Genomic DNA, 57,671 nt, shown 5'->3' with positions numbered 1-57,671 from the left:
CGCCGGGTCCACTGTCGGTCGTATGACGCTTATGACGGGGATAGTCATGTAATTACGTTAATATTCTCTAGAACCCTGAAGAAGTGGCTATATATGGACGCCTCTTGGAACACCTTTGTTACCGATGATCAAGGCGAACTACTCAGCCTGGAGGAATTCCGGTATCGGTTATCGCATCATCTTCCGGTGTGGGTGAATGGTGATCCATCCGTATCGGAATGGAGTACGTTCTATCTCGGCTATATGGCGAAGAACCTATTCTGGTTCATGTCCCCGCTGCAGAGTGAATATGATTATGAGGCATCACGTTTACATAAGACATATTGTGCACTGTTCCCAGCGCATTTCGAACCTATAGATCTGAGAAGTGATCCGCCAGAGAATATAAGCGTATGTATACGTCGTCATCCTAACCACTTCTGGACGCATCCTACTTGCAATACCGTGAATAGCTAGCAGCTTTCCCGTTCTATTTTTAACCAGAATACATCTGGGTCATGGGGGCACAATAGGAGAAACTGAAACTTGTCCAGATGGGTGGTCGCGATGAGAAGATTGACGCTATTGTTCTTAGCTCTGTTTTTATTCAGCAGCCTGACGGTGTCCGTAGGGGCTGAGCCTCATTATGCGAAGTGGGGTACACTTGCCGTGGCGGAGACGCAAAAGAGATATCATGCTAATATTATCGACTATAAATATATGGGCCGTACAGAAATCATGGCTAAGAAGTCCGAAGAGAAATTCAAGCTGTGGTTGAAAAGTAAAGACGGACATGAATTCGGCGTATTTGTCACCGTTCAATATGACCCTTCAACGGATGCCATTCAAACGATTCAGTTTAAGGTATCGGATCAATCATAAGATATAATCATGCCGCCTGATCATACAGGCGGTTTTTTTGACTAGAATTTATTACTTTTCAAGAGATTGCCGAAATCAAATTAGGGTGCAGGAACGCAGCGAGAAATGAACGGACACAGGAGACCTTAATTATGCAAAAGCACTCAAAATGCAGGACGAACGGACACAGCAGCTCTTATCATGCTAAACATAAGCTATAAACTCATGATTCGAATGGAATAAGGGCATCTAGGTCCGCAAAACGGCTAATCAATGAGCATAGCAAACAATAAGGTCTCTCAGGTCCGATGTACACAAAGAGTTTATTTAATTTGTCAAGATTTTGTACCTACGACAGCTGAAACGGAAACACCAACCTATCTCTCCTATCCACCAACGTATAGGTTCACACAATAAAGGACCGTCGGGTGATCCCCTGACGGTTTTTCTCATTCGAGGAATATCCGAAAGATAGCCAATCAACTGTTTCTTTAAAAAAACTTTACCTTTTCTTTCTTTTCTCTTAGTTTCCATTCTTTATACTATCGATAATAAGTTGAGAGATGGGAGAGATACAGATGAGCAGATATAAGGTAGCTGTCCTTTTTGGCGGAATGTCTACAGAACATCAGGTGTCATTACAATCTGCGGCAGCCGTCATTGATCATATACCGCATGACAAGTATGAAGTGATGTGCATCGGTATTACAGAGGAAGGCCAGTGGCTCCATTATGTAGGGGGGATCGATCGGATTCGGGATGGCAGTTGGCATCAGCAGGAGACATGCCGTACGGCAAGCATTCATGTTGATCGAAGTCAGCCAGGAATTCTGTTGTTAGGGGATGACGGGCAGTACAGCCACGTTCATGTGGATTGCGTGTTTCCAGTGTTACATGGCAAGAACGGAGAAGACGGCACGGTGCAGGGACTTCTGCAATTATCGGGCATCCCATACGTTGGTTGTGATACGGCCTCGTCCGCCGTGTCGATGGATAAAGTTTTTGCGCAGGATCTTGTGAAAAGTGCAGGGATCGCTACGACGGAGTATTTCTATGTAACGAAATCCACGTATGACGAGAAAAAGATGGATGCAAAGATTCAGGAGAGCTTTGGATATCCCATTTTCGTAAAGCCATCAAGCTCGGGGTCGTCTGTCGGCATTACGAAGGTGTATGATGCGGTATCGTTGGATCGGGCTGTGCAGCATGCTTTTATATATGACGGAAAAGTGATATGCGAAAAAGAAGTAAAAGGGATCGAAGTCGGCTGTGCCGTTTATGGTAATGATCAACTCGCGACAGGTGTGATTGGTGAGATCGAGCCTAGCCGTGATTTTCTCGACTATGACGACAAGTATCTATTAGGGGAAATTAAACAGCATGTCCCTGCCAGAATTAGTCCGGCATTACTTGATGCGGTGAGGCAGCGCGGCATGGAGGTATATCGCGTATTAGGCTGTAGAGGGATGGCGCGTGTCGATTTCTTCATCACCCCGGACGGTAAGATCTTATTTAATGAAATCAATACGATGCCAGGTTTTACGGCATCCAGCCGTTACCCTGCGATGATTGCGGCCGCTGGCATGTCCTATAGCGAATTAATTGATCGACTTATCGAGTTGGCAAGGGAGTAGCATGAGATGATAGAGAAACGTGACCATGCTTTAGATATGGCGAAGCTCGTCATGGCCGTATTGGTAATATGCATCCATACAGACCCGTTAGAGTCGTATACCGACACAGGCAATTTTATTCTGACGAGGGTGATCGCTCGGGTAGCGGTCCCCTTTTTCTTTATGGCTTCGGGGTATTATTTCTTCGTCAAGACTAGATCTCCAGCCCAATTGCTCCATTACCTAAAAAAGTTAGGGATCATGTATGTGGTGTGGAGCGCGATATACCTGATCGTGAACGGCTATACGTGGATGACGGAAGGGTTTTCGAGAGGGTGGATCCTGCAATATGTGAAACAGTTTTTCTTTGTCGGGAGCTACTATCATTTATGGTTCCTGCCGGCTTTGATGTTCGCCGTTGCCATCGTCTATTTCTTGCAAAAGCGGATGCCGCTATCCTCGGTCGTTACGATTTCACTCGTTCTGTATGGGGTTGGGTTGTTAGCGGATTCCTATTACGGGCTTGCCGCGCAGATTCCCGTCTTGCATCCCGTGATTGATAGGTACCTCGCAGTGTTTGAATACAGTCGGAATGGATTGTTTTTTGGGTTTCCTTTCGTTGCATTAGGGGCGTTCCTAGCTCACTATATTCCGCGTATGAAGCTGTCGCAGTCCTTTTGCGAATTCGGTCTGATTTTATCATTCGGATGGTTGATCATCGAAGCTGCGCTGCTCCGGTACGCAGAATGGCCGAGACATGACAGCATGTATCTGTTTCTCGTACCGACGGTGATCATGGGATTTATTCTCCTGATGAAGCTAGACATTCAAGAAAGACCCTTCTATAAATATGCTTCCGATATAAGTATGCTATTGTATTTGATTCACCCCGCCGTTCTGCTCGCGGTTCGCGTCGCCTCTCATCAGCTTCCTATGCTTAAGACAGATAGCTTGATGTATTTTACGGTGACCCTTATTCTTACATTCACGGCATCACATCTATGGTTAAGGAGGGAACGATATGTTGCAAAGACGAGCTTGGGCCGAAATTGATCTGGATCATGTGGCGTTTAATATCGCCCAAATTCGATCCATTCTCCCTTCACATACGGAGATGATGGCAGTTGTCAAAGCGAATGCCTACGGGCACGGAGTTCTTAGAATATCTCAGCTATTGGCTGAATTAGGAGTTACGAGGTTTGCGGTATCCAATCTTGACGAAGCCATTTCGTTAAGAGAATGCGGCATGACGGGCGATATCCTGGTTTTAGGATTCACCCCGCCCGAGGGATTTGACCAGCTCGCGGCTTATCGGATAACGCAGACGGTTTTTTCTCCAGCGTATGCAGACCTGTTGAATCAGTATGGAGTAGATCATCAAATTCGCTTTCCTATTCATGTTAAAATAGATACGGGCATGTACCGAATTGGTTTTGCTTATGACGACATGGACCTAGTGAAGAAGCTATTTACGTCTAAAGGGCTCCTCGTGCAAGGGATATTCACGCATTTCTCCGTCGCGGATCAGTTGAACCCCGCGGATCAGGCATATACACAGATGCAAGCAGATCGCTTCGATACCTGCCTGTACCAGCTTCGAAATTACCCCGTAGGAATGACACACGCGCAGAACAGCGCAGGCATCGTGAATTATCGGAACTATACCTATGATTTGGTTCGTCCGGGCATTCTTCTATTCGGCGTACCTTCGGGCGAACTCCGACAAAATATCCATTTGAAGCCGGCCATGCAGTTGAAGTCGACGGTTGCGATGGTCAAACAAGTTCCGAAAGGGGCTGAAATCGGGTATGGACGGGATTTTACAGCACATCGCAAGATGCGAATTGCCACGATTCCTATCGGTTATGCCGATGGATACCCGAGAAGCGTGTCTGGTAAAGGGGCCCAGGTATTAATTCATGGGCAATATGCTCGGATCATCGGCAAGGTATGTATGGATCAGCTCATGGTGGATGTCACAGATATCGAAGATGTCCGTGTTGGCGATACGGTTGTTCTCGTAGGAGAGGATCAAGGAAATACGATTTCCTTAGCATCATTATCGGAACTAGCTGGCACGATTACGAATGAGATGGTATGCCGAATATCGGCGCGTGTTCCTCGCGTTTATAGGGAACATGGAATTCAAGATACAGGGCAATAACGATGTTCGATTGGTTAGGAGCTAGGGCATAAAATGAATACGCAATATACACCAAGAACAAGACGAATTTTCTTACTCATTGTTATACTTATGTTCATACTAACTGCTTGCACGCAAAAAACGGCTCCACAGGATTCCAATATCTCCATGAAAGGGAATCAATTTACGAACAGCAGCAGTCGAGAAGGCTATGAGCCGATCGCGATTGTGAATCATATTTCTGACGGCTCGATGGACAGCATGGATAATTGGTTCACAAATCCGAATAATCGTGTATCCTCAGCTCATTTCGGCGTGAGCAGAGCCGGGGAGATACACCAATATGTGGATATACACCGTATGGCTTGGGCGAATGGACTCTCGGAAGAAGGGATCCTTCGGGCCGAGGCGGAAATCGTACGAGACCGGCCCAAGATTAATCCCAACCTATATACCGTATCCATTGAATATGAAGGAACAGATGGCGATCTAACGAAAGAACAGTTTGAAGCTAGTGTATGGTTACATCGTTATATTCAATCCGAAGTTCGGCGTATCTGGGGGAAAGAAATTATTCTGGATGAGCAGCATGTCATTGGGCATAATCAGATCGATCCATTGCGAAGACCGGATGACCCTGGCCCGAAGTTCCCATGGGAACGGTTATATCATGTGTTGAAGAACGGGAGCTCGTCTCCATCGACAGGGTAAGTTTGAACAATTCCTTAGAAAATCTTAAGCTTTTCTTTCTTTTCTCTTAGACTCCGCTCTTTATACTAGCAGTATTCTGTTAGATAGGAGCTAATATTAATGATGAAGATAAAATTCATAACTGGATTCTCCGTAATTTCTGCCATTTGCTCGGTACTGTTTCTAAAACATATAGATGAACCCTCCATACATGCTCAAGCTGCCTTGTTAATCGATGCATCTACAGGTGAAGTCTTCTATGAGAAAAATGCAGACACGCCGCTCGCAGCTGCGAGCATGTCGAAGATGATGACGGAGTACTTGGTGTTGGAACAATTGCATCAAGGCCGGTTGAAATGGGAGGATGAGGTTGCAATCACGGACTACGCAGCCAACACAGACGGTGTACGAATTCAATTGCATGCCGGGGAACAGGTGACTGTGCAGGATCTATATGCTGCGATGTTAATTCCATCTGCGAATAACGCTGCGGTAGCATTAGCCGAACATATTGCCGGATCTGAAGCGCAATTTACCGCAAGAATGAATGAGAAAGGCCAAGAGCTCGGATTAGAGAACTCTAATTTTATCAATGCGACGGGGTTAACCGAAGGCAATCAGGCTTCTACCATGACAGCCAAAGACCTTTCCAAGCTGGCACAAGCGCTGCTGCGCGATTTTCCTGAGGTGCTGGAGACGACAAGCCTGCCAACCTACACGTTAGGGTTCAGCGGAGAGCGAATTCAGAGTACGAATCACATGCTGCTGAAGCAGGATTTGGCTGTAGAGGGATTGGATGGATTGAAGACAGGATATACGAATAAGGCAGGGTACTGCTTCACGGGAACAGCGTCAAGAGATGGGCGCCGCTTCATCACCGTGGTTATGGGAACAAGCGATTCAGATGAGAGATTTGTTGAAACGCAGAAGTTATTCGCTTTGGGATTCCACACCGTTTACATCCCATCGTTCAGTTCCATACTACTAAAAGTCAAAGAAATAAAGGAGCAGTGGGTGTGAGTACAACGGTATTGATCGTCGATGACGATAAGGAAATCGCGGAACTGATTGAAGTGTACCTGCGGAACGAAGGCTATACCATTCATAAAGCACATGATGGCGAAGAGGCTCTAAAGAAGATGGAGAATTTGACGTTTCATTTACTGATTCTTGATATTATGATGCCTAAGATGGACGGGATGGAAGTGTGCAGACAGGTACGCAAAAAGAGTAATGTCCCGATTCTGATGCTGAGTGCGAAAGTGGAAGACATGGACAAGATTCTTGGCCTCATGACCGGTGCGGATGATTATATGATTAAGCCGTTCAACCCTCTTGAATTAACGGCACGGGTGAAAGCACTCTTGCGTAGGGCTAATTATCAGCAGGCATCCCAGAGCGAAGGAAGCTCGATTCACATTCAATCTCTTGTTATTAATAAAGAGAGCCATACCGTCAGTGTCGATGGAACCGTCGTCAAGTTAACTTCACTGGAATTTGATATCTTGTATCTGCTTGCGAGTAACCGTGGCCGCGTATTCGGTTCCGAAGAAATTTTCGAACGGGTGTGGAATGAATTGGGAGCAGGATCGAATAAAACGGTGATGGTGCATATTAGTAACCTTCGCGATAAATTAGAAGCTGCTGCGCCGGGAGAATCATTCATTCAGACCGTATGGGGGGTTGGCTATAAAATTGAAAAGTAACCCAATGTCTGTCCTTCGCAACATGTCGATTCTTAGAATCTTGGTATACCTCGCCACATCGGTGCTTATTGCGGGTACGACGCTGTATTTGCTAATGCCTTTCCAGTATTACTTCTACGGTCAATTGGGAGTCATTCGTTCCGTTGTGGATGTGGTCATGCGGTTCATACCTAGGCAGTTTATCTATATTCTTGTATTCATGGCCATCGTCAGTGTATGTCTAGCTCTATTCTATCGTCATGAGAAAAAACGTTACGTGACGATCCGAATACACCATATGATTGAAGAAGTGCGTTATATTGCTGCAGGGAATTTCCATCGGCAGGTGGAAGTGGTGGACAATTACGAGCTTGGCGCTCTTGCCGTCAATATTAATAATATCGTGGTTCAAGCGCAGAAATCGATGGAAGAAGAACGTATGGCCGAGAAAATTAAGAATGATCTCGTGACCAATGTGTCCCATGATTTGCGAACCCCGTTGACGTCGATCGTCGGATATCTGAATTTAATTAATGAAGATAAGTACCGCGATGAGGTGGAATTAAGATACTACACTCAAATTCTTCATGATAAAGTAACACGTCTGCATGAACTCATCAATGACTTGTTCGAATTTACGCGAATGCAGAATAAAGGGTTGATGCTGCACAAAGAACCGATCAATTTGGCAGAAATGCTCGACCAGCTGGCGGTGCAGTTCCATATTCAGTTCCAACAAGCGGGGATGGAGTGTCGGCAGAATTATGAGGTGCGTCATCCGATCGTACCGGCAGATGGTCGGAAGCTGGTCCGTGTTTTCGAAAATTTGATTTCCAATGCGATTACTTACGGCAAAGAAGGAAAATATATAGACATCAAGCTTCAGGATACGGAACAGGCCGTTATCGTGGATATCACGAATTATGGAGAGGGAATTCCAGCTATTGATCTACCGCATATTTTCGATCGATTCTATCGGGTTGAGAAATCCAGGTCCGAATACTCTGGCGGTTCCGGTCTAGGGCTCGCGATTGCGAAAAGTATTATGGATCTCCATGAGGGAGATATTCTCGTCAGCAGCGATATGGAGAGTACGACATTTCAGGTAAGACTCCCGAAGTAAGGGGGAGGATTGACAGTTGTTCAATTACCTAATATACTATATTTAAGTTAGTAACTAATTATATATGTTATGGGTAAGGAGGCGTTACGATGGTTATTCCATACTTGAATCGAATTAATGAGTTGTCCCGAAAAGAAAAGCAGGCTCCGTTAACCGCAGCAGAGAAAGAAGAACAACTTGAACTCCGCCAACGCTATTTAAAAGAAATACGCGGTTCGATGGAAAATACGGTGTTAGGGTTAACCGTCATTGATCCTATAGGCAATGATGTGACGCCGAATAAATTAAAAGCTGTTCAGATCCGGAAAAATTATTATTAATAAGCAGGCGATTTCCCATGGGAGATCGCCTTTTTCATGGATTCAGAATTCCGTATATCGAACAAAGGAAAGTACGATATCATGCGGATGATCCCCGAACCCCGAACCAAATAGATTCAGCCCGCGTGGGTTCTCCGCATCTTCCCGCACCTCAAAGCGTACGCGAATCGGGCGATTGAACGCTAAATTCAAGGCATCCATGGTCGTTGAAGTTGCTTCATGCCCATTTACGAGACTCCCTTGCTTCGTGACGCGCCATTCGGTAAGCATCCCGTATTCGGTGCCGCCCTTCCATCTGTCAGGCGATAGCTTGCCTTTGCGATCCCCGAAATCTCCCGGACTCGTCCATGTACCGACAGGCAAGTCATTAATGCTCACGGAAATATCCGAAGGCCACTCCTGCTGAAAGGCAGGCGCTTCCGAGCAAACTTCGGCACGGATACGCAGCTCATCCAAGGCTACCCCTGGCGGCATGGGATTCGCAAAATAGTATTCCACATAACCTATACCTGCGAACCATAACAATGAGGCTTCGGTTCGTTCCGGCATATAGAAGGCTCTAGGGTCATCCGTAGAACCAATCAGCGTACCGTCCCGTCCCGCCATGCCGCATGTAGGTTGGATGGAGCAATCGGAATACATCCCGATGGGCATATGGATTTCTTCTGTCCGATGCAGACCTTCCCCTGGCTTCGCAGGCAATTCCATGAAGATGGAGTGACAGGTGACGGAACAGATTTTCTCACGATTGGCTCCTTGGGTAGATACGACCAGATCGGCTTGTTCTAGGATCTGAATATTAATGGAAACGGTGGGTTGTGCAACACCTAGCGCTTCAGCAAGTTGACTGACACTCATCGATTTATCGCCAAGTGCTTCTAGAATGCGTACACGTACATCCCCCGAGAGTGCTTTGGCCACTTCGACGATTCGAGACGCGGGATACCGATTGGTTTCTTGTTTCAATTCGCTCATGGTTCATTTCCTTTTCTGAAGAAGAAATTGTTGTATTCAGTGTACAATGAAATAGATGTATTGTAAAACCACAATATATATTGCATATTTTATATACCGATGCTAGAATAGGGGCAAATCTGATAATTGAAAGGTTGTGCTCGTCCCATGACTACTCCTGTATTAGCTGCTGTGCAGACGGATATCCCTCGTCCAGAATACCCGCGTCCCGATTGGGCGCGTTCGGAATGGTTGAATTTGAATGGCGTGTGGTCGTTCCGGTTAGAGACAGAGGCTCAAGACGCACAAGGTTCATTGCAAAATGGTGATGTACAAAGCTTTAATGATGAAATTACAGTGCCTTTCTCTTGGGCAAGTCCGCTATCCGGGATCGGTCGGAATGAAAAAGGTATAGGATGGTATCGTCGCTCGATGAATTGGAAGCCGAGGGTGGAGGATTCTCGTATTTTTCTACGGTTTGGTGCCGTTGATTATGCTTGTGAGGTATGGATCAATGGGACACATGTGGGTGCACATCAAGGAGGTTACGGAACCTTTGAATTCGATGTCACATCGGTATGGATGACCGAGGCTGAGAATATCATTGTCGTTCGGGCAGAGGATTGGGATCACAATTATCAAGCACGCGGAAAGCAAGGGTATGGTGAAATTCGCGGCATATGGCAGCCTGTATGGCTTGAAGCTAGACCGCAAACCTATGTACAGCACGCTAAATTTCATACATCGATCGATGGGCAAATTTCGTTAATGACCCGTATTGTTGCGCAAGAAGCGGGAGCAGCTACACTTCGTTTATCCTTCGGGGATTGCGCGATTCAGCATGAGGCCGTGTTCGAACTGACCGAAGGTGTGAATGAAGTGAAGACCGGCTTTGTCGTTCAAGATCCACAATTATGGTCACCGGAAACCCCGCATTTGTATGAAGGGGAACTTTGCCTTGCTGGTTCTTTTGGCGAAGATGTGATTCATACGTATTTTGGGATCCGTGAGATCGGTACGGCCAGGTTCAATGGACGGGAGCATCGCTGGATCACCCTAAACGGCAAACCGGTCTATTTGAATGGTACGTTAGATCAATCCTATCATCAGACAGGGTATTTCACCTATCCTACCGATGAAGAGATGCGTGATGAAATCTATCTGATGAAACGTCTCGGCTTGAACTTCGTCCGTATTCATATCAAACCGGAAGAACCGCGTAAGCTGTACTGGGCCGATAAATTAGGGATTCTTGTGATGGAGGACATGCCGTGCTTCTGGGGAAATCCGAATGAGAGCGCACGCGCTTCCTATGAAGGCGAAGCACTCGAAGTCATCGAACGGGATTACAATCATCCATCCATCTTCTCTTGGGTCATGTTCAATGAGACGTGGGGGTTAAAGACGGACCCTCAATCGGCGGGGCTAACGGGGGATGCATCACAGCCGAGCAGCTATTTGCCCGAGACGCAGGCGTGGGTTCGCGAGAAATACCATTGGGCGAAGCAAATCGACCCTACGCGGATTGTCGAAGACAATTCGCCGTGCAATTATGATCACGTGGAGACCGATATCAATACATGGCATTTTTATATCAACGGGTACGAGGAAGTTCGCCAACATCTCCATGAAATCACGGCGAAGACGTATCCAGGATCCGATTTTAACTGTATTGGCGGCAATGTGCAGTCGGATGCACCGCTCATGAATAGTGAATGCGGAAACGTATGGGGGATTGAGGGCGGCGCAGGCGATAGCGACTTGGCCTGGCATTACCGTTATATGCTGAATGAATTCCGTCGGCACGACAAGCTGTGCGGCTTCGTATTCACGGAATTCCGTGATGTAACGAATGAGTTCAACGGCTACTATCGGCTTGACGGCTCGGATAAACAATTCGGATATGAAGCTTTCGTGCCGGGAATGACGATCGCGGACTTGCATGCGCCGGATTTCATCGTATTGGATGCACCGCCATGTCAGACCGTTGTGCAAGGAGCATCGGTATCCGTTCCATTGCTGCGTTCGAGTTATTCCGATGCATATCATGGGCAGACGGTTCGACTTGCATGGGAGCTATCCTATGACAATCTGGGGACTCGAATCGTGGCTGAGCATGGCGCAGTGGAAATCGAGTGGGACGGATATGGGGTTAACGCGCTGGAGGCATTGACCTTGCATATGCCGCATCAGGATGCTGTGGCGGTATTAGGGATTCGATTGATGAGTGCCGAGGGGAAAGTCCTCACACGGAACTTTATTACATTTGATGTTCGCAGCGGCGATGAGAACGGGGTATATGATGCGGAAGGTGGATTCGTTAGCGTGCCGGTATCTCGCTTTGAAGAGCATACCTTCCCGTACATGTGGGAAGCCGTGCAGGGCGCGAAAGTGAATGGCGGAGAAGCCGGGCATTTCGTCTATGACGTGCAGCTTCCTGACCATGAATCACAAGCGATGATTGGCGAGCTCGATATTTTATTCGAAGCGAGCGCCAAGCGTCTACTGGCAAGGAACGTGGAGGGTTCGCGGTTCCGCAATCATGATATTAACTTCATGCACGGTGCTTCGGCAGATGTCGAATATAATCCGAACACCTATTATATGACGGATGACGAGCAGCATGCGTCCCGTGTTCACGTACTCGTAAATGGAGAGAAAATTGGTGCGTTCGTCCTGGCAGACGATCCGGCAGATAGTCGGGGCGTGTTGTCTTGGCACTATCAACCGCTTCATAATCGCTTGGACGAAGCGGGTTCTTATGGGTACTTATGCCAAGCGCAAGTACCGGGGCGGCTTGCAGCGAAGCTGGATCGCGAGCGCTGCTTCCGATTAGAACTGCAGGCGGAAGAAGGCGGCTTAAGCTTATATGGACGTAACGCAGGTCGCTATCCTATCGATGTGCTCATTCGTTATCGTTAATAGCTTGATGTAGTTGATAGGGAACTAAGCAAAAGGTTGAATGGGCTCAGAGTAGAATGTCTCTGGGCTATTCAACCTTTTTACCACATAAGCGATAAAAGCTACATCTAATCGCGGTCGCTCGTCTTCGAAAGGCCGAGAATAGAGGTTTTCTCAAGATTATAGAATTTATATATTTTCGAGAGATTACTGAAATCAAAAAAAGGGTGCAGGGAGCGGCGCGAGAAATGAACGGACACAGGAGCCCTTATTATGCAAAAAGCATTCAAAATGCTGATTGAACGGACACAGGAGCCCTTATTCTACAAAAAGCATTCAAAATGCTGGTTGAACGGACACAGGAGCCCTTATTCTCCTATAAATAGGGTATATACTCATTATTAATATAGAATAAGGGCATCTATGTCCGCAAAAGCGGCTAATCTGTGAGTATAGCAAAGAATAAGGTCTCTCATTTCCGCCTTTGCTCCCGGATTTCTACGACAGTTGATTTGAAACACCAACCCGCCTCTCCTATCGGCCAACGTATAGGTTTACACAATAAAGAACCGTCGGGTGACCTTCCCTGACGGTTTTTCTCACTTGTGCTTCTCACGCTTGGATGGAACAAATCCATACATGCGGCGATGCAAGCGTGTAAAATAGGTCGGTTCCATACCGACATAGGCAGCGGCCTGCCGAATCGTCATATCCGCATTTTCATGCAGTAAGGTTAGCGCGCTATGCATCCGAATGTGCTGCAAATATTGGAGCGGCGTCTGCCCCAACTCTTCGCGGAACAAGCGAGTAAGCTGCTTCTGAGAATAACCGATGTGTGCGGCAAGATCTGCAATCGAGATATGCCGATTCAGATGATCATGCAAGAATCGAATGGCAAGGTCTACGGCGGTCTCCCGATACCGCTCTCTTCGATGGAACAGAGGTATGGGTGCGCCTTCATCAGGTTGTATCTGTTTCTTAATCATGAGACACAGGGAGAATAACGTCTCGGTTGTCGACCAAGGGTCATAGTCCGGACCGGATTGTAACCAGATCTGCTCAATCATCGGCAGAACCTCATCAGGATTGGATATATAAGCTTGCATCGGAGACGGGCCGAATCCCCAATCGGTCATCATGCCGCTTCGCTGCTCGACGAAGGTGACATATCCGGCATGCCAGGCTTCTCCGCGTAACGGCATGTATTCATGAGGGAACCCTTCCGGAATGTACAGGAGGGAGTTAGGTTCTAAGATGTCCCATTTGTCCTGTCCCAGCTTGCGAAACCGCCCTCTTCCCGAAAAGGTAAAGAACAGCTGCTTGGCGGAGAAGCCGTTGAGACGCGTGATAGGAAGCTGCAGGTCCGTTCCAACCGTATACACGGCAAATGGAATATCGGAGGTAATGCTATTCTGTAAATTACTGCGAAGCGGCAATCTCTTCAATTCGAAGGTACCCCCTATATTAAAATGTCCATTTTGTACGAGTGTTTGTCCGTTTTGTATTCTATGATTAGATCGTAACTCACATCTATAATAAGAGCAAATCGAACTAACCAAAGGAGTGCTCTGCTGCTATGTTGAATCAGCTCATGAACTACGTGGAACAACCTGACCTATTACAAATCAATCGATTGCCTGCCCGAGCGCACTACATTCCCTATCAGGATCTAGAACAAGCTAAACGCGGCAAACGCGGACAATCATCCGCATATCAGACGTTGAATGGGAATTGGAAGTTTCAATATCATGCCAGCGTAAAGGACGTTCAAGAGGGGTTCTATGAATCCGTGACCGATGTTAGCCACTGGGATGATCTGATCGTACCTTCCTGTTGGCAGACGCAAGGTTATGACCAACTTCATTATACGAACGTAAATTATCCGATCCCATGCGATCCGCCTTATGTACCGGACGAGAACCCTGCAGGCGTGTATGTACGGGATTTCCAGATTCCGGCTTCGTGGCAGAACCAAGAAACATATGTCATGTTCGAAGGGGTGAATTCCTGCTTCTATCTGTGGGTGAACGGGACGTTCGTTGGCTATAGCCAAGGCAGCCGTATCCCTGCGGAATTCCAAATATCGGAGTATGTGCAGCCCGGACGCAATCGGATGGCCGTCCTCGTATTGAAATGGTGTGACGGAACCTATTTAGAGGATCAAGATGCATGGCGGTATTCCGGCATCTATCGCGATGTGTATCTCTTATCCCGTGAGAAGACGCATATTCGCGATGTGTTCGCGAAGAGCGAGCTTACAGAGGATCTCAAGCAAGCAACTGTGCAAATCGAGATTCAAGCGACGGGGCCGATCCCTGTGAAGGCCGAATTAAAAGATGCGAACGGAGAGATTGTTGCTGCAGCGGAATCCACCATTGAAGGCCAAGGAAGCCTAACGCTTTCCTTGACACAGCCGAAGCTATGGAATGCAGAGGCACCATACCTCTATGATTTATACGTACAGGGCGGACAAGAAGTGCTCATGTTCCCAACGGGATTCCGTTGGGTTGAAGTTCGTGACGGCGTATTCTGCGTGAATGGCCAAGCGGTGAAGCTCAAAGGGGTCAACCGGCATGACTCGCATCCTACATTAGGACAGACTATTCCACTGAATCATATGATTCAAGATTTGAAGCTGATGAAGCAGCATAATATCAATACGATCCGCACCTCGCATTACCCGAATGATCCGCGGTTCCTTACGCTGTGCGATCAATACGGCTTCTATGTAGTCGATGAAGCCGATTTAGAGTGTCATGGGATGGGTGCAGCGGGCGCTTGGCATCAACTTTCTAGCGATCCTGCATGGCATGACGCGTATCTTGAACGCGCGGTTCGGATGGTAGAGCGAGACAAAAACCATGCGTCCATCGTCATGTGGTCTTTAGGAAATGAGTCTGGATATGGGCCGAACCACGTCGCCATGGCGGCTTGGATTAAATCGAGGGATACGTCACGCCTTGTCCATTATGAAGGGTTTGTTCATAACGAGGGCGAGGCACATGGCGAATATTTGGATATGGATAGCCGCATGTATTCTTCGGTACAAGAGACAGAAGCCTTCGCCATAGACCCGAACCGGACGAAGCCATTTTTCCTTTGTGAATACAGCCATGCCATGGGGAACGGTCCTGGCGACCTCAAGGATTACTGGGATCTGATCTACAAGTATCCGAAGCTCATGGGCGGTTGTGTGTGGGAATGGTGTGACCACGGCATTGCGACGGTGACACCGAAGGGAGAAGCCTATTTTGCTTACGGCGGCGACTTCGGAGATCAACCGAATGACGGGAACTTCTGTATCGATGGGTTGGTATCCCCTGACCGTCAACCGCATACGGGGTTATTAGAATTGAAACAAGTAATTGCACCGGTACACATCGAAGCCGTGGACATGCAACAAGGTATATTCGAAATCACGAACCGGTATGACTTTATCGATCTATCCCATCTAGCGTTAAGCTGGAGAATCGAGCAAGAAGGGCGTCTGCTGGAGCAGGGTCAGATCTGGCAGCTTCAAGCTGCTCCGCACGCAACAGCGTCGATTACCCTGCCGTATCACCTTCCAGCGAATGTCGATGATCGGACTTACTTAACCTTATCAATCTGGCAAAATCAAGACAACGCATGGGCGTCTATCGGCCATGAAATCACATTTGCTCAATTCCAGTTGGGTGCCGTCCAACCTGCTAGCGAAAAGCAAGGGACAACGTTCATAGGAAGCGATGAAGCGATCCACGTGGAAGAACAAGAGGGATTGTTGATCGTCCGTGGTTTTGACTTCGAACACGTCTTCGATCTTCAAGCAGGCGTGATCCGTGCGATGTCCAAACACGGGGTAGCCTTATTGACGAAGCCTGCCCGGTATCAGATTTGGCGTGCGCCGATCGATAATGACCGGAATGTTCGCCATTCATGGGAGAATGAGGGCTACCACCGCGCGCAAATGAAAGTGTACAGCAGCGCATGGAATCAGCCGAATCCGTCAACGGTCGAGATTCAGGTCAGCTTTTCGCTAGGCGCCTATATCCGTTATCCATTCCTGCGTGGTGAAGCACGATGGAGCATCGATACCAGTGGGGGCCTGCATGTGAAGACGGATGTTACGGTCCGGGAGGGGATCCCGTTCTTGCCGCGGTTTGGGCTGGAACTCACCATGCCGAAGGGGACAGAAGAAGTAGAATACTACGGCTTAGGCCCGCACGAGAGTTATATCGACAAACGTCAGAGCGTTCGCAAAGGCAAATACCTCCTCACGGTCGATGAGATGTTCGAATCCTATGTAATGCCGCAAGAGAATGGTTCGCGGTTCGGTACGGAATGGGCTATCGTGTCCAATGCGTTGGGCATGGGACTTCATTTGTCCTCGACGGATACGTTCTCCTTCAATGCGTCTCATTTTACGCCGGAGGATCTGACGGAAGCGCAGCATACGTATGAACTTGCGAAGCGTGCCGAGACCATCGTTCAGATCGATTACAAGATGAGCGGCGTTGGCTCCAATTCTTGCGGTCCTGAGCTGCTGGAAGCTTACCGGATGGACGATAAGCAATTTACGTGTGAATTTATGCTGCGACCTATTTTCAAAGAAGACGAATAATCCAAGACGAAGGCATGGGCTAAAAGAATTTTTAGTTCATGCCTTCTTTGTGCAAAACGGTCAAAATCGTTCACGAATAGCTATAAATTCTACATTTTCAGGGGACTTGATGTGAGATATGATTCTACGTAACTCTTCTCGAGGGGGAGGTGAATAGAAACACGCAAGTGGCGGTAACGCTCGTCTGTTTGTTGAGATGTCATGAAATGATAAAAGGAGGCAATCCATGAATCGAAGTCATGAAGCAACAGGGATCAGATCTACCCGTAAACAAGTCCTGAAGATACTCTCAGGCTTACTTGCATTAACCTTGCTATTCCCATCCTTTACGCAAGTACAAGCTGCAGGAACGCTAGACGAATATGATGCGATGCGAACGAAATGGTTCACTTATTTAACGGGCGGTACCGAATATCAGGTGAATGATCCCGATATCGCCGCCAATATCCAAGAGAAACTGCTCGAGGTAGCAAATGCCGAGGGGACAGGTGTCTGGGATACGATGAACAAAGCCGGCAATCGTACATATTTATGGAGTGATTTGCAGAGTACCACGGATTCGAGTCAGATGACATCGCATTTTACGCGTCTGAAGAAGATGGCGATTGTGTATAACACGTACGGTTCCCCCCTGTATCGGGATGAAAGTTTGAAAAACGATATTCTGAGCGCGATGGATTGGGCGTACACGAACCGGTATCACGAGAGCAAGAGCGAGTACAATAACTGGTGGGATTGGGAGATTGGCGCACCCCAGCTTGTGAACGACCTGCTTGTTCTGATGTATGACCATTTAACGCAGACCCAGATAAATAACTATATACGTGCCATTGACCGCTTCGTACCGAATCCGAGTATACGAACGGTGAGCGGCGTGACTGAAACTGGCGCGAATCTATTGGATAAGGCCTTTGTGGTGACCCTGCGGGGCATCATTGGCAAATCGAGCGCAAAAATTACGCAAGGCCGGGACTCGATGAAGCCCGCTTTTTTATATGTTCAGACCGGGGACGGATTTTATGAAGACGGTTCCTTTGTTCAGCATACCTATGTGGCATATACGGGAGGTTATGGTGCGGTCCTGATGGGACGGATTGCCGATCTGTTTTATTTGCTCAAAGATACCTCTTGGCGCATTACAGACCCGAATGCAGACAATGTATTCCGTTGGGTAAAAGAAGGCTTTGAGCCCTTGATCTATAAAGGGGCGATCATGGACAACGTGCGGGGACGCGGCGTTTCGCGGCAGAAGAGCAGCGACCATACGACAGGCCGAGGCATCGTGCTTGCCACGCTCCGTCTGGCGGAAGGAGCTCCACCGGATCAAGCGCTGCAGCTCAAACGAATGGTGAAAGAGTGGATCGCCTCTGACACGTCTTTCGATAATTATTTCATGAATGCAGGCATATTCGAGATGATTCTCGGCAAGAAGCTTATGAACGATGCCACCATTGAACGACGTGGAGAACTCGTCGGCCATTATCAGTTCCCGGGCATGGATCGCGTCGTGCAGTCACGTGAGGATTTCAGCTACGGGATCAGCATGTTCTCGCCGCGCATATCGTCCTTTGAATTTGGTAACGGTGAGAACTTAAAAGGCTGGTTCACAGGACTTGGCATGACGAGTCTCTATAATAGCGATATCCAGCAATTTAGCGGCAATTACTGGGCGACGGCAGATATGTATCGTCTACCTGGGACGACGACGGATGGATCGGGAAGCGGGACGCCCGTACAGTGGAAGAACTATGCGAATCCGTATACCTGGGTTGGGGGTTCTGCTGTCGACGGACTTCATGGTTCCGTCGGGATGCAATTCACCAATGCTCAGAATACGGGTTCTCCGCTGCAAGGAAAGAAATCATGGTTCATGTTCGGCGATCAAATCGTAGCCCTCGGGTCAGGCATTACGAGTACAGATACGCGCCATGTAGAGACAATCGTGGAGAATCGGAAGCTGAATGCGAACGGAGATAATCGACTGACGGTGGACGGCACGGCGAAACCAAGCTCCGCAGGCTGGTCCGAGCAAATGAATAACGTCTCATGGGCGCATCTTGCGGGTTCGGTCCCAGGCTCCGACGTTGGTTATTACTTCCCGGGTAAAGCTGCAATCACGGGGCTTCGCGAAGCAAGAACGGCGAATTGGAAGCAAGTGAATACGGGGAATACGGACGATCCGGTCACGGATTCCTATCTGAGTATGGCATTTGACCATGGCAATACGCCGACGAATGCCTCCTATGCTTATGTGCTTCTGCCGAACAAAGACGCCGCGGCTACGGCAAGTTATGCCGCGAATCCGGAAATTCAAATTTTGGAGAATTCTACAGAGGCACATGCGGTGATGGATACGGCGCTGCATGCGATGGGGGCAAACTTCTGGAATGATGCGACGAAGACCATCACATGGAACGGCCAACCGTTGATGACGAGCGACAAGAAGGCTTCGGTTACGACGATGGAGGAGGATGGTCAACTCCATATTGGAATCTCCGATCCGACGAAGGCGAATACGGGCACCATTCAACTTGAGATCAACAAGAGCGCAACAGGAATCATTTCTCTCGACCCGCAAGTGAAGATTACGCAGCTGCAGCCTACCATTAAGTTGTCCGTGAACACGGCAGGGGCCTTCGGGAAGACGTTGACAGCCAAACTGAATGTTGGTGCCACAACCGTTCCTGCTGCACCGGTCTTGAATCGTGCCGAAGGCAGCATGTCGCAAGTCGAATTAACTTGGACAGGGGTAAGTGGTGCGTCGGGGTATCGCGTAAAATACGGTACGAAATCTGGCAGCTATACGAAATCCATCGATGTGAACACATTAGGGACGACGAATACGTATGCCGTCCCTGGCCTCACGAACGGCAAGACATATTATTTCGCGGTATCTGCTGTCAATGCTTCCGGCGAGAGTCCGATATCAAATGAGCTATCCGCGAAGCCAACATGGACCATTGCTCTTTTGCCTGAAGCGGATGCTTATGTTCGGGATGGATCCTATGCAAACACCAATTATGGCCAGGATGCAAGCTTAGTTGTGAAACAGGACGGGGCAGGGTATTCACGGCAGTCGTACATGATGTTCGATCTGTCTTCGGTTTCCAGTCCGGTGCAGAGCGCGAAGGTTTCGCTGTCATCCCTCGGGACGCGGGTAGCGGATATGACACACCAAGCGCTGTTGGTCAGCGACCATAGCTGGAAGGAATCAACCCTTACATGGAATAATAAGCCTGCGGGCGGAGAGGTTGTTGCGAGTTGGACGGCACCGGAGTTAGGGGTTCCTGCGCTGATCGACGTGACGGAACAAGTGAATACTGCGCTAGCAGGGGATAAGAAGCTGTCACTGCTTATCTTATCCAAGGCGAACTACGGTTCGAACGGGGATGTCAGTTACGCTTCAAAAGAACATGGGACGGCGGCTTACCGCCCCGTACTGGATATAACTGCGGCAGCAGCATCTGCTGAGCTCTCGACTACGCTGGAAAGTCAACAAGAATCGGTTGATGCAGGCAAGGAATTCCAAGTTACATTGGGTCTGAACAACGTGACGCAAGCTGCAATGGCACAGGATATTACGATGGCTTACGATCATCAAGTGATGGATTTTAGTGCAGCTAAATCCTTGATCCCAGGCGTTTCGCTCATCGAGCCGATTCAGCAATCGCCGGGCCATCTTCGCATGATTATTGTAAGCGAAGGCGTGACGAATGCGGTTTACGGTGATGAACAAGTCATCGAGCTTACGTTCCGGGCAAAGGAAGTTGAAGAGCAGAAGCGCGGCGTCATTTCGGTAACGCGTGCGATTCTGGCGGATATGCAAGGTGAGGAGAAGACGGCAGCAAACGCTGAGGTGAGCATTCAAGTTCATGCCGCGGAGCCGGGAATTCCGGGCGATTTGAATGGTGATCAGAAAGTTACCATCGGCGATCTAGCGATTGTCGCAGCGAGCTACGGTAAGCATACCGGCAGTCCGGATTGGGCACAAGTGAAGAAAGCCGATATCAACGGTGACGGCGTGATTGACATTAAAGATCTTGCAGAAGTAGCTGCGAAAATTATTCTTTAATCCTGTATGGCCAATGAAGCCTGTCCTCAAGCCCAACGAAACAAAGGGTTTGAGAGCAGGCTTTTTTTGGGGCATCATCACGCGGGCCGTAAAATGTCTTTTTGTAAATGCTTCTGTTAAAATGAAAGGAACTCTAACTTAGAAAGAAGGGTTTCCATGTTGTTCTACCTGATTGCGATGGTCGTTGTGATCTTCGATCAAATTGCTAAAATTCTAGTGCGAATGCATATTCCGCTCGGTCAAGATATCGTACTCTGGAATATTCATCTGACCCATTATGAGAATACAGGCATGGCAGGAAGCATGTTCCAGGGCTATGCCCGATTGTTCGGCGTCATTGCGATTCTGTTCGTCGTTGGCGTGATGTATTACCGGAGAAAGCCGGAGTTCCGCGGCCGGTTCATGGATATCATCGCGGGATTTTTCGTAGGCGGCGCCATTGGCAACGGGATCGACCGATTGGCGTTCGGCCAAGTAACGGATTTTTTGGTATCGCGTTCGGGTCGCGGCATTCTGAATTTTGCGGATCATGCGATTAACATCGGTGCGGTGTTACTCATCCTATATGTGTTGACATCCTTTGTTAAAAAGAAAATGTGTGCGTCGCATTAGCAGATATGTTTGTAAATTCTACGATCCTGCTTGACATTAATTTTGGATTTCTGTATGATGCTAATAATTTATCCAGAACTGATATCCTAATATTGATGAATGGGATAGTATTCCGTGAAGATGATGTTACAGCGAGCCGGGTAGGTGGAAGCCGGTACAGAAATCATGGAAGAATCGCACCCAGGAAATGATCTGTTGAACGCGGAACACGTAGGCAGATCCGGTCATAGACCGTTACAAAAACGAGGGGTTGGACCGATACAGGTTCAGCTACTTAGAGTGGTACCACGGGACCTATTAGGCGCTCGTCTCTTTTATAGAGACGGGCGTTTTTGTATTTTCAATTCGAAGGAGGAGACTATTATGATCCATCATGAAATAAAACGGGCTGTTGAGGAAGTTATTCAATTAATATTGGCATCGAAAGGGCTGCAGCGGCCGGAAGATCTCAAAATCACGGTAGAGCATCCTGCGAATCCGGACCATGGAGACTATAGCGTGAACATCGCGATGCAGTTAGCCCGGACGTTGAAGAAACCTCCGATGGCGATTGCGCAGGAAATTCAAGAACATCTTCGTCAACACGAAAAGATGCAAGCTTGGATGGCAGATATCGAAGTGGCGCCGCCGGGGTTCATTAATTTATCAATGGATTGGAGCAAATGGGCGAAGTCGTCTGCGCAACAGCAATTCGCATTAGACACAGGTACAAGTAAGTCGAAGGTCATTATTGAGCATACGTCGATTAATCCGAACAAGTCGGCTCATATCGGCCATTTACGGAATTCATGTATCGGAGATACATTAGCCCGGATGTTGAAGCGGACAGGGCACCAGGTGGAGGTTCATAACTATATTGATGACTTGGGCAATCAATTGGCAGATACCGTCGTAGGCATCCTGCATACCTCGACAGAGCAGGCCTTTGAACGTTTCGGCGATTTTTGCTGGGAAACGTACGCGAAGGTGAACAAGATATACCGGGAGAATCCGGAATTGCAGCAGGAACGTGCGGTCGTGCTTCATGCCTTGGAACAGGGAAACAACAATACGGCATGGATGGGACTCTTAGTTGCGGAACGAATCGTTCGGGAGCATGTCGAGGAGATGAAGCAGTTCCGGATTGATTACGATGTTCTCGTATGGGAAAGCCGGATTGTTGCCGAAGGATTCTGGGAGCGGGCGTTCGAATTGCTGAAGAACACGCCGATCTTCTACAAAGAAACGGAAGGGAAGCTGGCGGGCTGCTGGGTGTTGAAGCAACCGCAAGGCGAGGAAGCGGCGGAAGACGCTACAGACTATCAAGCGGATAAAGTGCTGGTTCGCTCGAATGGAATATTGACGTATACAGCGAAGGACATTGCCTATCACCTCTGGAAATTCGGGGTACTAGGCCAAGATTTCCGATATAAAAAATTCGCTGATGGATTATGGTCTACCCATGCCAATGGTGTGAAGAAGAACATCGGTCATGCGGATGCGGTCATTAATGTGATCGATCATCGGCAGGAGTATCCGCAAGCGATGGTGAAGCAGGCGCTCATGGGGCTTGGCTTCGAAGAACAGGCCCGTCAATTGAGGCATGTAAGTTATGGTGTCGTATCTCTCAGTCCAGATACCGCTGCCGGTTTAGGTGTAGATACTTCAGACGGGCGGCATTCCTATCCGATGTCAGGTCGACAAGGGATTGGTGTCAAGGTGGCGGACTTCCTCCAGCAGATGGAGCAAGTGATTGATGCGAAGCGTTCGCGCAAAGCCGGGATATCCAGCCGGGCGATTGCCGCTGCTGCCGTTCGTTACTATCTCTTGAGATTCAACCTCCAGACGGAGGTGATCTTTGATGTGGAGCAAGCTTCGGAAATTTCCGGCAATACAGGCGTCTATCTGATGTATTCCTATGCCCGGTCTTGCAGCATTCTGGATAAGGCATCTTATGATACGACGGCATCGCCTCCTGCCCAAGGATACGATGATCTGGAGAAGCAAGAATATATGCTGATGAGGCAGCTAGCCTACTGGCCTGAGACGTTGGAAATGGCGATCCAAGAGCTGGCTCCGAACCAGATTTGCTCCTATATCCATGAGTTAGCGACTCGATTCAATCATTTCTATGCGACATGTCCGATCATGAAGGCAGACGAAGGGAAGAGACAGCTTCGACTCTGGCTCACCTACCAATTCCACCTGACGATGAAGGAAGCCCTCGACATTCTGGGGTTACCGACGCCGAAACGGATGTAACGTGATTTGAGATCTCCTCCTTATGAACATAATGAATGAATAATCGATACATTTTTTCTATATCGTTATCGAAAACCTCTATTAGAGCGAGCTTGCGCCTTATGATAAAATAACTAAAACAAACTAAATTCATAGGAATTATAAAGTTTAGAACTGATGATCGGAGTGATGAAGGTGAGCGATGTTTACCGTTTAGCGACTTTGAAGGATGCAGAGGAGCTTTTGGACGTATTCATAAGAGCGTATGAGCCCATTCGGGAGCTCGGCATTAAGTTCCCTGCGGCGACCGCAGACTTATCACTGGTGCATGAGACGATCTCCAATCATGAGTGTTATGTGCTGGAACGGGACGGAAAAATTATTGCGACCGTGACCGTCTCCAAGCCGATTGCGATGTTGAAGGACATCACAGACTTTCCGTTCATCATGAAGTTCGCCGTCGAGCCCGCTTATAAGGGCCAAGGCATTGGGACCCTTTTGTTGAATTGGGTGGAAGACACGATCGTTCGCGATACATGGGAGGCTCCTGCCGTGACTTTAGGGACTGCCGTACGACATCCATGGCTCGTTCCGATGTATGAACGCAGAGGTTATGAACGAATCCATGAAGTCGAGACCGAAGATGATGGTACGATGGTGCTTTTGCGTAAAATTCTTCACCCCGAAAGATTTCAAGGGGATAAGATCAGCCCACCGACGCTGTCTATATAATACGCGAGAGCACATGGAAGTCTAGGAACCTAACCTAGGCTTTCGTATGATTAGGTCAGCCAGAAACTTCTGGTTGGCCTGATTTTACGTGCCTATGGGCTTCTCAAGGGCGGGCAGGCTGCTTTAACGTAAATAACGTTAGCTCAGGAACACTGACGAATCGGAAAGGCAAACGCGTGGTTCCGATCCCCCGATTTACATATAGGGTCATCGATTTCCTTGATCCGGGAAGGGTATAGATCCCTTCTCGATAGGTCTCTGCAAGCGGCGGGGTATAGACCGAACCGTACCAAGGAATTCGGACCTGTCCGCCATGGCTATGGCCGGAGAGCTGCAGATCTATGGGGTAGTTCGTGACACGGTCGGCAACATCGGGTTCATGGACAAGCAGCAGCGTGAATGCATCGGCATGCAATCGCTGCAGTGTTTTTTTCAAATCCGGAGATCCGAGCAAAAAATCATCTAACCCCGCAATCGTCATCTTGCTGTGCCCGATACGAATCGTGTCATGTTCATTCACCAGTAAGTGAAATCCGCCCTCGGCTAGGATTTGACGATAGATTCGCTTGCCCCCTCCGCCTTGATCATGATTGCCGTAGACCGCATATTTCCCTAAGGGGGCTTGGATCTGCTGCAGAATGGGCGCGATGCGACGTTGATCAGGATATTTGGAGAAATTGTCCACAAGATCCCCTGTAAATACGACGATATCCGGCTGCAGTTCATTGATTCGATGCACGAGACGTTGGAATTTGGCTAGCGAATAGAACTCTCCTAAGTGGAGATCACTAAATTGAAGAATCCGAATTCCATCCAATTCTTTGGTCACCGAAGCGCTCTGGATCGTATGGTATTCCACGTGGAGTAGATTTGGCTCGACATGTCTTGCATAATAGTAAAGTGAGATAGATGCAATCATTACAAGTAAGATATTCGTTAATTTTATGATAGCATGGGGCTTAATTAGATTTTTCATAACATCCTCCCTGACAACCTGACTATAGAGGAGCTGCGTTACAGCAATGTGACAAATGAACGTAAGCTGGAAAAGGAGATACCCATGCAGATTTTAATCGCAGATGATGAAATGGATATGCTTCGCATTTTAAGGGCGTATTTTGAAAAAGAAGGCTACAAGGTATTCGCGGCCGCTGACGGCGAGGAGGCCCTGGAGATCTTTTACCGGGAAAAGATCGATCTTGCCATTGTCGATTGGATGATGCCGAAGATGAACGGGCTTGACGTGTGTAAGGAGATCAAAGCACGATCAGACAAGAAGGTCCTTATTCTTACCGCGAAAAGCGAAGAGGAAGACGAACTGAAGGCGCTGCATCTCGGCGCAGACGAATTCATTCGCAAACCGTTCCATCCCAAAATCCTCGTGCTTCGAGCGAAGAAGCTGTTAGGGGATGAGAAGGGCATAGTTTTCAAACATATTAGAATCGATGTGGAAGGCAACAAACTCTATCGGGACGGACGCGATTTGCAAGCGACCAAAACGGAGTTCGAATTGATGTATTGTTTCGTACGGAATAAGGGGCATATCCTGACACGCCATCAGCTGCTCGACTTGGTCTGGGGGCTTGATTATTACGGGGATGAGCGGACCGTCGATACTCATGTGCGGCGATTGCGGGAAAAAGTCGGGGAAGACGTGATCAAAACACACAGAGGCCTTGGTTATAGCGTGGAAGACGAACATGAATAAGCTGGGGAGAAAGCTGTTCGTCAGCATATCGCTTGCCGTGCTGTTCATCTTCGTGCTGTTCGCCATTCTTGCGAATGTGTTCCTGCCCAAATACTATATCTACAAAACCAAAGAGAAGTTGGGACAAGTCACCCAGTCGATCGAACAGCTGCCGATGGATGCGTTCCGAAGTTCCATACAACAGCTGGAAGAGAAGCACAACCTGACCATCGTGTATGATTCCTTGGCATTGAACGTGAATAAATTGAATGAATCCTTCATGCAGCAGCTTACTAAGAAGCGAGTCACATTGAATAAATTCTGGATCACACCGGAGTCTCTTGCCAAGGTGGAAGCGGGTCATCAGGTGAATAAAATCTATGATCAAGGGAAGTTGAAATCCAGCTTCTATGTCAGCTTTATTGCGAAGGACCACCACATCGTGCTTGTTGGCGTATCGATGGCGTACTTGAGGGATACGATTGAGATCATGAATGAATTCCTATGGTATTTGGTCATTTTATCCCTCTTAATAATTGTCATTGTCGTCTGGATGATGTCTTATCGCATTACGAAACCGCTGCAAGAGTTAGGGGTCGTTGCTAAGGATATCTCATCGCTTCAGTTCAAGCATGCAGACATCCGCACGAAGGATGAGATCGAAGAACTTGCAGAGAGCATTAATACGATGAGTGATAAATTACATGCGGCACATCAGGATTTAACAAGGAAAAATCAGAGCTTGAAGCTGTTCATGTCCGATATTACCCATGAATTAAAGACCCCAATCGCGCTGATCCAAGCCTATGCGGAGGGAATTCAGGATGATTTGGATGATGGAAGTTATGTCGGTACGATTCTGCGACAGACGGAGAGTATGAATAGGCTGATCGACGAACTATTGAATTTTGCCAAAATTGAGCGAGAAGACCTCGAACGGTGTAGGATCTCTGTAAGCACACTCTTTCATGCCTGTGCCGAGAAATTCGAGATTGAACGTCAGTCGAAGCAAATTTCGTTTATCGTTCACGAAGATCCTGCCGCGTCAGCTGCAACGATTTTCGCGGATGAAGAGAAGATTCGTATGGTATTGAACAACTTGTTAACTAATGCCATCAAGTATACGACGAATCATCAGATTGAAGTATCTCTCTACCAGCAAGGTGAAGACCTCGTGCTGCATATGCAGAATGGTATCGAACCGCAAGAACCGCAAAAAGCGGAGATCGATAAGATTTGGGAGCCGTTCTATGTCCTAGAGCGTTCTCGGAATAAAGAAATTTCGGGGACCGGATTGGGATTAGCGATCGTGAAGTCGATATTGGAGCAGCACGGGTATCGATACGCTGCAGCTGTGAACGGAGAGCAGATACATTTTTATATTTATTTTACAACGAACAACGCTCATTCGGCCTAGGCTGAATGAGCGTTGTTCGTCTATTTATACGAAGATACATCAAAAGTCGTCGTTGCATCTCCATTGTAAATGACGGCTGTTTTTGCATGAATCTGATGCTTGTTATATTCGAAGTTTTGGTTCGAATAATTGACGATCACCTGAAGATGGTCACCAAACACCGTGCGCTGCACGAGACGATCCTGCGATAGAATGTCGAAGGAAGTCATGGGCTGAGTGACAGCTTGTTCATGGAAGGGACTCCATACTTTGAGGTACGATGTGATCATTTCTTTGTTGGTCTGCCAGCTCTCCTTGTCAATATGATAGAGCGGAGGAACGTTGTACAGCAGTTCTGTCAGCATGCGGTTGCCGATTTCGTCTTGGATTTTAAGGCTGCCCCACTCCCAGTGATGTGTTGTAATGACAGCATCGTTGTATACGAGTTTGTAGAGCGGCAAATTGTAGACGGGGTCGATATAGATAGGCTTGTATTCCTTTTTAATGGGTACGGTTTTGCTGTAGCGCTCGGGTGTACCGCCGCCTGCAGACCAGTATCCGCCTACATAGTAAGGGCTCGTTTTGTTTTCCCGCATATCGGGGTCTGACCATTGAATGACAGGAGTCTCGATCCCGTGGGCAAAAGCAATTGTGGAGCTCGCGAAGTCATTTCCACCCTCGGACCCGATGACCATGTGCTTTTCGTTGGCAATGTACTGCATCCGCGCTAATCGGGCCGCTAAATCCTGCCCTGCAGTTGTGGGGTGATTCTTCGCATAGTCATCGTAGATTTCGCCGGTAGCATCACAATCAATGAACCAAGAGTTGAACGAAATACCGTTCTGTAGAATCCTGCTGACACGTTGCTGTACGCTCGGAAGCGACAGCGTTGGATTCAATTTTCTCCCTCGGCCTAAGAAGCCTTTGATTTTCTCTCCTTGCTGATTCTCAATTGTAGCGTTGTCGTACAAGCTCTTGTCGTCGAAGGAGGCCGTATTCCAATCTTGGCTCGCATTCTTCTGGATGGAATGGTACGAGTCATAGGGTCCGATGAGGTAGCCTAACTGACTGGCTTCCTGAACCATCGTCGGATTTTTTAATCCATTCGCCCAGTTCGGCAAGCCGATCCAAGCCTTTTGAATACCTGATTCGTGCATATCCTTCAAAATATCAGTCGAAGAATCCGCTCCCCATTTCGCGATCGGATCCACGAGGTCTTGTAACGCATGTTTTAACAGGTCTTTGTTGAACGTATATAGTTCCTGTTCACTTAGGTTCGATATACCTTTGCTCAAGAGGGCCTGCGTGTTCTCATCCAATGAGGTGAATAAGCTTTTGTTATACAATTCCGGCAGCATAAGGACGTTGTTCAAGGCAGTGGTGATGGTCTGCTTCTGGTATTTATCGACATATCCATTCTTCGCAATATCCGCAAGGACGGTCTTGAATTCATGAGAGCCGTCTTCGCCGTATCGATTCAGCAGCTGTTCCACCCACTGGAACAAAGGGCTCTGGATCAAGGGGACAAGCTTTTGCCAATGGATATTGTCCTGTGTGAGCACTTGATTATTCCATAAGTAAATGTGCGGCGCGCCATAGAGCTTCTCAACATTGGGATTCTCCGCCGCTTTCTCTTTCAGTGTCTTGAATTCCCCTTTTTCTTGAATATAAGCCCGGTAAATTTGAGTCATCTCAACCGGATCATTCTTCGTGGCATATAATCGGAACCCGTATGTTTTGTTCGGATTGATGGACGGGAATTCATGCGTTAGGCTCATTTGAATTTTCGGTTCGGTCTCGAAATGAATCATGTCATTATACATATCGTCAGCGATATAGAGGATCGAGAAATCTTTCTTATTTACGGCAAAAAAGCGCATTGAGAAGCTCTCGATGAAATTCAAATCGGATTCTGCTAAAAAGCTCTTCCAGTGCGGATCCTGACTCGGGACGAACTTCCCTTCGCCTAAGGGCAGTATATAGCTTTCTCCTTGGATGCTTGGCCATGTAAATTGCTTCGCCCCTGTCGAGGTAAAGGATACATGTAAGTAGGCGTCTTTCTTTTCAACTGCAACTTGGATTTGTGCTTGGGGATAGCTCCACGAGACGGTATCTTCGGTTCGCTTCAGCTCCGTTACTTCTTGCGGAGGCAGCGGAAGCGAGACGCTTTCCTTCACGCCGTTATGCTCCATCATGATTTCAGCGGTCTCGGGATGAACGTCAAACGTGAAATCCTGATATTTCACAGATACGTTCAAGGGTCGATTATCGCTTGGGGGTGGCGAAGAACTGGCGGGTGTCTTCGTCAAGAGAAGTGCACACGCAATGGCTAGTAATACAATGAGTATCGCTAGAACAATGATAAAGGCTTGTTTCTTATTCATGGGTTCCCTCCTTGGTTTTCTAAGGTCTCACTGTAATGATTCATTGTGACATGAATGTTACAAGAGGGAGGGCAGACAGAAAGAGACCCACAAGCCATCAGGCTGTGGGTCTAAATAATATATTTTATAAAAGGGGGGTTACTGCCTATATTAACGTAGGAAGATTAAAACAACATGAATACTAGATTTCATTTTGATTACAAATGTTGCAGGGCTCATCGCAAGGCGAGGGGGATGTTGTGTATAATTGCTATCATATAACGAAAAGTATAAGAAGCAACGATTACGGTGTGCTGAAGGGAGATCGAACGAATGTCCTATACGATGCCTGCACGGATGGAGCTTGGCGAAGTGAAGCTAAAGGTGAGTGATTTACAGCGTTCATTGCAATTTTATCAAGAAGTCGTGGGCCTAAAAGTACTCCATCAGGAAGAACGTGTCGCTCTTTTGACTGTAGACGGGGTGAATCCGCTTGTCATCTTGGAAGAGATCCCGAATGCGGTCGTGGTGCCAAGGCAATCCGCGGCTGGATTGTACCATTTTGCCATATTGCTGCCTTCCAGAGAAGCATTAGGCCTTGCGCTCCGGAATCTGATGGAGGCCGAGGTTTCACTGGGTCAAGCCGATCATTTGGTGAGTGAAGCCCTTTATATTTGGGACCCGGATATGAACGGGATTGAGATTTACCGAGATCGTCCGCGCGAAGAGTGGACCTATGATGCATCGCGCAATGTGGTGATGGCGTCGGATCCGATCGATTGGGAAGATCTTCTAAAGGAAGCTGAGGGGAAGGCATGGGCTGGACTACCTGTCGGAACGAAGATGGGTCATGTTCATTTTCATGCACGAGATATCTACAAAATGAAGGAATTCTACTGTGATGTGATGGGCTTTGATATCGCAGCCAATGCGTTGAAGGAGATGGGAGCACTCTTCATCTCGGCGGGCGGCTATCACCATCATATCGGATTGAATATTTGGGCAGGCGCGAATGCGCCGCTTCCTCCGGCGAATGGAACAGGGCTAGCTTACTATACGATACAGCTGCCAACCCAGGATGATGTAGAGGGATTGGTCGAGCGATTACGTAATCACGGTGTTTCGATCGATGAAAGGGATGGGGCTTGGTACGGTCAGGACCCTTCGGCCATTACCTTCCGTTTGGTTCTGCAGGACTCGTAGTTAGATCGGCAGGTTATGTCGTGAGATATGTAAAAAGAGCCCGTTCGGGCTCTTTTTAATTCAACCATTTAAAGATGTCATCCTCGGCTACTGTCTTCGCGCCATACAACAACAGGATATCCTGCAACTGATGCTGCTTCAAATAGTCATCTACATTGTCGCGGAAGAAGCGCATATCAATCATATCAATTCGTGTATAGTGCTTCGCCAGATAAGGGACGAAGTCGTTTGCGTAAGAATCCTTGAATACCGCGATCGAACGTCCAGAAGGATTGGAGGTCGTGATCGTCGTCCATGCGCGATTTCCGTTAAAAAATACCGCATAATGGTCACGCTGCTTCAACGCATCCAGATGGTAGAAGGAGTCGGTACATGTCTGTGAATCCGAATAACACACCTGATACGGAGGTAATGGTTGTTCCAGCAGCTCTATGGTATCCGGTTGGATATGCTTGTTGTTAGCCTTCGTATAATACGTTCCATAGAAGGTATCGCTTAGAACCCGTGAAGCGAGTGCGTTCAGTGATACAGGTTCCAAGCCGGCAGCGCGAGCAAATGCTTCATAGCCGTAATAGGCTCCGCGCATGGTCCAGTGGTGATCCGTCCGGAAATAGACAGACTCTTGCCGATGCGCCTTCAATAGATCAAGCACTGGAATCGGCACGATGTCCCCTTTTAACGTCTGAAAGGTATGATCGATGACCTTCTGCGGCGAGTAGCTCGTAGCACTCGCATAAGGCGGTAACATATCAGGATACACGGCTTCGGATTGAGGCACGATCAGCATGTAGACGGAGGTATCTTGATGCCGTTTGGCAAATGTGCGTATCGATTCAACGTTCCGATGAAACAAGCCATCGGGTGCAGCGAAGCGTTCGAACAAATAGTTATGTTGCCCGAAGAAGACGTTGTTGTTCTCTGTTTTGCCAAGGGTACGCTCCGCGTCGGACTTAATGCCAACCCACATATCTCGGTTCACGAATTGATCCGCTAAATAGTCTTCCATTTGAGATGTATATCGTCCATCCCATAGCTTCGCGGTTGTGAATTGAGGGAGCTGAGCTAGGGCGCGGTTCTCAAACTCGGACAATTTGCGATCCGGCGTGATCAGGCTCCATGCACCAAATACAACGATGTAGGCAACGAAACAGACGGTGAGCCATACGGCACGTTTATTTGTCATGGCTAGTCCTCCTTTTTAGAAGCGGAAATATAAGAATGGATTATACGTCCCGTCGATTAAGTACGCCGTGGAAATGAATAGCAAGCCACCCATCACGATAAAATCAACGATAGGTAGTGCTCGTCGCCAGGACACTCGACGATTCCATGCAGCAACGAAGCGGCTCATCACTGGGGTAGCGCTGATGATCAGAACGATAAGCAGGACGCCGTAGTTGCGTAAATCGTAGATGATACTGTCATTGATCATACCCGCTGAATGGAAACCGAGCATTGCTCGCATATAGGTATTTACAGATGTCATATCCTCGAGAGCAAAGAGCACCCAGCCCAATAACATCGCGATAATCAAGTATAGATGGGAGAGCGGTGGCCAGACCCATGCCAAGAAACGTCCCAAGAACAGTTTCTCGATCGCGATTAATACGCCGAAATATAATCCCCATAATACAAAGTTCCAGCTGGCGCCATGCCATAGGCCCGTAAGAAACCAGACAACGAAGAGGTTGAAGATCAATCGGCCTTTTCCCACACGGCTTCCGCCAAGCGGGAAGTAGACGTAATCACGGAACCAGGAACCCAAGGTCATATGCCAGCGCCGCCAGAATTCCGAAGCGCTCTTCGAGATGAACGGATGCTTGAAATTCTCCGGGAAATGAAATCCGAACATGCTTCCAAGACCAATCGCCATATCCGAATAGCCGCTGAAATCAAAATAAATCTGAAACGCAAATGCGATAATCCCGATCCACGCCCCCACCGTCGTTAAGTTCGACATGTCTGAATGGCTGAGATCCCAGAGCATGCCGATGTTATTGGCGAGCAGCGTTTTTTTGGCTAATCCGATAATGAATCGCCGAATACCGTATCCGAATTTCTCGATCGTGATGGTGCGTGACCCCAGTTCTTTCTCGACGATATCGTAACGTACGATCGGCCCTGCAACGAGTTGCGGGAACATCGAGACGAAAGTGGCGAAATCAATGAAGCTTTTTTGCGCCTTGCAACGTCCGCGATAGACATCGATTGTATAGGACATGGTCTGGAAGGTATAGAAGGAGATGCCGATAGGTAGGGGTAAGTCTAGCGGAGCGACGGAGGTACCGAAGGCACCGTTCATCGATTGAATCAGAAAGTCCGCATATTTAAAAAAGCATAACACGCCGACATTCACCGCAAGGGAAAAAATCAGCGTTAGTCTTTTCCATCCTGGGCGGTCGCTAAAATGGTCCAGCAGCAATCCATTCGCATAGTCGATGACAGCCGAAAAGAGCAAGAGTGCAATATAGACGGGTTCGCCCCACGCGTAAAATACAAGACTAATCAGCAACAGCGCCAGGTTCTTCCATCGACGAGGCGCTGCGAAATAAATCAGTAAAGTAAAGGGTAAGAAGTAGAACAGAAATACGACGGAACTGAATACCACAGGATTAACCTCCCGAGTGATCGATTAAGAGGCGGGTTGTAATGCAGTATCGAATGCTTTCTCCACATCTTCTGCCTTCTCCGCGATAATCAGCGTCAGGTAAGGACCGACTTGCTTGATGATATGTTTTTTTACTTTGTCGAGCTCTTGAGGTAAGTAATTCTCCCACATTTTTTGCTGTGCAGCCGCTTCATCTTCCAATGCTTTTTTTAACGTAGCTATATCTTTTTCATCCATGGCTTTTAATACGATGATTTCATCGGCACGGATGTTAATCAGTGCTTTCATATATATCCCTTCAGCAAGTAAGGACTGATCGATGTTAAGCTTGCTTGCGATATCCGCATTTTCTTTTAAATTGACAATGTCGAAGCCTTCTCCGGCTGGAGGGAACCCACCAGCTTCTTGCATTTTGACGAGAAGATCCGCCGTCTGAATATTCGCGACCTCAACTTTCTTACTGCCGCAACCAGCCACAACAACAAGCATCATGGCCATCATGATCAGGATCCATTTCTTCACGGTTACCACCCTTTCTGCTATTTATCTGTGTTATTACCGACGGAACGGTACGGGAACTTGTTGCATGTTATGTCTTTTAAAATTTTTCCAATTCATCCAAGGTGTCGTTATTATCGGTATTTCGCAATGGAATTATGCCGTGAGTTCAGCCTAATTAGTTTACTAACCAAGCTATAAGAATATCCAATATTTGACTAACTAAGATAATTTGTGTACTATAGAATTACGCTTAATTTCCGGCCGCGAAGGTTGGGAAGCGGGGGAACCATTATTTTGGGGCGAATCAAGATGTATTGTAGGGAACCATCTTTCCCGAGCCCGACAGCTAACCTCGTCAGCAGCAGATGGGTCACAAACTTAGTTAAGACATCGTAGGTATGACCCGTTTATCGGGTTTTTTTGTTGTATATATGACCCGATACCAGCAGCAAGTGAAACGTTGATTTCACTTGGCGTTGGAGCGGGTCATTTTTGATGTTCAAGGAAAAAGGAGGGACAAATGCGTCAACCAACAACTTATCTTCAAGGAGGATGAATATGGCACAACCGAAATATATCACCGATATTGATAAGATCATGGAAATCCCGGAACATGAGCGTCAGAAACTTAAACAGATAACGGAAAAATTCGTATTTCGCGTGAACGATTATTACTTGAAGCTAGTGGATTGGAACGATCCGAATGACCCGATTAAGAAATTAGTGATTCCCAATGAGGGGGAATTATCCGAATACGGCCGATGGGATGCTTCAGATGAAGATACCAATTATGTGGTTCTCGGTTGCCAGCACAAATATCGAACGACAGCACTGCTCATCGTCTCCGAAGTATGCGGGGCGTATTGCCGATATTGCTTCCGGAAACGGCTATTCCGCAATGACGTAAAAGAGGCGATGTCTGATGTGTCGCCAGGAATCGAGTACATTGCGAAGCATCCCGAGATCAATAACGTGCTGCTTACCGGCGGGGACAGCTTGATTCTTGCCACACCGAAGCTGGAGATGATTCTTGATCAGTTACGGGATATTGAACATGTTAAAGTGATTCGACTGGGGTCTAAAATTCCTGTATTTAACCCCATGCGTATTTATGAAGATGAGAAGCTGCTTGACCTTATTCGGAAGCACTCGAGTGCGGAACGAAGAATCTATGTGATGGCCCATATCAATCATCCGCGTGAAATAACGCCTGAAGCGAAACGGGGGTTTGAGGCGTTACATCAAGCTGGGGCGATCGTTGTCAACCAGACGCCTATTCTGAGAGGCATTAATGACAACGCTGATGTGCTTGCGGAACTGCTCGATCGGTTGTCATGGGCAGGTGTTACACCGTATTACTTCTTCATTAATCGCCCGGTGGCAGGAAACCGTGATTTCGTTCTTCCGTTGGAACAGGTTTATCGTCTTGTGGAGGAAGCGAAGGCGAAGACATCGGGTCTTGGTAAACGAATACGTCTATCCATGAGCCATACATCCGGCAAAATCGAGATTTTAGCGATTGAGAACGGGAAGGCTTATTTGAAATATCATCAATCCCGAGACGACGATTACGGAAAATTCATGGTGTTGGATTGTCCCAAGGATGCGTCATGGTTCGATGATTTGCCTGGCAGCGAGCAGTATTGGCAGAAGCCGGAGAAGAAATCGGACCACATCGTATCGGTCAATGATATGCCTGCCATGCCGCAGAAGAAAGTGCGTGCGCAGTCAAGCGAAGTTGCGATGCATTAATCTCATGAGTTGACAAGAAAAAGACTGGAGTACCCAAGGCTTTCGCCTTGGGTACTCTAACCGTGCAGAATTACTGAAAAAATCATGAAATAATGATGGAGGTAAGTTGCATGATCAAGTTTGAACAGGTGAGCAAAACGTATGCCCATGGATTTCAAGCCGTCAAAAGGATGGACTTCGAGATCCAAGCGGGCGAGTTCGTTGTCTTTATCGGGCCCAGCGGCTGCGGTAAGACGACAACGATGAAGATGATGAATCGTCTGATTAACCATACGGAAGGAACCATCTCAATCAACGGGAAAGATATTTCTCGAATAAACCCTGTTGAACTAAGGCGTAATATAGGTTATGTCATACAGCAAGCTGGACTTTTCCCCCACTATACCATCGAAGAGAACATCGCATTAGTTCCTCACTTAAAAGGCTGGAGCAAACAAAAAAAACAACATCGTGTGCATGAACTGCTGCATTTCATTGGGCTCGATCCTGATCAATTTGCGAAGAGATATCCTCGGGAATTATCAGGCGGTCAGCAGCAGCGCATCGGTGTGGCACGTGCCCTAGCTGCCGATCCGGAGGTCATCTTGATGGATGAACCGTTCGGTGCCTTAGACCCCATAACCAGAGAACAGCTCCAGGATGAATTGCTCCGATTACAAAAGACATTGAAGAAAACCATCGTGTTCGTCACGCATGATATGGATGAAGCGCTGAAATTAGGCGACCGTATTGCGGTCATGAAGGATGGTCTGTTGCTTCAGTTGGATACCCCCGAGAAACTGCTGAATGAACCTGCTCATGGATTTGTTGAAGAATTCATCGGGAAGAACCGTATCTATCAAAACCCTGAATTTATTACAGTAAAAGATATTATGCGTGAGAATCCTGCGGTGGCTTCACCTTACTTATCCCCTTCAAGAGCTTTCGCTCAGATGCGTCAACGTCGAACGGATACGTTAATCGCTGTGAATGAACAAGGGCAATTCGCGGGCATTGTTTCGGCCTATGACCTTCAAGCCCGCATGGAGTCCATCGCGACGATTCAAGAGGTGATTCGGGATGAAGAATTCTATTTGGAGGAATCTGCAACCGCCAAAGATGCATTAATCCGAATTGGTGATGCCAAACAGGGGATTATTCCGATTGTCACGTGTGACAAAGTTGTGATGGGTGTCGTGACAAGAGCAAGTCTGTTGACTACATTTGCGAGTCACTGGGCTGGCAGAAAGGAGCAGATCGATGAACCAAACGTTGTGGGAACAACTCGTTAAGCAATTTTCCAACCGGTGGGAGGATTTATTAGCTGCGGCTTCTATCCATATTGAGCTCGTCCTCTTATCCATGCTGATTGCCATTGTTGTTGGTGTGCCTTTAGGTATTGTGGTCACAAGAATTCCAGCATTGAAAAGCTGGGTGATCGGTGGAGCAGGAATCTTGCAGACGATACCGAGCTTGGCGCTTCTTGGCTTTATGATTCCGATCTTCGGGATTGGCATGAAAACCGCGATTGCGGCGTTATTCTTATATTCATTACTACCTATCATTCGAAATACGTATACCGGAATAAAAGAGGTAGATCAAGCCACGATCGAAGCGGCCAAAGGCATGGGGATGACCGATGCTCAGCTTTTATTCAAGGTTGAACTTCCGTTGTCACTAGCTGTCATTATGGCGGGTATTCGTACTTCAACCGTTATCAATGTCGGTACCGCTACACTGGCGGCATTTATCGGCGGCGGCGGTTTAGGCGACTTTATTTTCCTGGGGATTTCGAGAAATATGGATGCTCTTATTCTTCTTGGTGCGGTTCCGGCTGCAATTCTGGCGGTGTTCTTGGATTATTTATTAGGCGTGACGGAGAAATGGACAACACCAAGAGGGTTAAAGAAATCATAGTGAATGAATAAGGGGAGATCGAGAAGATGAAGAGAAGCGTGTCCATGGTTAGTCTGTTACTGGTATTGATTATCGCACTTGTGGGATGCAGTTCAGGTAAAGAGAGCAAAGGCACGATTACGATTGGCTCGAAGAACTTTACGGAGAATATCTTATTAGCGCACATGCTGGCCGATCTGATTGAGAAAGATACGGAGCTTGCGGTTGAGCGAAAAGTGAATCTAGGCGGGTCAGATATAGCTTGGAAAGCGTTGAAGAGCAACGACATCCAATTGTATCCGGATTATACGGGGACGATTGTAGCCAATTATTATCAGCAAGAAACAGGAACGGCGGAAGAGACATACAATACGACAATCGAATTGCTGAGTAAGGATAAGCTTTCTTTTCCATCGAAATTCGGTTTTAACAATACGTACACCTTAGCTGTCAGCAAAGAAACGGCGGAGAAGTATCATCTGAAGACATTTAGTGATTTGACGAAAATATCCAATGAGCTGGTGTTAGGTTGTGAATTTGAATTTAAAGATCGCCCGGATGGTTACCCTGGTCTAGAAAAGACGTATGAGATGACGTTCAAAAAGGTGAATGCGATGGATCGTGGTATTATGTATCGTTCGCTGACTGATAAACAAGTTGATGTCATTGATGCTTATTCGACAGAGGGGCAGATTAAAGTTAATGACCTCGTCATTCTAGAAGATGATAAAGGGTTCTTCCCACCTTATCATGCGGGTGCATTGATTCGGGACGATGTATTGGCGAAGTATCCTGAATTGGAAGCCGTGTTGAAAAAGCTGGAGGGTGCGCTCGATGAGCAAACCATGCAAGATTTAAATGCAAAAGTCGATTCCGAGGGGCTGAAGGCGGAGACCGTAGCGAAGGATTTCCTGAAGGAAAAAGGACTTATCTAAAAAACGCACACCCCTCCACCATAGCTGGTAGAGGGGTGTGACGGTTAAGGCGCAAGACCTTTCATAATGAAGTTAATCGTCGCCTCGCGTTCCAATTCATCATCCCACGTAGAACTTTCTTTGTCGCTAACGATCGACCGCGCAAGAATATAACCAATGATCGTTGAAGCGCTGAGGCGGAGAATGGTCATCGTAGGGAGGTCAACCATTTTACCCTCCGCTTTAAATTTATCAACCACTTTCTCGAAATGAACCTTCACTTGAGCGAAGACAAGCTTCTGGAATTGATGCTGAAGATCGGGATGAAAAGGGATTTCTTGAACAATGATTTTGAACAGACTCCGATTTTGCTGCAAAAACAGGATGCGATTCTCGATAAGTGCACGCAAGAACTGATCAAAGCGATCATAATCTGTCTTCAGCACCTCCCGGAATTCCCGGATGACAAAAGGTGCTAACATCCGTACCATAGCTGGCGTTACAATCGAAATCAATAAATCCTTCTTCGTCTTATAATGCCGAAAAATCGTTCCTTCCGCCACACCGGCTCGCTGCGCGATTTCACTGGTGGAAGAGCCGGCATATCCTTTCTCGGCGAAAATTTCAATGGCTGCTTCGAAGATGCGGGCCTGCTTTTCAGTCATTTTATGCTCAGCCCCAGCTTCATTGCCTTGTATAAGTTCCTCCATCCAGGGTTCTAGAGGATCGGTCATGGCTTTCAACTCCTAACGACTTCGTACCTTGCTACAACATAATGCAGTAGATCATATCATAGTCCGTGGGATTTTCTCAAATGGATCGTTGTTTCTTCAACGCGATAATGTTCAGTAGGGCAAAAGTGATCGAGAAACCGAGCAGAACATAGATGTCGAGTTGGATGGAACCGATACTCTCGCCTCGGATCATAATGCCGCGCATGGCATCCGCACCATAGTAGAGCGGCATGATATAACTTAATTTCTGCAGCCACGGGGTCATTGCATCGAGGTTGAATAACCCCGAGAAGAACACCTGCGGCACAATGACGATCGGTATGAACTGAATGATCTGGAACTCGGTTGTTGCGAACGAAGATAGCAGTGTGCCCAGCGTCAGAGCCGTTAGCGTTAGTAAAAGGTTAATTAACAAGACGAGCCAGAAAGCACCCACCATATACATGCCAAGTACACTGATTGAAAACCATGTAATCAATGCGGCTTGCAGTAAGGTAAATACGCCGAATCCTAACAAGTAACCGCCTACGACTTCGGAACGCCGAATCGGTGTGGCGAGCAAGCGTTCCATAGTACCCGTCGTACGTTCACGCAAGAAAGATACACCCGCGATCATGAAGACGAAGAAGAAGGAGAAAAAGCCAATTAATACAGGGCCGAAGGAATCAAAGGAAGACATGTCTTCCGTGCCGTGCAAATAGGATACGGCCGGTTGAACGGCCTGCGCATTGGCTGCTTGCATCGCTTTCTGGAGCGTGAGCAGGGTTGCCTTATTCAGCGTCGGGTCACTGCCTTCAAGGACAATCGAAGGTTTGCCGATTTCGATCGAGATTACGGCATCGAGATTGCCATCTTTCAGAGCCTGATTCGCTTCATCCGTGGAACTATAAGAAGTGACGTTAGCGTCTACATTCGTCAGACGTTGGGTCAGTTGTTCCGGCACCCCGACGGTACCGATTTTCGGAATAATCGGCTGTCCGTTAAATACAAAGTTCAGGAGTGTGAGGATAAGCAGCGGTGCGATGAAAATTAAGGCTAACGTCCGCTTGTCACGTAGAAATTGACGAATAATCCGCTGAGCTAACGCACGGGTTCTCATGCTTGAATCCCTCCCCCTAGAACGATAAAAGCATCTTCAATCGTCGTTGTTCCGGTCTTGGTCTTGAGCGCATCCGGGGAGTCGACTGCCGTAAGATGCCCATCGCGAATGAGGCCGATACGATCGCATTTGTCTGCTTCATCCATGACATGTGTGGTCAGAATAATTGTCGTACCTTGATCCCGGAGCGTGAGCAGTTCTTTCCATATCGACTGACGTAAGACGGGATCGATCCCTACGGTGGGTTCGTCAAGGATGAGCACCTCAGGTTCATGCAAGAGCGAGATCGCGAGGGATAACCGCCGTTTCATGCCGCCGGAATAAGCCGATACTGGTTTATTCAAATGGTCCAGCAGGTCAACAACCCCCATGACGGCTTGAATCCGTTCATTGCGGCGGGCTCCCGCGAGACTATAGAGTGAAGCGAAGAATTGCAAATTTTCCCGTGCCGTCAATTCGTTATATAAAGCATCCGATTGGGCCATATATCCGAACCGCTGCAGCATCGCGAGCTTGGGCATCTTCTCACCAAGCATGTGTACGATTCCTCCGTCCGCTTGGTCAATACCTGTGATGAGTTTAATTAAGGTGGTCTTACCGGAGCCCGAAGGCCCCAATAGACCGAATATCTCCCCACGCCGTACTTCAAGGGTGATCTGATCTAAGACGGTTCGATCCCCGAACTTCCGTGTAACCTCGCGAAGATCAACGACGGACGCAGAAGAAGAAGGGGGAACGAATGGATGGGATGCGGACATGTGCAACACGCTCCTTCGAAATGTGAGTGATTACTCATTTTTTCTCATGCGTTCATTATATCCAGTAGATTAAATCTTGTAAAGTGAGTAATCACTCATTTTGGTGGATTGGAAAACATAGGTTTTTGGGAACCGAGGGTTCATTTTTTTAGTTGCATTACTAGCTCAGTTGCATCACTCGCTATAATGGATAAATCCACTAACTTTAGAATTTTTGGCTCGATTTCATGAGCTATATTGGATGAATCCAATATAAATAAGCATAAATCGTCTATAGCTCCCAGTTAGCGGAGGCTATACTGTAAAGATCCAATATAGGCGAATAAAAAAGTTCCAACGCGTGTGGTATATTGCAAAAATCCAACATAGCACGTCGAGCCTACTTCAGTGCATCAATTTTCAAACGTTTGCCGTCTTTGAAAAGGTCGCCGTAAGTTGAAAGGTCCCCGTAGGCGTTTCAGCTTGTGCATGAGGATATTATGTATGAAGCTATTGTACATGAAGAAATTATGCATGAAGATATCAAACTAGAAGAATTATTGTGGCAGGCTGCAGGATCAATCCAACAGCCTGAATCGTTCAATTTGATCCCACAATTGCTCTCTCTTCAGAATTTCGATTTGCTTCGGGCCTATGAGATCGAAATGTGGATAGGCATCACGGTGATGAATATACTTGGCTGGCAATTCATTTGCCGTGCACCAAGCGGCGAGCTTCGTGATATCGGAGCATCCGACTTTGGTCACCGTGGTGATCCCAGGAAAGCGCGGGTCGAGCCAGAAGTGAGTGATATATGCAATCTCGCCGCGAGACACGGTTTCTTTCCATTGCTGTAATTCTTGTCTACGAATTCCGAATGCCATGTGACGGGTTCTCCTTATTTTTCCTGGTGTAGAATTGCTTCAAATCCTTTTTCATCTAGAAACTTGATGAATTTCTTTTCACTCCAAATTTCATTGGTGACAAATTCACCGTCGAAGAAAAAGCTATATGTCGTGAACGGGGCAGGAGCCTGCTGAGCCTGCTCGGTTGTCTCGAATCGAATAAGCTTGACGGTTGTTCCCCGTTGTTCTGCGATTTGTTGCAGGAGGGGGGCGTATTTATCCGTATGTGGACATTGATTGGAGTAATACAGAACCATTCCTGTTTCTTCGGTTGTCCCCTTCTTCGCAGATTCTCTGAATTGAGGGACAGGCGCGTTGTCGCCAAACGGGAGATATAACAATTCATAATATGGGCTTGCCGTATCCGCGACCATGAATCCTTTATGCTTCAAATAGGAGGGGTCGGATAGAAACGGCATTTTTTTCGTGGATGACAGCACCGTTATTCCCATCTTACCACGTGCCTTCGCGTCTGCAATACATTCAGCTAGAAGCTGGTTCGCATAGCCTTGTCCTTTGAATTGCCCGGATACCCAAAAGCAGTTGATGTGCATATAGTGATCTGCATGCAAAGGACACCATGCGAATTCAGCAGGGATATATTCGATGAAAACTTTGCCTCTGACATCCAGTTTTTTAAATACTAACCCGTCTGCAAACCGCTGTTTTAGCCAAGCCTTCTTGGAGGAAACGCCAGTGTCTCCTTTTTTATCGACAATCGCACAACATATATGCTCATGATCAATGTTGTCCAACGTCACGTTTTTTATATTCATCTACATTCTCCTTTTACATCATGTGCTAGAGGGATCCTTGACATACCTTGATGGGAAGCGCATCGAATGTCGAATGTCCATCTAATCATACCGCATCCAACTCGACAACAGGATGTCTAGTTCAAGCTACGTCGGCATACCAAAAAGGATACCGAAACATCGGTATCCTCATCGTAGTATGAATCGAATTTTTTACCTATAAAAGACATTACATGTCATGAAATTAGTTCTGAACGGCTTTCCAGACATCGGATTGATCCGGTTGTTCCCCTTTGGTCCACCATTTTGCTTCATATACGATCCCGTTATAGGTGACTTTGCTGCCGCCTGTGTACGCTTTGGTGCTGTTCCACTCCGGTGTTGCGTTGCTAAGCAGCTTCCAAGCATCGGAGGAATCCGGACGGTTGTTCTGGGTCCAGTAAGAGGCTTGGTACTCCAGTCCGTCATATTGGACTTTGTCGCCGGCTACATAAATCTTCGTCGCATCCCAGGCTGGGAGGTTACCGCCGCCACTATCCGGCAACGTTGCTGCCGTTAACGCAGCGGAAGATTGTGATTTGTTCCCTAAGGTGTCTACAGCGCGAACCGTATAGGTATAAGACGTGTTCGCTGTAAGGCCTGTATCGTCATACATCGTCTCTGTCGCAGTTCCTACCAAAGTACCATTTCGGTAGATTTCATAATTCTTGATTCCGTTCGTTGCGGTGGAGGCAGACCACATGATCATGATGCTGTTCTTCGTTGACATATGGGCATGTAGACCTGTAGGAGGTGTAACCGGAATGACGGTATCCTCTTTTAAGGTTTGGGCTGTAACGGTCGCAGAAGCTGGCGATACATTCCCTTTGTTATCAACGGCTTTAATCGTATAGTTGTAAGCCGTATTTGCGGTTAACCCTGTATCTGTATAGGTCGTTTGGCTTGGTGTTCCAACCAGCTTGCCGTTCCGATATACTTCATAGTTCTTGATACCCTCACTTGCGATGGAAGCAGACCACTGCAAGGTAATGCTCGATGTGGTCTGTGCAGTCGATACGACTTGCCCAGGTACCGTCGGCGGTTGAGTACTAGGTCCAGTCCCGTCATTCACGAGATTGACGTCAATGACTTGATAGAAGGCATTGCCTGTATCTGCAATTTCCCAGACGCCTAGAACGAGATAATATCCGCTGCGATCTGTAGGGAGTTCAACGACATGGGAAGTTGAAGGAGATGGCATGGCTCCTCCATCGTTAAAGGTAGCGAGAAGCTCAAGATCTTGACGGGCCAGCGGCTTGTTCGTATCCCAATCTTTTTTCGTGATGTAATATTTCCACTCTGCCGTGCTGTGCGGCGCTGTCAGCTTCCAAGTGAAGGTGTTCTTCCCGCCTTTTAGCGTAACCTTGGACCAACGGGTTGGCGTCTGAGCATACAGCTCGGGGTATTTTCCACCACCTGTAATTTGGCCGTCAACCGGGCCGGAAGCAGGAAATCCGCCTTTCCCTTCAACGCTTTGCGGTTCATATTGGGTGGGTCCGCAGTCCTTGTTCACGCCTGTCGCGCACAAGGCTGCACGGCTTGATGGAGACTCAATATAGCCGTGCGCGGAAGCACCTTTGGCGAAAGCCAGCGAGCAGGCTAGTCCCACGAGAATAAATCCGAATGTTGCGATAAACTTGGTTTTCTGGTGTAAAGCGCGGTTACGAAATAATGAAGATGTCATTTTTTTCCTCCTTTAATGGTGAGAGATGTTGTGTACGACGTGTCGTTGCAGGTCGTATGTCGTATATTGTATGAATGAGTCACCTCCAGTCCTTACTTAAATTATAAAATTCGACCTCTTGGTGTGTATATGTGACCTTGTAACTAATCAGGCAGGTACGGATAACTATCTTTACACAGAATAGGCAAGTCGACCATTTGATGGTACTTTTTTCCTATGAACCCACGAATTTGAAGGTGTGAAGAAAAAATTTTTAGGATACGGGAAAGTTAAACGGGAGATCGATTTCATTTGTGTAAGACGTATTCATGTGCTACAATCGGTGATAATAAGCAGATATGATTCATCATTGCCCTGATTTGGAGCGTGAGCATTTCTGCGTACAATTGAACGGAGGGTTCCGAGTGATTAATTGGATCAGATTACGTTTTCAAGCTTTGTGCCGCTAATTGAATAGTGCTCAAAGACTCTGCTTGTGTGCAGAGCGAACGGGATTGGTCTGTCTATTATCCAGGAACCTATAGTTATCATAATAGTGGATTTCCATAATCCTTATCCGAGGAGCAGATGTGCTGGGATAGAAGGGCGAGGTATGCCGATGTGCGTACACTGCTTTTCTACCGGCCTATTTGTTGTATCCCACCCGTTTGCGATGAACACAGGCAGTGTGCCTGTGTTTTTTTATTTTGTTGAATAAATGGAGGAATGAATAGATGGAACAACTTATACAAAAAGCTATTTTGGTCGGCGTGAACTTGAATCAGCAATCCGATTTTGAATATTCGATGGAGGAGCTAGGCAATTTAGCCGAGGCATGTGATGTCGAGGTCGTCGGGGTCGTCACGCAGAATTTACCGAAGGTGACCTCATCGCATTATATCGGAACAGGTAAGATTCAGGATGTGATCGCTTTGATGGAAGCGCATGAAGCGAATTTGGTCATCTTCAACGATGAGCTATCGCCTTCTCAAATTCGTAATCTAGAGGCGGATTTGGACTGCAAAGTGATTGACCGTACGATTCTGATCTTAGATATCTTCGCCCAACGCGCCAAAACGAAGGAAGCGCAGCTGCAAGTAGAGGTTGCCCAGTTGCAATACATGCTGCCTCGATTGATCGGCTTGCGTTCATCGTTAGGCCGCCAAGGCGGCGGTGTCGGAACGAAAAATAAAGGGGTCGGGGAGACGAAGCTGGAGCTGGACCGTCGTCGGATTGAAGAGAAGATTACGATTCTGAACCGGGAGCTGGAGCAGCTGGTTGCTCATCGTCAGACCCAACGCAAACAGCGCAAGAAAAACGATGTCCCGGTTGTCTCGTTAGTTGGATATACCAATGCTGGGAAATCGACGATCATGAATGCCTTGGTGGAGAAATATAATCCAACGGCAGCGAAACAAGTGTTCGAGAAAGATATGCTCTTCGCGACGCTGGAAACGTCCATTCGCAACATTCCGTTGCCCGATAATAAATCATTCCTGCTCACAGATACCGTTGGGTTCGTAAGCAAGCTGCCCCATCATTTAGTAAAAGCGTTCCGTTCGACCTTAGAAGAAGTGGCAGAAGCGGACCTGTTGATTCATGTCGTAGATCATTCGAATCCGAATGTAGAGCAGCATATCGAAATTACAAATAATACCCTCAAAGATATCGGCGTACAAGATATCGAGACGATTTATGCGTATAATAAGTCCGATCTGATTGACTGTGAATTGCCAAGTGTTCAAGAGGATCGCGTGAATTTGGCTGCGAAGCCGCGTATTGGTATCGACGAATTAGTGGGCGTCATCCGGAAGCATATTTTCAACGATTATGTCACATGCGAAATGCTCATCCCTTATGATAAAGGAAGCTTGGTGTCATATTTCAACGAACACGCAAATGTGTTGGACACCACATATGAGAATGAAGGAACGAAGCTGACGATGGAATGCAAAGCTATCGATGCGGAGAGATACCAGGAATATGTGATTCAAGAAGCGTAACCGCTAGGAGTGGAAGGTGCGTATGAAAGCTTTAGTATTCTATCAGTTTGGCGATCCTGAGGTACTGCGGTACATGGAAGTTCCTGATCCTCAACTCGAGCCAGGGACCGTCATGGTTCGCCTCAAAGCAGTAGGTCTGAACTTTGCCGATATCTATCGGAGACGGGGGAACTATCATTTGGCGGGGATTCCACCCTATATTCTCGGGTACGAGGGCTCTGGAATTGTGGAACAAGTGGCATCCGACGTCACAGCGATTCAAGTGGGGGAACGTATTGCGTTTGCCGATGTTCCTTATGCCAACGCAGAATTAGTTGCCGTTCCGGTCGAGAAGGCGATTCCTCTGCCGCAGGATATTACGTATGCACAAGCGGCAAGCGTCTTATTGCAAGGGATGACGGCACATTACTTGGTGAATGACAGTTACCGGATTCAATCGGGCGACGATATGCTTGTTCATGCGGCTGCAGGCGGCGTAGGGCAGATTCTCGTCCAGTTCGGCAAGAGCAAAGGTGCGCGCGTTCTAGGCTTGACGTCATCATCAGCCAAACGTGAAGCGGCGCTCGGAGCAGGGGCCGATGAGGTGCTATTGTATAATCAGGATTGGGTGAATGAGGCCATCCGTTGGTCGCATGATGGAAACGGGATGTATGTAGCATATGACTCCGTCGGTTCTACGCTAATGGATAGTTTTGCGGCCGTGCGGACCAAGGGGACGGTCGTATTCTACGGCATGGCTGGCGGTGACCCGGTATTTTTAGATCCGCGGATGCTCATGGATACCTCGAAGACGTTAACAGGCGGAGATCTGTGGAACCATGTGACGACCCGAGCGAACCGGATCGAACGTGCGGATGCACTGTTTGAGGAGATTCGTCAGGGGCGCCTGCGCATCGAAGAGCCGAAGTTATTTACGCTCGCCGAGGGCGCGGAGGCGCATCGATTGCTGGAGAGCCGTACAAGTACGGGCAAGATCTTGATGATCCCTTAGAGGTAGAGACTGTATTGAACAAAGAAAGCCGAGCAGGACGCATGCAGCATGCGTTCCCTCGGCTTTTCTCATTTACGAATAAAAGATAAGTCAGCAACGACGCGATGCCCTGTATGTATCGCCTCATCCATCATGAATGCGAGGTAGGTGTCCAGACAGGCATCCATGAACGAATATGTAGAAATGCCTTGCCGCGCATAATCCGCCATGTGCAGCAGGACTTGCGTCATCGCCAGCTCTTCATCTGTGAAAGCCGTCGGGTGAACGGGGTTACGGTAGAGCCAATCTCCTTCAAAGACGATGCCCTCTAACGATAAAGGTCCTAAGCTTCCTTCGCCCCCGGATTGTATGCGGGTGAACTTTCCTTGGATCGGTGTCTCGAAATCGGCCATATAGTAAGCGCGGTTATCGATAATTTCGCCTTTGGTTCCCCGAATCAGGACTCGATTCTGGCGAATTGGCGAGAAGTATTGCTCTCTCGTAAAGTCGAATACGGCACTGCGTCCCCCTTCGAACTGGAAGAGAGCGACATCCTGTGAGGAGGCCACGAATCGTTCTTCTTGCGGCAATTGCTCACGGTAAGGCCCTTCCATAATGCTCGATTCAAAGCGTTGACCGGTAATCGTACATTCTTCATTCCCGAGTGCAAGCCATCTTCGTATGAGACTCATGCCGTGATAGCCGTGTCCGGCTGAAACTTGCAGATGAACCGGTTCTCCTAACTTCCCAGCAGCGAGTAATGCGGTTCGGGCTTGATTATGCGGATAGAAGGGGTACTGTTCGGCGACTTGGATCCGCGCGTTTGCAGGCATATTGGCAACGAGATGGAGCAATTGCTCCAGATTTGCTGCCGGAGGCGTCTCTGCTAAGATCGGGATGGAGGTGGATGCAAGCTCTAGCAGCATAGGCGCGACGGCCTGCTTAGAAATCGATAGGACGATAAAGTCGGCGTCGGAGGCGTTCAGCAGCTTATCCAGCGTCGAGGGGGTATTCACGTTCCACGCGGCTTGCAGCTGCTGGCGTTTATCCGAATCTCGCACATACACCCCGCTAACTTCAAAGAGATGAGGCAGCATTTTTGCTAACCGCAGATAGAAATGGGCTCTCCAGCCTCCGCCAATGATACTGAAACGAACAGGTTTCATCGGTCACACTCCTCTTGGTCTTCATTTCGTCATGTGATGCAGCTTATACACGCTTACCCCTCATAGTACACTCGATTTGCAGCGGCATCAACAGCCGTACATCGTCCATCTCCTGCCGAATATTGTCGGATGGTTCGTTAGAGAACAATAAGGGGTCGTTATACCCAACAGAACGGGAAATATCTGCGATCGTGAGTTCAGGATTGCCCATCAGTTCGCAAGCTTTGTCCATTCGAAAGTGAAGGAGATAGGTCTGCGGCTGCATCTTCACGTGCTATCCTTTCGGAATATTGCGGTAGTCGGTGGGCGAGTGCCCCGTTATTTTTTTGAATAGTCGGGAGAAGTAGTATGGATCTGTCATGCCGATAGAACCCGCCACTTCCTTAATACTAAGATCGGTTAAGTCTAGCATCTGACCAGCACGCTGCATTTTCATCCGCAGGAAGTAATCGATTGGCGCGAAGCCCGTCTCCCGGTTGAAGGTATAGATCAGATGCTGCTTCGAGAGTCCGATATGCTTCGCTAGCTCGTCAAGCTTTATCGTCTCATTCATATGCTCGGTCATATAGCGGATGGCGTACTCCAAGTACCGCTCGCTTTTCTGATCTTGGCCGGATCTGGAGGAACTCATGCCAATGCTGCTGAGCAGATGTCTCATGGTCTGAGCGGCATGAACATGCGCCGAAATCGCGTAAGACTTATCCGATAGAATGTCATAGCACTGATTGAACAGCTCGGTGAAATGGGTGAAAGTACTGATTGATAATTGAAGCGGTCCCGCATCCATCCCGAATAGGTGAATCAGTGCTGCGGCATGTTCTCCTTGGATATGAAACCAGTAGATACTCCAGGGCTGCTGCGAAGAAGCGCCGTAACGGTGAGGCGTTCCGGCAGGAATGACCATCAGGTGCTGACGCATAAGCTCGACACGATCTCCATGGGTCTCAATCCACCCCTCGCCCTCGGCGCAGCAAATGACAATGTGGCTGTCACAGCCCTCCGGCCGTTCGCGGTAATGATATTGCGCATGCGGGAAATACCCGATGTCGCTAATATACAAGGACCGGGTGAGTTCTCCTTGCTGCAGTTCGTCGCTCATGTATTCGGGAAGAATGAATAGTTTCTCTTTGACGAAGCCTTCCTGTTTCTGTATAGGTTCCATAGGGATAACCTCCAAATATTTTGAAATCAGAAGATGATTCATCTATATCTATAATTGACCTTGTAACAATGGATAACGAATTCATTGAATAAGAATATAATCCATGATGAACCGCATTTCGTCAATTGGAATCGTCTTGGTTAGACGGTATGATCATATCAAGATCACCGAAGGAGGGAATGTGAGATGAATCATCAAGACAAGGTTGTTCGTGTATGGGAGGAAGAAGTCGTCATTCCGACTTATGGCGTGGGACAGCCGGATAAGAATCCGATGTTTCTAGAGAAGCGCGTATATCAGGGAAGTTCAGGTCGTGTCTATCCTCATCCCGTTATCGATAAAATTGAGGATGAAAAGGCCGATCAAGCTTACCATATGGTTTTCTTGGAAAATGAATATGTGCGCATTGAGATCATGCCGGAAATTGGAGGTCGTATCTATCGGGCAGTTGATAAAACCAATGCATACGACTTCGTTTATTATAATCAAGTGATTAAGCCGGCTCTGGTAGGTCTTGCAGGTCCTTGGATCTCAGGAGGCATTGAGTTCAACTGGCCACAGCATCACCGCCCGAATACGTATGGCAACGTGGAGTACCGGTATACCGAGAATCAAGATGGAAGCGCTACCGTATGGGTCAGTGAAATCGACCGGATGTACGGAACGAAGGTGACAACCGGTTTTACATTGTATCCAGGCAAGGCCTATATCGAAATTAGTGCGCAAATGTACAACCGTACGGCGCAAGCGCAGACGTTCCTCTGGTGGGCGAATCCAGCCGTAGCGGTGAATGATCATACGCAATCCGTGTTCCCGCCGGACGTTACAGCGGTATTCGACCACGGGAAGCGGGATGTATCGAGATTTCCGATTGCAACCGGCACGTATTACAAAATGGATTATTCAGAAGGCGTGGATATTTCGCGTTATAAGAACATTCCTGTGCCGACATCGTATATGGCGTATAAATCGGATTATAACTTTGTCGGTGGATATGACCATGGCGTAGGGGCGGGCTTGCTGCATGTAGCGAATCATCACGTGTCTCCGGGTAAAAAGCAATGGACTTGGGGGAATGGGGAATTCGGGCAAGCTTGGGATCGCAATTTGACCGATGAAGACGGTCCTTACATCGAATTAATGACAGGCGTGTTCACGGATAACCAACCAGATTTCACGTGGCTACAGCCGTATGAAGAGAAATCCTTCAAGCAATATTTCATGCCGTATAAAGACATCGGTGTCGTAAAAAATGCCTCGATTGACGCAGCCGTCAACCTTGAGGTGGATGAAGCAGCGGGTCAAGCGGTGGTTCAAGCCTACGCGACATCCGTATTCCAAGGTGCGGTCGTCAAATTGAAAGGCAAACGTCGCGTATACGTCCAAGAGACCGTGGAATTATCGCCAACCTCCACGTTCAAATCGATTGTGACACTCGATGAGGAAGATGCGCCGCATGATTTGATCGTATCGGTATACGATGCGAACGGAGCCTTATTGATTGCCTACCAACCGAAGAAGCCTGACATTGAGCAAGTGCCGGATGCAGCTACACCGCTGCCTGAGCCGGAAGAATTGAAAACGAACGAACAGCTGTATCTTGCGGGACAGCATTTGGAGCAGTATCGCCATGCGACCTACGAGCCGGAATCATACTACTTGGAAGGGTTGAAGCGGGATGCAAGCGATATCCGCATCAATGTCGCATACGGAACCTTATTGCTTCGCCGCGGATTGTTCGCAGAGAGCGAGAAGTATTTCCGTCAGGCCGTGCAATCCTTAACTTGGCGCAACCCGAACCCGTACGATAGCGAAGCTTATTTCCAGTTGGGCATGTGCTTGAAGTGGCAGGGACGTCTGGAGGAAGCCTTCACAGCTTTCTATAAAGCGGTATGGTCTGCGGCTTGGCAGGATAGTGGATACTTCGCATTAGCGCAAATCGCTAGCGAGAAACAAGCCTATGCAGAAGCGCTGGAATTGGTGGGGCGCTCATTGATTCGCAATGCACATAACTATAAAGCGCGTAATTTAAAAGCGGCCATTCTTCGCAAGCTTGGTCGTGCAGAAGAAGCCTTGGCATTTGCCCGCGAGACATTGACACTCGATATCGCAGATTTCGGGGCATCGAACGAAATGTACTTGGCGCTGTCCGTGTTAGGTCAAGCAGCCGAAGCTGCGGCGGTACATGAAGAATTAGCCCGCTTAATGCGTGGCAATGCACACAACTACCTGAATCTAGCGACGGATTATATCGAGTGCGGTCTCTTTGAGGAAGCGGCACAGGTTCTGGAACGCGTGATTGCAAGCGATAAGGCGGACATCTATCCAATGCTGCATTATGCCCTTGGCTATGTACATGAACAATTGGGGCGTGGTGAGGAAGCCGCACGGTATCGTCAAGCGGGTCGAATCGCAACGCCGGACTATTGCTTCCCGAACAGCCTCATGGAACTTCGGTTGCTGGAAACCGCGATTGCCGCGAATAAGGAAGATGATAAGGCTCATTATTATCTCGGGAACCTTCTATATGACAAGAAACGTCATGCCGATGCTGTAGCGCATTGGGAAGCTTCGGTTGCGATCTGCAATACGTTCGCGACGGCCCACCGCAATCTCGCATTAGCCTATTACAACAAGCAGAACCAACCGCAAGCTGCGCTGGCATCGCTGGAACAAGCCTTTGCATGCAACACGGCAGATGCCCGCGTATTCTATGAATTGGATCAGTTGTATAAAAAGCTGAACTATGCGCCTGAACGCCGATTTGCGAAATTGGAAGAGCATCCAGCATTAGTCGAGAAACGGGATGACTTATATGTTGAGTATGTGACGCTATTGAACGCGCAAGGCAAGCATAAGCAGGCCGTTGAGGCTCTGGCGGGACGTATCTTCCATCCATGGGAAGGCGGCGAGGGCAAAGTAACAGGCCAATACGTCTTCGCTCATGTGGAGTTAGGCAAACGTGCAATTACCGAAGGGCAATGGGAGCAGGCGGTTGCGCTGTTGAACCAAGCGCTTGTATATCCGGAGAATCTTGGAGAAGGGAAGCTGCATGGCGCGCAAGAGAACAATATCTATTATTATCTCGGATGTGCTTATGAAGCTTTAGGACAGCAGGAGCAAGCGGTAGAGTGCTTCCGTATCGCCTCGGAAGGCTTGGAAGAACCTGCGAGCGCCATGTACTACAATGACCAACCGCCAGATATGATTTTCTATCAAGGAATGGCATGGCTGAAGCTGCAGAACGACAAAGAAGCGAAACGTCGCTTCAATAAGCTGATCGATTACGCAGAGAAGCATATTTTTGATGACGTGAAAATTGATTACTTTGCGGTATCCTTGCCAGACTTCCTGGTCTTCGAGGATGATATGAACGAACGCAACCAGATTCACTGCCATTATATGCGCGGACTTGGATTGCTTGGACTTGGGCAAGTCGAGGAAGCGACGCAAGAATTTGAGCTCGTCACACGGAATCAAGTCAACCACCAAGGGGCTTGGGTACATCGCAATTTAATCTCATAGGATGATGAAGAGCAGGGGCACAGGCCTCTGCTCTTTTTACCACTATAGAATTTATAAAAGTTTCGACGTATTGCAATGTAAAATTCTATTTGGCGATATAAACTACCTCTAAACGCGGTCGCTCAACTTGGAATGGACTTCGATAGAGGTTTTTCTCATCCATTATTTCGGAACGGTGAAAGGAATCTTCCAGTTCAACGCTTCATGGTGGGGAAAGTTTTCGAGAATTAACTTCAAGGACTTTTGGCCGCTTGGGATGTCTTTGAAAACTAGGGTTTCGTCTATTTTATAGCTTCGATCGTTATTAAAACTAAAAGGTAGCCCTGTTTTGCTTTCAGGATAAGTTATGGCATAACGAGTCCCATGCTCGTCTTCCAATTTCCATGCAAGATTCCAGGAATAAGGAAGCTTGTCCCCATGAAGATCAACAGTTACCGTGAACGTTTGATCGGATGAATCGGGGGTCATTTCGAATTTAGTAATGGCAAACCCGCTATCTTGATAGGCTCCCAATATAGGCTTCTGCTCCGTTGCGGCGGAATCTAAAGGGATAGCAAAGTTAATCGGTTCAACTCTCCACACGCCATTTATTTCAAGTGTATAGCGTTGGCCCGCAGGAAGCGGTGCAATATTGCTAAAATATTGTGTGATCTCTTGGTTTTTCGGATCAACCATGGACTGGAACGAGAGCCAAGTCCAAAGCTTAATATTGTTCAAAGGGTCATAGTACAAGACAGTATCTCCACGTTCATCTTTAATTTCATAACCGAAATCAGAAATAAAAGGGTTCTTACTATCGATTTGGAAACGTATCATGCTCGGTGCGAATGTAAATTGCTGTAAGGTAAGGATGTCACCAGATGGGCTTGTATAATCCTCTTCAACGGCAAAGCCGCGGGTTGCTTCTTTACTTTGGCTAAGATCGATAGGGATAGTCAGGTTCCAATTCCCGGAAGTCACGTGTTCAGTTCCATGAGGTTCCGGATTCCAATAGGTTTGAATCTTATGAATATCCACATGCAGAAGAAGCTGTTGCTCCTCTGTTGACGGAAGATTCAACTGGAAGTAACCGAAGGATTGATCTTTATCAAATCCTGTACCTATCAAGGAGGAGCCCGATATCTTATTGCCGTCAAGGTCTGTCAGAGCATATGCCCCATACAAAATATCGGGAGAGCGTTCTCCATTTTGTTCTACCTCATACGATACAACCAGCCGCATAGAGTCAATTAAGATGTCAGCGACATGCAGCGTAATTCCTTGGTCTGTCACGGATTGATCGATCTTCTGGCTGTATCCATTCGCAACAGCCGTTGTAATCCCAGGATCAAATCTATCGTTCTGGAACGAATTGAAGTATTCTGCGACCGTCGGATAGACGAAAGTGATGAGGCACAGCGCCGCAATAGCCGTTACAGCAGTAATCCATCGAGGTCTTAGAGAAGTAGCGGTATGTAGTATAGGACGTTCAATTTTTTCGATGTCCATCCGATCCGCAAGCTTTTGCTTGAACACCGGTAGATTCAATAGTTCTTCTTCATAGCAGCTTTTCGATTGTCTGATGGGATGGTCCATGAGCATGCTCCTCCTCTAGCATTTGACGTAAGCGGGCACGACCGCGCCAAAGACGAGATTTGATCGTACCGGATGGCTTACCGATGATCTGCGCAATCTCCTCCACCGACAGGTCTTCATAATAGTGCAATACGATGGGGGTGCGAACAAATTCAGGTAGCTCGAGTACAGTCTGGTATATCTGTTGTTTGCTGAGATGCGCTAGATAGAGATCTTCTGTGCTCTCGGATGAACGTTCGGGCAGGATGTCCATGACGCGTTCACGCCAGCTGCGGCGAACCATCATACGGCATTCATTAATGACAATTTTGGCGAGCCATGAAAATAGTTCTCCGCGTTCGGCTCGATATTGGTGCCTGACCTGATAGGCTTTGAGAAATGCATCCTGTACGCGATCTTCCGCACTTCCCCAGTCCCGTGAATAGGTATAAGCTAATCGAACTAAGCGCTGGGCATATCGATCTGACCATTGCTCCAATTCCTCGGGCAGCATGTGTCCACCGTCCTTTCTGAAGCTACTATGCATCTCGAGGGCATTTGGTTCCCTAAAATTATACAAATATTGTTATCCTCTTAATCATAACGAAAATTGTCTAATATTCGACCACAATAGAATTTTAAAAGTTTCGACGTATTGCAATAAAATTCTATTTGGCGATAAAAACCACCTCTAAACGCGGTCGCTCAATTTGGAATGGACCGAGGGTAGAGGTTTTTCGCAATATTCTAGAATTTATAGCTTTTCGAGAGATTGCCGAATCAAATCAGGGTACAGGGAACAGAGCGAGAAATTAACGGACACAGGAGACCTTAATGATGCCAAAAGCACTCAAAATGCAGGGTGAACGGACACAGCAGCTCTTATCATGCTAAACCTAAGCTATATACTCATGATTCGAATGGAATAAGGTTATCTGAGTCCGAAAAATGGTAAATCTATGAGCATAGCAAACAATAAGGTCTCTCGTGTCCGTTATACACAAAGAGCTTATATAATTTGCCAAGATTTCGTATCTATGACAGCTGAACTGAAACACCTACCCATCGCTCCTATCCACCGACCTATCTCTCCTATCCACCAACGTATAGGTTCACACAAATTATAGCTTTTCGAGAGATTGCCGAATCAAATCAGGGTACAGGGAACAGAGCGAGAAATTAACGGACACAGGAGACCTTAATGATGCCAAAAGCACTCAAAATGCAGGGTAAACGGACACAGCAGCTCTTATCATGCGAAACCTAAGCTATATACTCATGATTCGAATGGAATAAGGGTATCTGAGTCCGAAAAATGGAAAATCTATGAGCATAGTAAACAATAAGGTCTCTCGTGTCCGTTATACACAAAAAGCTTATATAATTTGCCAAGATTTCGTATCTACGACAGCTGAACTGAAACACCTACCCATCGCTCCTATCCACCGACCTATCTCTCCTATCCACTAACGTATAGGTTCACACAATAAAGGGCCGTCGGGTGATCCTCTGACGGTTTTTCACACTTTACTTACAAAAAATTTAATATAAAAATGTCATGAAAAAAATAACCTGCCGCCCAAAATATGAAGTACACCCTTTAGAATAGACATTGGAAAAACCCCTGGTTTAATCCGATGAAATACTGGGATCAGGTTACTTCGTTAAGAATCAACATTCACTTGTCATAAATTTTACAGAGCTAGCGTCTCTTTTATCGCAGTGGGACCATGTTCAGGTTGTTCATGGACAACAGACCCATCCGCCAGGCGCAACCATGAGTTGAATTGCCGCTCGCCTTCTTGCAGCTGAATCACCCGAGCGCCTCGAGGGAAGTCAACGCGGTCGACGCGGTCGCTCATTTTCGAAAGGACCGACGGTAGAGGTTCTTCTCCATTATCCCTATTAAAGGGATTGGAATAAACGTAGTTTCAAGGTATAATCTTGATTGTTAAGCGACATGTACGTTATACTTTTCTCACAATAAATCGTTAAATAAGGAGTCAGATCATGGAAAAAGTATTGATTTTCGGACACAAAAACCCAGATACAGATACAATCTGTTCTGCGATTGCTTACGCGGATTTGAAAACAAAATTAGGTTTTACAGTGGAACCGGTTCGTCTTGGCGAAGTGAACGGCGAAACGCAATATGCGTTGAATCATTTCCAAGTGGAAGCGCCTCGTCTTGTAGAGACGGTTGCGAATGAAGCGAAGGAAGTCATCCTCGTCGACCATAATGAGCGCCAACAAAGTGCTTCAGATATCGAGAAAGTTCGCGTGATCGAAGTGATCGATCATCACCGAATTGCGAATTTCGAGACAAGCGGCCCTCTTTACTACCGTGCAGAACCTGTAGGTTGTACAGCCACGATTTTGAATAAAATGTACAAAGAAAATGGCATTGCGATCGATAAGAAAATTGCAGGATTAATGTTATCCGCTATTATTTCAGATTCTCTTCTATTCAAATCTCCAACATGCACAGCACAAGATGTAGCTGCAGCTCGTGAGCTTGCAGTAATTGCCGGCGTAGATGCTGATGGTTATGGTCT

Annotated in this window: 44 protein-coding genes, 1 pseudogene, 1 riboswitch and 1 other annotated feature (2 of these 47 running past the window's edge); of the genes and pseudogenes, 27 read left to right on the top strand and 18 right to left on the bottom strand. The window is 47.5% G+C overall.

All coding sequences use genetic code 11. From position 1 onward, the window contains the following. The 10 genes from BVG16_RS26525 to BVG16_RS26480 all read left to right on the top strand — a co-directional run. A protein-coding gene (locus BVG16_RS26525) for a hypothetical protein (RefSeq protein ID WP_078502221.1) crosses the window boundary here: on the top strand, positions 1-456 show its 3' portion. Its footprint begins 366 nt before the window's first position; only the last 456 of its 822 coding nucleotides appear in the window; its start codon lies off the left edge, out of view; the stop codon is at positions 454-456. Between the two features lie 69 nt (positions 457-525). Beyond that, entirely contained in the window at positions 526-861 is a 336-nt protein-coding gene (locus BVG16_RS26520; protein WP_233147180.1) for a DUF3889 domain-containing protein, read from the top strand. A gap of 557 nt (positions 862-1,418) precedes the next feature. Continuing rightward, entirely contained in the window at positions 1,419-2,474 is a 1,056-nt protein-coding gene (locus BVG16_RS26515; protein WP_078502220.1) for a D-alanine--D-alanine ligase family protein, read from the top strand. Positions 2,475-2,480: 6 nt separating this feature from the next. Next, positions 2,481-3,506, top strand: a complete 1,026-nt coding sequence (locus BVG16_RS26510; protein WP_078502219.1) for an acyltransferase — start codon at positions 2,481-2,483, stop codon at positions 3,504-3,506. Continuing rightward, positions 3,475-4,617, top strand: a complete 1,143-nt coding sequence (gene alr / locus BVG16_RS26505) for an alanine racemase (RefSeq protein ID WP_078502218.1) — start codon at positions 3,475-3,477, stop codon at positions 4,615-4,617. The genes BVG16_RS26510 and alr overlap by 32 nt, the downstream gene beginning before the upstream one ends. Before the next feature lie 33 nt (positions 4,618-4,650). Then, positions 4,651-5,307 (top strand): N-acetylmuramoyl-L-alanine amidase, encoded by a 657-nt coding sequence (locus tag BVG16_RS26500; RefSeq protein ID WP_233147179.1) that lies wholly within the window; start codon positions 4,651-4,653, stop codon positions 5,305-5,307. Positions 5,308-5,406: 99 nt separating this feature from the next. Beyond that, positions 5,407-6,306 carry a D-alanyl-D-alanine carboxypeptidase family protein gene (locus BVG16_RS26495; RefSeq protein WP_078502217.1) on the top strand — a complete coding sequence of 300 codons (900 nt, stop codon included), beginning with the start codon at positions 5,407-5,409 and terminating at the stop codon, positions 6,304-6,306. Further along, complete coding sequence (locus BVG16_RS26490; RefSeq protein WP_078502216.1) at positions 6,303-6,992, top strand: response regulator transcription factor; 690 nt, start codon at positions 6,303-6,305, stop codon at positions 6,990-6,992. Before BVG16_RS26495 ends, BVG16_RS26490 begins: the two co-directional genes overlap by 4 nt. Positions 6,993-7,149: 157 nt before the next feature. Continuing rightward, positions 7,150-8,094, top strand: coding sequence for a HAMP domain-containing sensor histidine kinase (locus BVG16_RS26485; RefSeq protein WP_233147181.1), 945 nt, complete (start codon positions 7,150-7,152; stop codon positions 8,092-8,094). An 89-nt stretch (positions 8,095-8,183) separates the two neighbouring features. Continuing rightward, a complete protein-coding gene (locus tag BVG16_RS26480) occupies positions 8,184-8,414 on the top strand; it encodes a DUF896 domain-containing protein (RefSeq protein ID WP_078502215.1) in 231 nt (76 codons plus the stop codon). Positions 8,415-8,456: 42 nt separating this feature from the next. Here the strand turns inward: BVG16_RS26480 and BVG16_RS26475 are convergent, their stop codons facing one another. Next, complete coding sequence (locus tag BVG16_RS26475) at positions 8,457-9,389, bottom strand: ArsR/SmtB family transcription factor (protein ID WP_078502214.1); 933 nt, start codon at positions 9,387-9,389, stop codon at positions 8,457-8,459. A 147-nt stretch (positions 9,390-9,536) separates the two neighbouring features. Between BVG16_RS26475 and BVG16_RS26470 the strand changes: the two genes are divergently transcribed. Beyond that, positions 9,537-12,290 carry a glycoside hydrolase family 2 protein gene (locus tag BVG16_RS26470; RefSeq protein ID WP_078502213.1) on the top strand — a complete coding sequence of 918 codons (2,754 nt, stop codon included), beginning with the start codon at positions 9,537-9,539 and terminating at the stop codon, positions 12,288-12,290. A 578-nt stretch (positions 12,291-12,868) separates the two neighbouring features. Here BVG16_RS26470 and BVG16_RS26465 read toward each other — a convergent pair. Then, positions 12,869-13,714: an AraC family transcriptional regulator gene (locus tag BVG16_RS26465; RefSeq protein WP_078502212.1), complete on the bottom strand. Its 846-nt coding sequence runs from the start codon at positions 13,712-13,714 to the stop codon at positions 12,869-12,871. A 131-nt stretch (positions 13,715-13,845) separates the two neighbouring features. Between BVG16_RS26465 and BVG16_RS26460 the strand changes: the two genes are divergently transcribed. The 5 genes from BVG16_RS26460 to BVG16_RS26440 all read left to right on the top strand — a co-directional run bounded on the left by BVG16_RS26460 (position 13,846) and on the right by BVG16_RS26440 (position 24,505). Continuing rightward, positions 13,846-16,869 (top strand): glycoside hydrolase family 2 TIM barrel-domain containing protein, encoded by a 3,024-nt coding sequence (locus tag BVG16_RS26460; protein WP_078502211.1) that lies wholly within the window; start codon positions 13,846-13,848, stop codon positions 16,867-16,869. A gap of 226 nt (positions 16,870-17,095) precedes the next feature. Continuing rightward, positions 17,096-20,941, top strand: coding sequence for a polysaccharide lyase family 8 super-sandwich domain-containing protein (locus BVG16_RS26455; protein ID WP_078502210.1), 3,846 nt, complete (start codon positions 17,096-17,098; stop codon positions 20,939-20,941). A 156-nt stretch (positions 20,942-21,097) separates the two neighbouring features. Continuing rightward, positions 21,098-21,553: a signal peptidase II gene (gene lspA, locus BVG16_RS26450; RefSeq protein WP_078502209.1), complete on the top strand. Its 456-nt coding sequence runs from the start codon at positions 21,098-21,100 to the stop codon at positions 21,551-21,553. A gap of 86 nt (positions 21,554-21,639) precedes the next feature. Continuing rightward, positions 21,640-21,869, top strand: a binding site (T-box leader). Between the two features lie 47 nt (positions 21,870-21,916). Continuing rightward, positions 21,917-23,794, top strand: coding sequence for an arginine--tRNA ligase (locus BVG16_RS26445; RefSeq protein WP_078502208.1), 1,878 nt, complete (start codon positions 21,917-21,919; stop codon positions 23,792-23,794). Between the two features lie 174 nt (positions 23,795-23,968). After that, positions 23,969-24,505, top strand: coding sequence for a GNAT family N-acetyltransferase (locus tag BVG16_RS26440; RefSeq protein ID WP_078502225.1), 537 nt, complete (start codon positions 23,969-23,971; stop codon positions 24,503-24,505). A 103-nt stretch (positions 24,506-24,608) separates the two neighbouring features. On the opposite strand, the gene BVG16_RS26435 is transcribed toward BVG16_RS26440, so the two are convergent. Continuing rightward, a complete protein-coding gene (locus tag BVG16_RS26435; protein WP_078502207.1) occupies positions 24,609-25,481 on the bottom strand; it encodes a metallophosphoesterase in 873 nt (290 codons plus the stop codon). Positions 25,482-25,565: 84 nt separating this feature from the next. Here BVG16_RS26435 and BVG16_RS26430 point away from each other — a divergent pair, with 84 nt between their 5' ends. Both BVG16_RS26430 and BVG16_RS26425 read left to right on the top strand, forming a co-directional pair. Continuing rightward, positions 25,566-26,213: a response regulator transcription factor gene (locus BVG16_RS26430; protein WP_078502206.1), complete on the top strand. Its 648-nt coding sequence runs from the start codon at positions 25,566-25,568 to the stop codon at positions 26,211-26,213. Then, positions 26,206-27,609 carry a HAMP domain-containing sensor histidine kinase gene (locus tag BVG16_RS26425; RefSeq protein ID WP_078502205.1) on the top strand — a complete coding sequence of 468 codons (1,404 nt, stop codon included), beginning with the start codon at positions 26,206-26,208 and terminating at the stop codon, positions 27,607-27,609. The genes BVG16_RS26430 and BVG16_RS26425 overlap by 8 nt, the downstream gene beginning before the upstream one ends. A gap of 20 nt (positions 27,610-27,629) precedes the next feature. On the opposite strand, the gene BVG16_RS26420 is transcribed toward BVG16_RS26425, so the two are convergent. Further along, on the bottom strand, positions 27,630-29,972 hold the full coding sequence (locus BVG16_RS26420; protein ID WP_078502204.1) for a glycoside hydrolase: 2,343 nt from the start codon (positions 29,970-29,972) through the stop codon (positions 27,630-27,632). Positions 29,973-30,284: 312 nt separating this feature from the next. Between BVG16_RS26420 and BVG16_RS26415 the strand changes: the two genes are divergently transcribed. Continuing rightward, positions 30,285-31,154, top strand: a complete 870-nt coding sequence (locus tag BVG16_RS26415; RefSeq protein ID WP_078502203.1) for a VOC family protein — start codon at positions 30,285-30,287, stop codon at positions 31,152-31,154. Positions 31,155-31,209: 55 nt separating this feature from the next. Here the strand turns inward: BVG16_RS26415 and BVG16_RS26410 are convergent, their stop codons facing one another. From BVG16_RS26410 to BVG16_RS26400, 3 genes are read right to left on the bottom strand one after another with little or no spacing between them, the layout of a single operon-like run. Further along, positions 31,210-32,337, bottom strand: coding sequence for a DHHW family protein (locus BVG16_RS26410; RefSeq protein ID WP_078502202.1), 1,128 nt, complete (start codon positions 32,335-32,337; stop codon positions 31,210-31,212). Between the two features lie 15 nt (positions 32,338-32,352). Next, complete coding sequence (locus BVG16_RS26405; protein ID WP_078502201.1) at positions 32,353-33,762, bottom strand: MBOAT family O-acyltransferase; 1,410 nt, start codon at positions 33,760-33,762, stop codon at positions 32,353-32,355. Positions 33,763-33,786: 24 nt separating this feature from the next. Continuing rightward, positions 33,787-34,284, bottom strand: coding sequence for a DUF4358 domain-containing protein (locus BVG16_RS26400; RefSeq protein ID WP_078502200.1), 498 nt, complete (start codon positions 34,282-34,284; stop codon positions 33,787-33,789). Positions 34,285-34,500: 216 nt separating this feature from the next. Further along, a riboswitch (cyclic di-AMP (ydaO/yuaA leader) is annotated at positions 34,501-34,639 on the top strand. A 182-nt stretch (positions 34,640-34,821) separates the two neighbouring features. Here BVG16_RS26400 and BVG16_RS26395 point away from each other — a divergent pair. The 4 genes from BVG16_RS26395 (at position 34,822) to BVG16_RS26380 (ending at position 38,825) form a co-directional block, all read left to right on the top strand. Continuing rightward, on the top strand, positions 34,822-36,015 hold the full coding sequence (locus tag BVG16_RS26395; protein ID WP_078502199.1) for a KamA family radical SAM protein: 1,194 nt from the start codon (positions 34,822-34,824) through the stop codon (positions 36,013-36,015). A 110-nt stretch (positions 36,016-36,125) separates the two neighbouring features. Continuing rightward, on the top strand, positions 36,126-37,286 hold the full coding sequence (locus BVG16_RS26390; protein ID WP_078502198.1) for an ABC transporter ATP-binding protein: 1,161 nt from the start codon (positions 36,126-36,128) through the stop codon (positions 37,284-37,286). Further along, the gene (locus BVG16_RS26385) at positions 37,255-37,911 is read left to right on the top strand and encodes an ABC transporter permease (protein WP_078502197.1); all 657 of its coding nucleotides are present in this window, start codon (positions 37,255-37,257) and stop codon (positions 37,909-37,911) included. Before BVG16_RS26390 ends, BVG16_RS26385 begins: the two co-directional genes overlap by 32 nt. Positions 37,912-37,937: 26 nt before the next feature. Continuing rightward, on the top strand, positions 37,938-38,825 hold the full coding sequence (locus BVG16_RS26380; RefSeq protein ID WP_078502196.1) for a glycine betaine ABC transporter substrate-binding protein: 888 nt from the start codon (positions 37,938-37,940) through the stop codon (positions 38,823-38,825). A 44-nt stretch (positions 38,826-38,869) separates the two neighbouring features. Here the strand turns inward: BVG16_RS26380 and BVG16_RS26375 are convergent, their stop codons facing one another. From BVG16_RS26375 to BVG16_RS26350, 6 genes are all read right to left on the bottom strand, one after another. Further along, entirely contained in the window at positions 38,870-39,538 is a 669-nt protein-coding gene (locus BVG16_RS26375; RefSeq protein ID WP_078502195.1) for a TetR/AcrR family transcriptional regulator, read from the bottom strand. A 76-nt stretch (positions 39,539-39,614) separates the two neighbouring features. Beyond that, positions 39,615-40,637 (bottom strand): ABC transporter permease, encoded by a 1,023-nt coding sequence (locus tag BVG16_RS26370; protein WP_078502194.1) that lies wholly within the window; start codon positions 40,635-40,637, stop codon positions 39,615-39,617. Then, positions 40,634-41,395: an ABC transporter ATP-binding protein gene (locus BVG16_RS26365; RefSeq protein WP_078502193.1), complete on the bottom strand. Its 762-nt coding sequence runs from the start codon at positions 41,393-41,395 to the stop codon at positions 40,634-40,636. Before BVG16_RS26365 ends, BVG16_RS26370 begins: the two co-directional genes overlap by 4 nt. Positions 41,396-41,952: 557 nt before the next feature. Next, positions 41,953-42,258, bottom strand: coding sequence for a hypothetical protein (locus tag BVG16_RS26360; protein WP_078502192.1), 306 nt, complete (start codon positions 42,256-42,258; stop codon positions 41,953-41,955). Between the two features lie 14 nt (positions 42,259-42,272). Next, positions 42,273-43,055, bottom strand: a complete 783-nt coding sequence (locus BVG16_RS26355) for an N-acetyltransferase (RefSeq protein ID WP_078502191.1) — start codon at positions 43,053-43,055, stop codon at positions 42,273-42,275. A gap of 223 nt (positions 43,056-43,278) precedes the next feature. After that, positions 43,279-44,757 carry a lytic polysaccharide monooxygenase gene (locus BVG16_RS26350; RefSeq protein WP_078502190.1) on the bottom strand — a complete coding sequence of 493 codons (1,479 nt, stop codon included), beginning with the start codon at positions 44,755-44,757 and terminating at the stop codon, positions 43,279-43,281. A gap of 713 nt (positions 44,758-45,470) precedes the next feature. Here BVG16_RS26350 and hflX point away from each other — a divergent pair. Next, on the top strand, positions 45,471-46,739 hold the full coding sequence (hflX, locus tag BVG16_RS26345) for a GTPase HflX (protein ID WP_078502189.1): 1,269 nt from the start codon (positions 45,471-45,473) through the stop codon (positions 46,737-46,739). A 22-nt stretch (positions 46,740-46,761) separates the two neighbouring features. Continuing rightward, on the top strand, positions 46,762-47,730 hold the full coding sequence (locus BVG16_RS26340; RefSeq protein WP_078502188.1) for a quinone oxidoreductase family protein: 969 nt from the start codon (positions 46,762-46,764) through the stop codon (positions 47,728-47,730). Positions 47,731-47,798: 68 nt separating this feature from the next. On the opposite strand, the gene BVG16_RS26335 is transcribed toward BVG16_RS26340, so the two are convergent. The 3 genes and pseudogenes from BVG16_RS26335 to BVG16_RS26325 all read right to left on the bottom strand — a co-directional run bounded on the left by BVG16_RS26335 (position 47,799) and on the right by BVG16_RS26325 (position 50,037). Then, entirely contained in the window at positions 47,799-48,875 is a 1,077-nt protein-coding gene (locus tag BVG16_RS26335; protein WP_078502187.1) for a Gfo/Idh/MocA family protein, read from the bottom strand. A 43-nt stretch (positions 48,876-48,918) separates the two neighbouring features. Next, positions 48,919-49,110, bottom strand: a pseudogene (locus tag BVG16_RS33490) (hypothetical protein); the annotation flags it as partial. Positions 49,111-49,149: 39 nt separating this feature from the next. After that, positions 49,150-50,037 (bottom strand): AraC family transcriptional regulator, encoded by an 888-nt coding sequence (locus BVG16_RS26325; RefSeq protein ID WP_078502185.1) that lies wholly within the window; start codon positions 50,035-50,037, stop codon positions 49,150-49,152. Between the two features lie 186 nt (positions 50,038-50,223). On the opposite strand from BVG16_RS26325, the gene BVG16_RS26320 reads away from it, so the two are divergent. Then, complete coding sequence (locus tag BVG16_RS26320) at positions 50,224-53,562, top strand: DUF5107 domain-containing protein (protein ID WP_078502184.1); 3,339 nt, start codon at positions 50,224-50,226, stop codon at positions 53,560-53,562. 162 nt (positions 53,563-53,724) lie between these two features. Here BVG16_RS26320 and BVG16_RS26315 read toward each other — a convergent pair whose 3' ends face one another. Together BVG16_RS26315 and BVG16_RS26310 are read right to left on the bottom strand one after the other, a co-directional pair. After that, positions 53,725-55,137 carry a DUF4179 domain-containing protein gene (locus tag BVG16_RS26315; RefSeq protein ID WP_158081805.1) on the bottom strand — a complete coding sequence of 471 codons (1,413 nt, stop codon included), beginning with the start codon at positions 55,135-55,137 and terminating at the stop codon, positions 53,725-53,727. After that, positions 55,100-55,630, bottom strand: coding sequence for an RNA polymerase sigma factor (locus BVG16_RS26310; protein ID WP_158081804.1), 531 nt, complete (start codon positions 55,628-55,630; stop codon positions 55,100-55,102). Before BVG16_RS26310 ends, BVG16_RS26315 begins: the two co-directional genes overlap by 38 nt. A 1,496-nt stretch (positions 55,631-57,126) precedes the next feature. Between BVG16_RS26310 and BVG16_RS26305 the strand changes: the two genes are divergently transcribed. Continuing rightward, a protein-coding gene (locus tag BVG16_RS26305; RefSeq protein WP_078502181.1) for a manganese-dependent inorganic pyrophosphatase crosses the window boundary here: on the top strand, positions 57,127-57,671 show its 5' portion. Its footprint extends 388 nt past the window's final position; 545 of the gene's 933 nt are visible here — the first part of the coding sequence; it begins with the start codon at positions 57,127-57,129; its stop codon lies off the right edge, out of view.

The sequence above is a fragment of the Paenibacillus selenitireducens genome, from assembly GCF_002021565.1.
GTDB classification, from domain to species: Bacteria; Bacillota; Bacilli; order Paenibacillales; family Paenibacillaceae; genus Paenibacillus_K; species Paenibacillus_K selenitireducens.
The sequence above is the reverse complement of the archived record's forward strand: the minus strand, read 5'-3'. Positions and strand labels throughout refer to the sequence as shown.

Excerpts from the sequence above, each read along its gene's own strand:
- BVG16_RS26455 (WP_078502210.1), top strand. The coding sequence starts at position 17,096 with ATGAATCGAAGTCATGAAGCAACAGGGATCAGATCTACCCGTAAACAA.
- BVG16_RS26430 (WP_078502206.1), top strand. The coding sequence starts at position 25,566 with ATGCAGATTTTAATCGCAGATGATGAAATGGATATGCTTCGCATTTTA.
- BVG16_RS26395 (WP_078502199.1), top strand. The coding sequence starts at position 34,822 with ATGGCACAACCGAAATATATCACCGATATTGATAAGATCATGGAAATC.
- BVG16_RS26320 (WP_078502184.1), top strand. The coding sequence starts at position 50,224 with ATGAATCATCAAGACAAGGTTGTTCGTGTATGGGAGGAAGAAGTCGTC.
- BVG16_RS26375 (WP_078502195.1), bottom strand. The coding sequence starts at position 39,538 with ATGACCGATCCTCTAGAACCCTGGATGGAGGAACTTATACAAGGCAAT.
- alr (WP_078502218.1), top strand. The coding sequence starts at position 3,475 with ATGTTGCAAAGACGAGCTTGGGCCGAAATTGATCTGGATCATGTGGCG.
- BVG16_RS26415 (WP_078502203.1), top strand. The coding sequence starts at position 30,285 with ATGTCCTATACGATGCCTGCACGGATGGAGCTTGGCGAAGTGAAGCTA.
- hflX (WP_078502189.1), top strand. The coding sequence starts at position 45,471 with ATGGAACAACTTATACAAAAAGCTATTTTGGTCGGCGTGAACTTGAAT.
- BVG16_RS26500 (WP_233147179.1), top strand. The coding sequence starts at position 4,651 with ATGAATACGCAATATACACCAAGAACAAGACGAATTTTCTTACTCATT.
- BVG16_RS26385 (WP_078502197.1), top strand. The coding sequence starts at position 37,255 with ATGAACCAAACGTTGTGGGAACAACTCGTTAAGCAATTTTCCAACCGG.
- BVG16_RS26485 (WP_233147181.1), top strand. The coding sequence starts at position 7,150 with ATGCGGTTCATACCTAGGCAGTTTATCTATATTCTTGTATTCATGGCC.
- BVG16_RS26510 (WP_078502219.1), top strand. The coding sequence starts at position 2,481 with ATGATAGAGAAACGTGACCATGCTTTAGATATGGCGAAGCTCGTCATG.
- BVG16_RS26515 (WP_078502220.1), top strand. The coding sequence starts at position 1,419 with ATGAGCAGATATAAGGTAGCTGTCCTTTTTGGCGGAATGTCTACAGAA.
- BVG16_RS26355 (WP_078502191.1), bottom strand. The coding sequence starts at position 43,055 with ATGAATATAAAAAACGTGACGTTGGACAACATTGATCATGAGCATATA.
- BVG16_RS26410 (WP_078502202.1), bottom strand. The coding sequence starts at position 32,337 with ATGACAAATAAACGTGCCGTATGGCTCACCGTCTGTTTCGTTGCCTAC.
- BVG16_RS26365 (WP_078502193.1), bottom strand. The coding sequence starts at position 41,395 with ATGTCCGCATCCCATCCATTCGTTCCCCCTTCTTCTTCTGCGTCCGTC.
- BVG16_RS26350 (WP_078502190.1), bottom strand. The coding sequence starts at position 44,757 with ATGACATCTTCATTATTTCGTAACCGCGCTTTACACCAGAAAACCAAG.
- BVG16_RS26435 (WP_078502207.1), bottom strand. The coding sequence starts at position 25,481 with ATGAAAAATCTAATTAAGCCCCATGCTATCATAAAATTAACGAATATC.
- BVG16_RS26475 (WP_078502214.1), bottom strand. The coding sequence starts at position 9,389 with ATGAGCGAATTGAAACAAGAAACCAATCGGTATCCCGCGTCTCGAATC.
- BVG16_RS26380 (WP_078502196.1), top strand. The coding sequence starts at position 37,938 with ATGAAGAGAAGCGTGTCCATGGTTAGTCTGTTACTGGTATTGATTATC.
- BVG16_RS26480 (WP_078502215.1), top strand. The coding sequence starts at position 8,184 with ATGGTTATTCCATACTTGAATCGAATTAATGAGTTGTCCCGAAAAGAA.
- BVG16_RS26445 (WP_078502208.1), top strand. The coding sequence starts at position 21,917 with ATGATCCATCATGAAATAAAACGGGCTGTTGAGGAAGTTATTCAATTA.
- BVG16_RS26335 (WP_078502187.1), bottom strand. The coding sequence starts at position 48,875 with ATGAAACCTGTTCGTTTCAGTATCATTGGCGGAGGCTGGAGAGCCCAT.
- BVG16_RS26370 (WP_078502194.1), bottom strand. The coding sequence starts at position 40,637 with ATGAGAACCCGTGCGTTAGCTCAGCGGATTATTCGTCAATTTCTACGT.
- BVG16_RS26325 (WP_078502185.1), bottom strand. The coding sequence starts at position 50,037 with ATGGAACCTATACAGAAACAGGAAGGCTTCGTCAAAGAGAAACTATTC.
- BVG16_RS26460 (WP_078502211.1), top strand. The coding sequence starts at position 13,846 with ATGTTGAATCAGCTCATGAACTACGTGGAACAACCTGACCTATTACAA.
- BVG16_RS26420 (WP_078502204.1), bottom strand. The coding sequence starts at position 29,972 with ATGAATAAGAAACAAGCCTTTATCATTGTTCTAGCGATACTCATTGTA.
- BVG16_RS26470 (WP_078502213.1), top strand. The coding sequence starts at position 9,537 with ATGACTACTCCTGTATTAGCTGCTGTGCAGACGGATATCCCTCGTCCA.
- BVG16_RS26425 (WP_078502205.1), top strand. The coding sequence starts at position 26,206 with ATGAATAAGCTGGGGAGAAAGCTGTTCGTCAGCATATCGCTTGCCGTG.
- BVG16_RS26495 (WP_078502217.1), top strand. The coding sequence starts at position 5,407 with ATGATGAAGATAAAATTCATAACTGGATTCTCCGTAATTTCTGCCATT.
- BVG16_RS26360 (WP_078502192.1), bottom strand. The coding sequence starts at position 42,258 with ATGGCATTCGGAATTCGTAGACAAGAATTACAGCAATGGAAAGAAACC.
- BVG16_RS26315 (WP_158081805.1), bottom strand. The coding sequence starts at position 55,137 with ATGGACCATCCCATCAGACAATCGAAAAGCTGCTATGAAGAAGAACTA.
- lspA (WP_078502209.1), top strand. The coding sequence starts at position 21,098 with ATGTTGTTCTACCTGATTGCGATGGTCGTTGTGATCTTCGATCAAATT.
- BVG16_RS26310 (WP_158081804.1), bottom strand. The coding sequence starts at position 55,630 with ATGCTGCCCGAGGAATTGGAGCAATGGTCAGATCGATATGCCCAGCGC.
- BVG16_RS26390 (WP_078502198.1), top strand. The coding sequence starts at position 36,126 with ATGATCAAGTTTGAACAGGTGAGCAAAACGTATGCCCATGGATTTCAA.
- BVG16_RS26340 (WP_078502188.1), top strand. The coding sequence starts at position 46,762 with ATGAAAGCTTTAGTATTCTATCAGTTTGGCGATCCTGAGGTACTGCGG.